This is a genomic window from Planctomycetota bacterium (assembly GCA_035384565.1).
GTDB lineage: Bacteria > Planctomycetota > PUPC01 > DSUN01 > DSUN01 > DAOOIT01.
Genome location: DAOOIT010000038.1, coordinates 1 through 57671, shown reverse-complemented (window position 1 = coordinate 57671; position 57671 = coordinate 1). Strand labels below are relative to the sequence as shown.

Here is a 57671-nt window from a genome sequence, read left to right as displayed (position 1 = left end):
GACTACGAGAGGAACCCCGTCGTCAAGCACGCAGGACGCGACCCCAAACTTGTCTGGTATGCGCCAGGCAAGCACTGGGTCATGGCTGTCTATGACGAGCATGCCGGCAAGCAGTGGATCGCCTTCCACTCCTCGCCGAATCTGAAGGACTGGACCCTTCAGAGCCGCATCGAGGGCTACTTTGAGTGTCCCGAGATCTTCGAGTTGCCCGTGGACGGCGACAAGGCGAGGACCCGCTGGGTCGTCTACGCTGCCGACGGGGCCTACGCCGTCGGTTCGTTCGACGGCAAGAGTTTCACGCCCGACCACCCTGGCAAACACCGCTTCAACTGGGGCAACTGCTTCTACGCCTCGCAGACGTTCAGCAACATCCCCCCCGAGGATGGCCGCCGCATTCAGATCGCCTGGGGCCGCATCGGTCACAAGGACATGCCGTTCAACCAGATGATGAACTTCCCCGTGCAGTTAACACTGCGGACGACCGACGAAGGTGTCCGCATGTTCGCCGAGCCAGTGAAGGAGATCGAACTCCTTCACGCAAAGAAGCACTCGTGGGCTGGCCTCGCGCTGAAGGAAGGCGAGAACCCGCTGAAGGGGATCGAGGGCGACCTGTTCCACATCATCGCGGAGATCGAGCCGGGCGATGCGGCCCAGGTGGGCGTCGCCATCCGCGGCACGCCCGTGGTTTACGACGCGAGGGGCCAGCAGCTCAACACCAAGGGCTGCAATGCCCCGCTGAAGCCCGAGGGTGACAGGATTCGTCTGGAGATCCTGGTGGACCGCACGTCGATCGAGGTCTTCGCCAACCGCGGCCGCGTCTACATGCCCGTGGGCGTCATCCCGCCCGATGAGGCACGCTCGCTGGAGGTGTTCGCGAGGGGCGGGACCGCGAGGCTTGCGTCGCTCGAAGTCCACGAGTTGCGCTCGGCCTGGGAGCGCTAGCCGCCGGACCCCAACGGCACAGTGAGCACGGTGCGGAACGGGTCGGCTGGTGCGCCGGATCGCGCGATCAAGGCCACCTCTGTCGCCCGGAACTTCAGTGCTTGCCAGTTCAGCCGGTCTGCCACCCGCATCGCATCCTCCACGGACCGGAACCGGCCTAGCGACAGGTGGGGCGTGAAGCCGCCGAAGAATCGCGCCACGTCGTCGCACCACGGCATCGCCTGCTGGAGACGGCTCTGGAGCTCCGCCAGGAGGGCGAACGGCTCGGGACGCACCCACAGCGTCACCGACCGCTCGTTGTGGGTGAACTTGCCAAACCCGTCGAGGGTGATTTCGAACGGAGCCATTCCGCCCACGGCGGGCCGCAGCAACTCGGCCGCCTCGGGCAGACGCGCCTCGGGCACGAACGGGAAGGCCATGGTGATGTGCGGCATCCACCGCAGGAACTGCGGGTCGTGCACGCGCCGAGCCGCCTGAATCGGCTCCCACACCTCCTCGGGCGGCACCAGCACGGCAGCGGTCAAGTTCACCTTGGCTTCGTCTTGCAGGGGAATCACGGCGCGAACCTCCGTCGTTCAGGCATTGAGCCTAGGGCAGACGCTGAACAGCTCCTCCTCGGCCTCGCGGGTCCAGAAGCCATGCGCATCGAGCTTCGCGGCCACCGAAGGAAAGTGCTTGCCCAGGTCGGCGAGCGGGATGAGGTCGGGCAGCGCCAGCTCGGGGAAGATGCAGATCTTGCCGCTGGTCTCGCGGTACATGACCTGGCGCATGGCCTCCCACACGCGCGCGAGCGGCCCGATGACGGCGACCGACGTGTTGGGCCGCAGCTCGCCGCGCAGCGCGCCCACGACCACGCCCTGAAGGTCCTCGACGGCCGAGCCGCTGTTGCCGATGATCGTCGCGCCGCGCTGGCGGATCAGCCCGATGTCCACAGCCCCCTTGGTGCCGGCCTTGATACCCGCGAAGATGTTTATGAGGCCGTCGCGCGCCACGAAGGGCTCGGTGGCCTTGATCGGCATCCAGGCGGGGCAGAGGCCCACAATATCGTCCACGCTCACGGGTTCCACGATGTCCGACAGCTTCGTCTTGAGCGGGTTCACGAACTGGATCTCGATGCCCTTCGCCTCGGCCTGCGGGCGGAAGAGCTGCTCCAGGAGGCCCAGGCGCGGGTCGTCAATCTCAGTCACGAGCATCCAGCGCGGGGGATGTGGGCTGTCGAGGGCAGTCTGAAGCCAGATCTGCCCCATCGGGCCGCCGGCCCCAACGAAGATGGCCCGCCCGCCGGGCTTGAGCGTGGTGCGGCGCGGCTTCGCATAGGTTGCGGCCAACGTGGGCTCGGTGTCGCCAAGGTAGGAGAGGGCCTTATAGTGGATCGCCCCCACATCCAGGTTCGCGTTGGTGCCGATGGGAAAGTCCGGCAGCAGCATCACGCCGCCATAGGCCAGCGCGTCCGAGGCCGCCTCGACAAGCGCCACCGAGGGCTCCTTCAGGATGATGTCATCCACGGTGCCCCCTCCCGGGCTGCGCCGCAGCGAGGCCATGTCTTCGACAACCTCGGCCTTCGCCTGGCGAGCGATTTCGGCGGCTTGTCCGCCGGTGAGAAACACCTTGCCCGCCGTGGCGGCGGCCTCTCGCACCTGGGCCAGATGGGCCATCGTCGCGCCGATGAACCAGGCGGCGCCGCCGCGCTTGAGTCCCGTGCGGTACGCAATCTTCGCCGCCACGCAGCCCCACGGCTCGGCCAGGCCCGCCTCGGCGCGGCCCAGGTCGCTCTTCACGAATGGCCCACCGCTCAGCCGCTTCGCATCCACAGGGATCAGGCAGTTTCCGCGGTCGTTGTTCAGCACTTCCTCGGGCAGGAGCACATACTGCTGCATCGCTCCCCGGTGGAAGTAGCCGAAGGCGTGGCTCACGCCGTTCACATAGATGTCGGCCTGGATCACGTAGCGCTCGCCGGGCCGGAGGCCGTACTTCGTCTGGATGCCTGGCGGCACTCGCACGATCTCGAGGCAGGCTTCGTGGCCGGGGATGTTCGGCTCCTTCGACAGGTCGCGGTTGAACAGCCGCACATGTGCGCCGCCCTGGTCAATGATCTTGCAGTCCGAGAAGCACAGGCAGATGGCCTGGACCTTCGCGAGCGTTTCGGTCGCGCTGGCCTGGTACATCGGGATGCGCTGCGGGCGGAAGTAGCGGGCGAAAGGCGCAATGTCAATCAACTCGTGCGACATGAAGCTGATCAGGTCGCGCGGGTCGGCCTCCGCAGGCGGCGCGCCCTTGGGCGCGAAGGTGCGGAAGAAGGCTGCCAGCGACTTGTCGGTCGCCGCGGTCCACGCATCCAGTTGCTCGCGTGTCGCTCCACGCGGCGGACGCACCTGCGCGGCGTCGAGCTCGCTCGCCGACGCCGGTCCTGCATATTCGCAAAAGTGCCCCATGCCCGTCCCAGTGAGCATGCAGGCCAGGATCTCCTCAGGCAACGCTAATCCCATCGTCGCCAATCTCCAATATCTGACCGCCAGCCGCCGCGGCATGCACCTCGATCACACTTGGACTATCTTAGGGAAGGCCCCGCAGCGTGTCAAGGTTGTTAGAGACCAACCCCCCTTTGACTCCTGGCGCGCTTTGCGCTAGCATGCGGAGGACGACGAGAGTAACGGGAACTGTCCCAGGGCCGCGTGGCATGGCCATCGATCTGACGCCGCTGTTGAACGACTGGGCGCACGACCCCTCGGACGAAGGCAAGAACGTCCGCTGCATCCGCGGCGCCGACGGCCGCCTGAAGATCCAGGTGCGGGTCCGTTGCGGCATCTTCCAGTGGGAGTTCGAAGGCCGCCCCGACGGCGCCACGCCACACGGTTTCCCCTCCTTGCTCGACTTCTATCGCGCCCACCTCAAGTCGCAGGAGCGCCGGCGCGGCAACCGCACCTTGCGCCTTGGCAAGGCCGAGGTCGAGGAGATCAGCGAGGAGATCATGGACTACTACCAGCGCCGCATCCTCTTCTTCCGGCTCGGCGAGTACGCGCGGGCGCGCGAGGATGCCGACCACAACGTGGGCCTGATGGACCTGATCCGTGACCACGCCACCGACCCCGAGGCCGTGGCCCAGCACGAGAAGTGGCGGGGATTCGTGCTCATGGACCGGGCTCGTGCCGACGCTCTCGCCCTCTGCCAGTCGGGCCACTACGCCCAGGCGGTGCAGAGGGTGGAACAAGGGGTCGCGGAGATCGAGGACTGGTTCCGCCAGCAGGAACGCGGGGACCTGATTCCCGTCAGCCAGGAACTCGCGGCTCTCCGCGAGCTCAAGCTCCAGCTTCGCGAGACCTACAACGTGCCTCTCTCCCGCAAGGAACTCATCGAAGGTCTCCGCGAAGAGCAAGCGAAGGCCATCGCCGACGAGGACTACGAGCGCGCCGCACGCCTCCGGGACGAGATCGCCCAGTTCGAGCGAGACCAGGGCCAGAAGACCACCTGAGAGGCAACCTCCCGCAGGTTGCGAGCCTGCGGGAGATTCGCTTGATGATGACCCAGCGCCAAGCCTTTCACGCCCTCCTGAACTTCGAGCGCCCCGACACCCTGTGCCAGTTCGAGTGGGGCTACTGGCCCGAAGCCCTCGAGCGCTGGCGCGGCGAAGGGCTGCCCCAGGACGCCGAGCCCTGGGATGCCTGCGGCATCACCCACTACTTCCGTCCGCCCATCGAAATCTACTTCTATCCCCCGTTCGAGCGCCAGGTGCTCGACGAGGACGCCGACACGCGCGTCGTCCGCACCGAGATGGGCATCATCTGCCGCGAGAGCAAGCGTGGCCTCCGCCTCCCCCAGTTCATCAAGCACCCCGTGGCCACCCGCGACGACTTCGAGGCCATCAAGGAGCGCCTCGACCCCAAGACCCCTGGCCGCTACCCTGCGAACTGGAGCGAGTGGGCCAAGGCCGCCCCCAGCTTCCCACACATCCTCTGCCTCGGCCGCCGCGAGAACGGCTTCTTCGGCTGGCTACGCGAGTTGATGGGCCTCGAAGGGCTGCTCATGGCCTACATCGAGCAGCCCGACCTCATCCACGAAATCTGCCGCTACCACGTCACCTACCTTCAAACCCTCTACGAGCGGGCGCTGCGCGACGTGGAGTTCGACTTCATCTTCCTGTGGGAAGACATGGCCTTCAAGAACGGCCCGCTCATCAGCCCTGAGTTCGTCCGCACTTTCATGCTCCCCTATTACCGCGAGATGATCGACTTCTACCGCCAGATGGGCGCGAAGTGGATTCTCCAGGACAGCGATGGGAACATGACCAAGCTCATCCCCCTCTTCCACGGGGCCGGGGTGGATGGCATGCTCCCCTTCGAGGTCGCCGCGGGGATGGACGTTCGCGATGTCCGCAGGGCTTTTCCCAAGCTGCGCATCCTTGGCGGCATAGACAAGCGGGCGCTCTATGGGAGCCAGAACGACATTGACCGCGAGCTGGTGAGCAAGCTCCCCGCCATGTTCCGCGCCGGCGGCTACATCCCCACCCTCGACCACCACGTCCCGCCCGAGGTCCCCTACGCCAACTTCCGCCATTACATCCGTCGTTGCCGAGAGATCTACGAGGCACTGCTCTCCAGGCCACCCGGACACAGCTCGCGCAGGGCTTGCTCGATAGAGACGTAGCCGATGCGCTTGCCGCACCGTTCGGGCCAGCCGGCCCTGGCCACCAGGTCGCGAACAGGGCCCTTCATGCTCGCGAAGGCGAACTCAACGCCATGCTCGCGCCACCCTTTCATGAGCCGTTCCAACGTCTCGATGGCCACGGCGTCCATGTCGTTGACGCCCGACATGTCCATGATGACCCACCTCACCGCAGGGCGCTCATGCAGATGCCGCCGCAGCCAGTCCTCCAGGAAGCTCATGTTGGCGAAGTAGAGCGATGCGTCCACACGCACGAGGAGCGCCTCGGGAACCGTCTTCGCCTCAGGGAACCGCTTGATGTTGCGGAAGACGCCATGCTCAGCCAGGTAGCCCAGTTCAGCCGTATGGGGATGGGCGCTGCGCCAGATGAAGAGCCCAAGCGAGAGGGCGACGCCCAGCAACACCCCCGACTCCACGCCGAGGGCCAGCGTGCCCACGAACGTCGCCACCAGCATCCAGCCATCCGACGGCTTCACGGCGAAGAGGCGGCGGGGCGTCCGGAGGTCGACCAGGCCCGCTACGGCCACGAGCACGATGGCGCCCAACACGGCGTGGGGCAGGAAGTGAAACAGGGGCGTGAGGACGAGCAGCGTGAGGAGCACGAGCGCAGCCGTGACGATGGAGGCCAGCCCCGTCCTCGCTCCTGCCTGGTAGTTCACCGCCGTGCGGGAGAGTCCGCCCGTGACCGGATAGCCGCTGAAGAATGCCGCCGCCAGGTTCGCCATCCCCAGGGCGACCAGCTCGCGGCTCGCGTCCACCCTCTGCCTCTCCCGTGTCGCAATCACCTGGGCGATGGAGATGGACTCGAGGAAACCGACGAACACGATGGTGAACGCTGCAGGAAGCAGGAGGCCGATGTCCCTGCCGCTCCACTCGGGCAGCGAGAGAGCCGGGAAGCCGCTGGGCACGTGGCCGACGGTTCTCACGCCCTGGGCGTCCAGCCTCAGCAACCACGCGAGCAGCGTCGCCGCCACGACCACGGCGATGGGGCTCGGGAGCCGCGGCCACAGCTTCCGCAACGCCACGAGAGCGGCCAGGCTTCCCACCCCAATGGCCAGCGTGACGGCGTGCGTGCCGCCGATGCCGCGCGCGGTCTCGCGCAGGAGCCCGAAGGCCGAGTGCTGCGAACGCACCTCGATCCCCAGCAGATGCTTGAGTTGGCTCAAGCCGATGAGGATTGCCGCCGCCGACGTGAAGCCGCTGATGACGGCGTGGGACAGGAAGTTGACGAGGAAGCCCATCCGCAGCAGGCCCAACGCCGCCTGGATCGCCCCGACCATCAGGCAGAGCAGCAGGACGACGCGGATGTAGCCTGGCGAGCCGACCTCTGGCACGATGGCCGAGCACTTGGCGACGACGACCAGCGAGATCATCGCCACCGGCCCCACGGCGAGTTGCCGCGAGGAACCGAAGAGCGCGTAGGCGAGTAGCGGCACGGTCGAGGCGTACAGGCCGACCACGGGCGGCAGGCCGGCCAGCATCGCGTAGGCCAAGCCCTGCGGCACCAGCATCACCGCTACGACGAGGCCGGCCACCAGATCGCCCGCCAGATCGCAGCGCCGATACCCCCGCAACCAGTCCCAGGCGGGGAAAACGCGCTCGATCACCGGTCCCCTCCTGAACGGATCAGAAGCCCGAGACCTCGAGCCACCAGAGCAGGCCGGTCACAGCGAGAGAGACAGGAACGACGACTGCCCATGGGTTCACTTTGAGCAGTTCGGGGACCGTGAGTTCGCCGAAGTGCCCTTTGCCCAGGATGCCACGCTTTAGCTTGGGAAAGAGAGCAGCAAACAGGGCCGCGCCAATGAGCGCACCGATCAGCCCGCCGAAGAGCGCATCGAGCGCGCCCTGGCCCACGGCGCCCACCACGGTGCCGGGGCAGTAGCCGAGCGTGCCGAAGCCGACGCCGAAGATGAGCGCTCCGATGAGCGTGGAGCCGAAACCGCCGGGCTTCACCTTGTACTGCGCCAGCCCCAGTCCTTTCAGCAAGTGAAACCCCACCATGCCCGTGATCATCGCAGTGAGCATCACCTTCAGCACCGTGAAGTCGCGGAATAGAAGCTGGTTGATGATCACGTCGTAAGTGGTCACGCCGGCCTTCTGGAGCAGGAAGCCGAACGCGAAGCCCATCGCCAGGCCGATGAGCAGTTGGCCACCCTTGTGTCCGTGGAGCTTCTTGAGCATCGTGCCGCCTCCTCACGCCAGGATGATGTGGAACAAGGCAACGGCAGTGGCGATGCCGCCGATGAAGAAGCCGGCGACGGCGAGCCAGCCGCTCGCCGCAAGCTGAAGCGTGCCGCTGATGCCGTGGCCGCTCGTGCAGCCGCCCGCCCAGCGCGCCCCGAAGCCCATGCAGATGCCGCCGAAGAAGGCCACGACCCATCGCACCACGGGGTCAACGCCGACCCTCTCCGCCCAGAGGGGCGGAACCCAGTGGAGGTGGAACGTGCCCGACAGCAGCGCCGAGGCCGCTGCGCCCAGCAGCAGCCCAACCACCAGCATCCACTCCCAGTCCACCACAGGCTTGAACTGCTGGTAGTACGGCTTTGCCTCCACCGCTTTGCCCCTGAAGAGCCGCTCGAGCATCCCCGCACTCCGGGCGAATGCCGTCGAGCAGCCCATCGTCTTGTCCGAAAGCAGGAATGCCAGGCAGCACAGCACCCCGATGCCCACGCCGACCACGTAGGGCGACCAGCGGGCCATCGTGAGTGGGTTGCTGCTCGATGCCGTGGGTGGAGCCCACTCCACTTCCGTCCCGTCGGCCAGGGGCGCCGGAGCGCCTTTGGCCATCGCAGGCCCTGCCATGCCCCAGAGCAGGGCCAGCATCAACAGACATGCCATCACGCGCATCCCGGCTCCTCCTGTCACGAGTGAGGCGGCGACTATTGGTTGATTCGTGGCCCGTGGGTGAGGGCGCAGGTGGCGCACTCGGGGGCGAAGCCCGCGGCGACCCAGGCCGTCATGCCGCCGGCGACGACCGCGAGGCTGCGGAAGCCCTTCTGCTGGAGGATGCTGCCGGCCGTGCTCGCCCGCGCGCCGCTCTTGCACACGAGGGCAATCGTCGCCGCCCTGTCCAGCTCGCCGAACTGCGTCCGCGTGGCGGGCAGCGGCATGTGCGTGGCGCCCTCGATGTGGCTTGCGTTCCACTCGCCGGCCGCCCGCACGTCGAGGAACACGATGGGCGTCTTCGACTTGCACGCCTCTTGCGCCTCGTGGACGGTCATGGTGGGGATGCGGGCGACGGGCAGGCCGCTGGTGATCCACGGCCCCATGCCGCCATCGAGGTAGCCCATCACGTCGTCCAGCCCCACACGGCGGAGCATGGTGGCCAGGGCTGGCACCTCCTCGGCTGTGCGGGCGACGAGGATGATCGGCTTGTCGGGGGGCAGAAGCCAACCGCAGAAGGTCGAGAAGTTGTGGGCGCCGTCAATGTTGATGGCGCCGGGCACGTGGGCGCCGCCGAAGCTGGCGTAGTCGCGCGCGTCGAGCACGACATGCCCCTGGCTGGAGAGCGCCTGCACCTCGGCGGGCGAGAGAGGCTTGGGGGCCGAAAGCTCGGCCACCAATGCCGGGCCGCGGCGGTTGATGTCGGAGCACCGCGCGAAGTGGTCGGGGGCCTCAGGCATGCCGCTCAGCAGCGCCTTGCTGAAGTCGTCGAGTGTCTTGTGCTGGAGGGCAGGGTTGTGGGCGCGCTCGTAGCCGATGGTGCTCACGCGCATGGCGCCCATCGCCTTGCCGCACAGCGAACCCGCGCCGTGGGCCGGGTAGACGAGGCACGTGTCGGGCAGCGCCATCAGCTTCTTGAGGTTGCCGAACAGGCTCGCGGCCAGCTCTTTGCCGCGGCCGGGGAAGAGGTCGGGTCGCCCTACGTCGCCCACAAAGAGCGTGTCGCCGCTGAAGACGGCCACGGGCTCGTCCCCGCGCGACTGGTCGGTCACCACGTAGCAGATGCAGTCGGGCGTGTGGCCCGGGGTGTCGAGCACCCGGACGCGCATGTCCTCGACGTTGAAGCTGTCGCCCTCGGCTACGGCCACATGGGAGTACTTGCAGCCGCCTGACTTGGGGGCGTAGATGGCCGCACCCGTCCGTTGGGCCAGGTCCAGGTGGCCGCTCACGAAGTCGGCATGGAGATGGGTCTCCAGAATGTGGGTGATCTTGAGTCCCATCGCCTTGGCCGCGGCGAGATACTCGTCCACGTCGCGCCTGGGATCAATGATCGCGCACGCCTTCTTGCCTCCCACGAGATACGACAGGTGGGCGATGCCCTCGACGTAGAACTGCTGCACAAACATCCCCGGCTCCTTTGTGCCAGCGGCCTACAGAAGAACCACGGGCGCGGGCGCGGGGCGCCCGCGCCCGTGAGAGAACGCGACTCGGATTCCAGCACTTGGGCGCTCAGGCCTTCCACAGGCCGTGCAGGTTGCACCACTCGCGGGCCGTCACTTGCGCCGCGATGACCGGGAAGACGGCCTCGGGCTTGTCACTGGGCTTGAGGAACTGGCGGTAGACCTTGCCGTCGGCCTGGAGTTCGATCCACTCGATGTAGTGTTCGGGCGTCATCGGGTGCGGCACGCTGCCGACCTTCACCTTGATGCCGCCTTCGACCCGCTCGATGACCGGCACGTGCTTCTCTCTCGCGGCGTCCACGGTGTTCTCTTTGAAGAGCTTCATCGGTTCGCCGCAGCAGACCAGTTCCCCGTCGCCGCCGTGAAGCACCTCCACGATGTTGCCGCACAGGGCGCACTTGTAGACCTCAAGCTGTCTCGCCATTCCCGAGTCCTCCTTCAGGAGATCTCGCAGCGTTGCCGCCTGCCCTTCGCAGACGGCTTTCTCTTTATGCTAAGCGAGACTCTGCTCAGAGTCAATCCGGTGGCTGCGGCGCCTAGAGCACGTACGGCTCGCGATAGGGGCGATGGCGCATGCGGTTCGCCTCGTCGTCGCCAATGAACTGCTCGGCCTGGGGGTCCCACTTGAGGGTCCGCTCGAGGGTCATGGCGATGTTGCCCAGGTGGCACACGGTGGCCGACCGGTGGCCGATCTCCACGGTTGCGGCGGTGCGGCCGCGGGTGCGCACGGCCTCGATGAAGTTGCTCATGTGCCCCCCCTTGGGAGCGAACAGGTGCACCTCGTTAGGGCCGGGGGGCGCCAGGATCGCCTCCTTGGGCTCGCCGACCAGGCGCTCGGCGTCCACCCACCCCTCGGTGCCGATGAACTTGCACCCGCCGGCGGCATGCGAGCCGTGCACGACGACGCCGTTGGCGTAGGTGTAGGTCACGTCCACCTTCGAGAACGTGTTCCAGAGCCCGTCGAAGAACTCCCCCTTGCCCCGGATCTCGACGGGGCCGCTGTCGTCGGCGCCGATGCCCCACTGGGCGACATCGAAGAAGTGGGCGCCGAAATTGGTCATCTCGCCGCCCGAGTAGTCGCGCACGAAGCGGAAGTTATAATGGCAGCGCTTCGTCGAGTAGGGTGCCCAGGGCGCGGGGCCGAGCCACAGATCGTAGTCGAGCTCGGGCGGCACGGGCTCGGCCACGTCGGGCTCGGACTTGACCGGGCGCAGGCCGATGCCCACCTCGACCCGCAGCAGCTTGCCGATGCGGCCGTTGCGCACAGCCTCGCAGGCCCGGCGCGGGCGCTCCTCCGACCGGCGCTGGCTGCCGCACTGGAACACCCGGCCGTAGCGGGCCACCGCGTCGGCCATCGCGCGGCCCTCGGCAATAGTGAGCGTCATCGGCTTCTCACAGTACACGTCCTTCCCGCTCCGCAGCGCCGCGATGGCCAGGATCGCGTGCCAGTGGTCGGGCGTGGCGATCAGCACCACGTCAATGTCTGTGCGCTCCATGATCTCGCGATAGTCGTGGACGGGCTGGGTGATGTTCTGGCCGCGCTCCTGCTCGGCGTAGGACTTGTTGCATTCGCCGGCGCGCTGCTCGCGGATGGTCTTGTCCACATCGCACACGAGGAGCAGTCGCACGTCGGGGTGGCGGATAACACCTTTGATGAGGTCGTTGCCGCGGTTGCGGGTGCCGATGGCAGCGGCGTTGATCCGGTCGCTGGGCGACATCGAGCCGCTCCGCCCGAACGCCGAGGCGGGCAGCACCCACGGCGCTGCCAGGGCGCCTGTCGCACACTTCAGGAATCCCCTGCGGGGGAACCGGGCCACTCTCTTGCTCATCTCGCCTGCACCTCCTGGGAGATAAAACGTCTCCCGCTACTATGCCGCCTCTTGCACGTTGAGTCAAGCTCGGTTTCCACGGCGCTTGACTCAACGCACGGCATCTGGTAATCGAGAGGAAACCCTGTTTGCCTAGGAAGCCGCCCATGACGCCACGCCAACAGGCTATCGCCGCCTTCGAGCGCCGAAGGCCCGAGGGCCTGGTGCCCCACGTCGAGCTGGAGTTCCAGCTTAGCGAGGAGTTGATCGGCCGCAAGGCCCTGCGCCGCGACGACCTCAGGGTCGTCGGGCCTCGGGAGCGCGACCGGCTGCTCCACGAGAACGTCGAGCATTGGCTCGATGTGTGCGAGCGCCTCGACTACTGCATCCTCACGGGGCTGCACTGGCTCGACGTGGAGGACCAGATCGAGTCGTTCAAGCTCGTGCGCCAACTGGCGGGCGACCGCTACATGCTCTCGGCCTTCGTGGACGGCACGGCGGGCATCCCGAACGGCACGAACATGATGGAAGCGGCGTGGCGGATGGCCGACAAGCCCGACGACGTGCTGGCCGAGCACGATCGCTGGGCGCGCGACGCCGCCGAGGTGGGCAAGCGCCTCATCGGCGCAGGCGCCGAGGTGGTGTTCATGTGCGCCGACTACTGCTTCAACGACGGCCCCTGGCTCTCGCCCGCCATGTTCCGCCGCTTCGTCACGCCCTTCCTCGCCCGCAACATCGCCGAATTCCGCAAGGCCGGAGCCTATCCCGTCAAGCACACCGACGGCGACATCATGCCCATCCTCGACCAGCTCATCGAGTGCGAGCCGGCCGCCATCCACTCGCTCGACCCGATGGCGGGGGTAGACATCCGCGAGGTGCGCCGCCTCTACGGCCATCGTGTGGCCCTGATGGGCAACGTCAACTGCGCTCTCGTCCAGGCCGGCACCAAGGAGCAAATCGTCGAGAGCGCCCGCTACTGCCTCGAGCACGGCGGCGTAGCCACGGGCGGATACTTCTTCACCACCAGCAACTGCATCTTCAAGGGCGTGCCGCTCGACAACTACTTCGCCATGCTGGAGGTGCGGCGGCAGTTCGGGCACGGAGGATAGGGTGCGTGGCCCTGCTCACTCCGCGAGGGCGTCGCATGCTGTGGGCGATTGCGGGAACCCTTGTGGCCGCCTACGCCGCCATCCTGATCCTCATGTTCGTGTTCCAATCGCATCTCGTCTACTTCCCCGTGCGCGCGGTGGCCGAAACGCCCGCGTCGCGTGGACTGCCGTTCGAAGAGGCGCAACTCACGGCCAGCGATGGCACTCGCCTCGCGGCTTGGTTCATCCCCGCCCCGAACCCGACAGGCGTTGTGCTCTTCTGCCACGGCAACGCGGGCAACATCTCGCATCGCCTGGACGTGGCCGCCTTCTTCCGCGGCCTGGGCCTGAGCACGTTGCTCTTCGACTACCGCGGCTATGGCCGCAGCGAGGGCCGGCCCACCGAGGCGGGCACCTATCTCGATGCCGATGCCGCCTGGCGCCACCTCGCCGGCGAGCGCCGCCTCCCACGGCGCCAGATCATCGTCTGGGGCGAATCGCTCGGCGGCCCCATCGCCGCCTGGCTGGCCAGGGAGCATCCTCCCGGCGTGCTCGTCCTCCAGTCCACCTTCACCTCGGTGCCCGATCTCGCCGCGCGCCTCTACCCGTGGCTGCCCGTCCGTTTGCTCTCGCGCTTCCGCTACAGCACGCTGGAGTACGTGCGTCAGGCTGCCTGTCCCATCCTCGTGATGCACAGCCCGGCAGATGAGATTGTGCCGTACCCGCACGGCCGCCAGCTCTTCGAGTCGGCGGGTGATCCGAAGGCCTTCATCGAGCTTGCCGGCGGCCACAACGACGGCTTCTTCCTCTCGGGCCGGCCATTCGCTGAGAGCCTCCAGGCATTCCTCACGACCCATGTGGCGCCGTGACCTCGCCCCAGGCCTAGATGCCTTGCGCGCGGCGGAGTCGCGGTTGACGCCACGGCGCCGGGGCAGTAGAATCCGGGGCGGAATGACACACACCCCGCTTCACGCATGGGCAGTTCTCCTGAGCCTCGCTGCCGCACCCCAAGCCGGTGGGGTCTTTCGCGGCCAGCTCGTGGTCGAGGACTTCGAGGCCTTCGCCTGGGGCGAGAGCTGGGCTGCCGTGCAGTTCTCGCCAGGCGCCGATCCGCGCATGAAGGTGGAGACCGCCGAGGTGCGCTCGGGCCGCCAGGCCTGCCGCCTGGATGTGCCTCCCGGCGAGTCGGTCACCCTTGTGGCACAGTGCGGCACCGCCTTCGTCGGCCAAGGCGACAAGCCGCCCCTGCCTCTCCCGGGGGAGCCTGAGCGCATCGGCGTCTGGGTCTACGGCCAGCGCGGGGGCTACCGTCTCTGGCTTCGCGTGGTGGATGCGGCTGGAAAGACTTCCGACGTCGCCCTCGGCCCCGTAGATTTCGACGGCTGGCAGTTTCTCGACGGCCCGATCGCCGGCCTCGTCGGCCCAGTGGCATTGCAGGCTCTCCTGGTCCGAGGCGGCGAGGGGCCGCTCCTTTTTGACGACATCACGATCACCACCACTGCACCCCGGCCGCTTCACCTGACCCTCCGGCTCGCCACGCCCGGCGCCGACCTCGTCGCGGACGCGCCGGTGGAGTTCCTGGTGACGCTCCGCTCGCTGGCCGCCGAAACCGCGGAGGGCGCAGGCATGCTCTCCGCCTTCGACCCCGCCTCGCCCGGCCTCGCCCGTGCGGCCGTCGCCTTCCGATACGCGGTCTCTGCCGAACGGCCGTGCGCAGCCAGGCTTGCGTTGCGCCTGCCTCCCGGCGTCCATCGCCTCGTCGCCGAGACCAACAGCACGCGCGCGATTTGCCAGGCCGTCGTCCATCCAGCGAAGCCCTCCGCCCCCTGCTCGCCGGCAGTTGCGGTCCGGCGCTTCGGCCGGTCGGACGGCGCTCTCCGCCTCATCGAGAGTGCCCTGTCGCCCGCCCTGGCCATCGAGGGAGAGGGCCGTGTGCTCACGCTTTTCCGCGGGCTGCCCGAGGCGGGCCTCCGCGCCCCCCAGCACCTGTTGGCGCGCGTCAAACCGCAGTCCAGAGATCTCGAGGAGCCGTGGATGGTCTTCTGGTTCGGGGCGGCCCCGGAGTTCAAGCAGGTCACCCTCGCAGACGGCGCCCCGTGCCCGAGCTTCGATGTGCCGATCCTCCTCGTCCTCGACAGGCCCCCCGCGAGTTGGAAGCTCGACGACTGCCTGGAACTGGAGTTCCGCCGGCCCGGCTTCCGGGCCGCGTTGATGCCGCTGCTCGGCATCCGGCGCGCCGATCCATCGTTGACCTCCACCTGGAACAGCAGCGCGGAGTCCATGGCCCGGGTCGCGGACGCGTGCCGCTCCTGGGTTCCCCTTCTGCGCGCGCTCCCCATCGCTGTGAGCGAGGAGTACCGCGTGGACTCCGAGCGCGATCTGATCGAGGTGCGCGTGCGTTTCGATTACCTTTCGCTCGGCGGCCCGTGGGGCTCGGCGAAGCGACGCGTCGCGCCCGTGCCGCCCTTGCTGATGCTGGCCAAGCGCGCCGGCCTCTCCGTGCGCTTCTCCACTGACCCCGTGCCAACAGGCTGCCAGACATCCCTGGGCCCCTACTATGTCGTGCCCGACGCGGAGGGCTACACCTACTCGATCTCCGGCCTGTTGCGCTTCATCCTCACGGCGGTGGCGGATGTTCCGCGTGGGGTGCCCGGCGCGCAGATCGCGCTGGGCAGGAACTACCGGGCACTCTCCGACGACGTGCCCAAGATCCCCTTCTGGGTCGCCCACGGCGGCGAGGCAGGCCGGTGGGCATCCAACGCTCTTTCGCGCCTCATGCTCTCCCCAGCGAATGCCTCGTACACGTGCGACACCGATGGGTCCCGCCTGCGGGCGGCCGACGGCCTCTTGGCGCAGACCCGCGGCCTCGAGCAGGCCGAGGCGGCCGCCGCCGAGTGCCTGAGGGGGTGCTGGTACGCCGGCCTCCACGCAGGGCTCTGGGAGGAGTTGAGGCCGCGCTGGCGCCAGATTCTCGCCTTTCGCGAGGGTGTCGCCGAGCACGACGACTGGGCCACGCTGGGCCTCGGCTCACGCCCCTGGCCGGCCGATCTCCGCCTGAACTCCGAGCTCTACTTCGCTCGACTGGCGTCCCGCCTGGCCGGGCCCGACGACTACACCCGAGGCTGCGCGCAGGCGGTGAAGCTCCTGGTGGCCGCCTATGCTTTGGTCGCCGGCGCGCCCCGCTACTCCGAGGAGATCGGCTCGTGGCCGGACCTTGCCACGGGCAGGAACCGCGTCTTCAGCGCCTGCCGCTCCGGCAGCCTGGGCCTCACGCAGGGGCCCCCGCCGCTGGTCACCCATCCCACCGACGCCGGCTACGCCTTCGCCGCCGAGTTCCTCGGCGAGTATTACCGCGAGCGCTTCCGGAGCGGGCCCCTGGACTACTTCGGCCAGAGCCCGGCCGAGTGGTCGCAGCGGCTCTTCGTCACGATGGGCGGGCCCGAGGTCGGGCAGCGGTTCCGGCGCTCCGAACCGCCGGGACGCTGCTTTGCCACCAACTATGTCTCTTCGGTGGAGGACGGGCCTGACGGCTGGCCTGCGATCGTCTGGCGGTCTCATCGTGCCCCGGCGGGCGGCCCGCTCACGTTGGGCGGTATCGGCGCCTCGCCGGCCTCCCGCGGCCGCCTCGTCCGCCGCCAGACCGTCAACTCCAACCTGCGCCTCTCGGCCTATGAGGCTACCGAAGCCCCACCACCTCCCACAGGATCAGCGTCCCAATCGCCACCAGAGCCAGCAGGGCCATCAGCGGCAGGAGGCGGCGATAGACCCGGCCGAAGTCGGCCTTGAAGTACTCCCGGCTCAGCACCAGGCACAGGTGCACGGGCGACAGGAGCACGCCAAACAGCCCGCCGGCGTAGGCGAAGGTCATGCGGCCGTAGCGAACGGTCGCCCCCTCCACGATCAGCGGCACCAGCACCGGGAAACAAATGCCCACCGCCGCCGGCATGTAGCCCGTGAGCAGCCCCACCGCCAGCGGCACCGTGAACAACAGCGCCAGCGGCGGCACCCCCCACTCCGCGAAGATTCGCGGCAGGTCGGCCGCCGCGCCGTAGGCGTCCAGCAGATGCCCGAAAGCCAGCACACCATAGACCAGCACCACCATGGGCAGCTGGAACGTGGCCCGCGCCAGGCTGCACACGGCGGGCCACGGCACCCGGTTCAACACGAGAAACAGTGGATTCACCACCAGCAGGGCCGCCAGGAGCGCCGTCTGCGTCGGCAGCCCGACGGGCAGCTTGAGGAAGTTGGCCACGGCTAACGCCGCCGTGACGGCCACAGTGGCCACCACGGGCCACGCCGCCGCCAACAGCTCGCGCCAGTTCCCTGCCGACCCCGCTCCAGGGCCATGCGCAGGCGCCTTCACGCGGCGCAGCAGGAACGCCGCGCCGATGGCAATGGCCCCCAGCGTGAACGGCGAGGCCGCCAGGATCGTGGTGCCCAGGGGGGTGCCCAGGATGGCCGAGGCGAACAGGATGCCGGGGTAGAGCGGCCACGTCCACTCCCACACATGGCGAAACCAGTAGTTCACCAGCGTGCGGTCCTCGGGCGCGAGACCCAGGTCCCTCGTCAGTTCCTCCACCATTGGCGCCGAGAAGAGGGCCCCGCCAGGCATGGGCAACAGCCCCACGAAGGCCGGCGCCGCCGCCATCGCCGCCCGACGGTCCCGCAGCAGGGCCTTCAAAGCCGCCATCAGGCGGTCCAAGTGTGCCGCGTGCTTCAGCGCGTGGCCGAGAAACTGGATGAGCAGCACGAGCCCCATCAGCTCGAGGGTCTCGCGGTCCACCGCCGCCCGCCCGAGTTCCCGTGCGATGCCTGCCAGAGCCGGCCCCAGCCCGCGCGGGAAGCGCGCCCACTCGACCCCGAACAGCAGACCCAGCGCCACTGCCCCGGCCACGAGCGCGTAGCTCACGTCCACCCGGCGCCGAATCAGGTAGATCATCAGTGCGAAGACCAGGACGAGAGAGACCACTTCGAACAACGCAGCCACCCCCCGCGCGTCACGCGCTGCCCGGCTCGCCCGCCCCCGGCCGAGCGAAGAGCTTCTGAAGCAGCACGAACACGAGCAGCAGCGCGCCGATCGCCACGCGCGTCCACCACGAGCTCAAGGTGCCCTCGAAGGTGATGCCCGTCTGAATGATGCCGAAGATCAGCACACCCATGAGCGTGCCAGCCACATAGCCCACGCCTCCGGTGAGCAGCGTGCCGCCCACCACCACGGCTGCGATGGCGTCCAGCTCCATGCCCAGCGCGGCCCGCGGGTCCCCGCTCGACCCGTAGACCGTGTAGACGATCCCGGCCAGGGCCGAGCAGAAGCCGCTCAGCCCATAGACCAGCACCTTGGTGCGGCCAACGGGCACGCCCATCAGCAGGGCCGCCTCCTCGCTGCCGCCCAGGGCATACACGTTGCGCCCGAACACCGTTTGCGTCGAGAGGTAGACACCTCCCGCCACGATGGCCAGAAACACCAGGGCCGTCGCAGGCACCCGAGCTCCCGGCAGCGCCAGGCCCCAGCTCGTGAGGCCCCGGTAGAAGGGGCTGGTGATCGGGATCGACTCGATCTGTAGGACGAACCCCAGTCCGCGCGCCAGGAACATCCCGGCCAGCGTGACAATGAAGGGCGGGAGGCCAAAGAACCTTACCACCCCGCCCATCGCCAGGCCGAGGCACGCGCCCGTCGCCAGCACGGCCCCCATCGCCGCCAGGGGCGGTACGCCCGCCTTCTCCGTCAACACCGCCATGAGAATGCTCGACAGTGCCAGCACCGAGCCAACCGACAGGTCTATGCCGCCCGAGAGGATCACAAACGTCATCCCCACGGCCACGATGCCCAGGAACGAGTTGTCGCCGAAGAAGTTCACAAACACCTGGAGCGACAGAAACCCCTCCCCGCGGTACCGCACGGCGCACACCGCATACAGCAGCAGGAACACGGCCACTGTGGAAAGCAGCGGGACGTGCTTGCGGGAGAATGGGAGCTTCATGATGACGCGGGCCTCGCTCGGCGCCCCACAGCACAGGACGGGCAGGGTGGACAGGATGGATTCAATGGACGGAATGGACGGCCTTCCGCGGCACCGGCGCGCGGCGCGGCGCCATGTCCATCATGTCCATCTTTTCCGTCCCGTCCGCTGCCCATCACGCCCTCCTCTCTCGCCGCCCCGCCAGCCGGGCCAGCGATGCCCGGAACGGCTCGGACTGCAGCAGGCACACCCCCACGACGACGAGGGCCTTCACCACGAGCGTGTACTCGACGGGCACGCCGCGCGTGAGAATCGCCGTCGTGAGGGTCTGCATGCACAGCGCGCCCAGGATGGAGCCTGGGACATTCGCCCGCCCGCCGCTGAACGGCGTGCCGCCGATCACCACCGCGAGGATGGCGTCCAGTTCCACGTATTCGCCGCAGCGCAGGGGGTCGCCCTGACGGATGTCGGCAGTGTAGAGGAGACCGGCGACTCCGGCGCACAGGCCGCTGAAGCCGTAGACCAGCAACTTCACGAGCCAGGGGCGGATGCCGCACAGGCGGCTGGCGCGCTCGTTGTTGCCCACCGCCTCGATGGTCAGCCCTGCTGTCGTCTTCCGGGTCACGGCCAGGGTGGCCACCAGCGCGGCGGCCACGACGAATACGGTGAACGGCAGGCCCAGCCAGCTCCCCGTGCCGATGAACTCGAAGTCGGGGCGGTTGAAGCGGATGCGCTGGCCGTCGCTGAGCAGTTGCGCAATGCCGCGTCCGGCCACGAGCAGGATGAGCGTGGCGATAATCGGCTGAAGCCGCAGGAACGCCACGAGCACGCCGTTCCACAGTCCCGCGGCCAGCGCCACTGCGCTGCCGGCCGCCATCGCGGCCCACGCCGGCTGCGGCGGCGCGCTCGTGAGCATCAGTGCGGCCACCGTGCCCGCCATCGCCATCACCGAACCCACCGACAGGTCAATGCCCGCCGTCGCGATGACCAGCGTCATCCCGATGCTCAACAGCATCACGACGCTGCCGCGATGCAGGATGTCCACCAGCGAGCCGTAGAGCCGCCCCTCGCGCACCTCGATGGCTCCAAAGCCCTTGGTGAACAGCAGGTTGAAGGCCAGCAGCGCCGCGAGCGCCACGGCGGGCCACAGGTTGGGGTGATGCCGCCACCTAGGACCCATGTGACTCGCCCCCCGCGATCGTGCGCATGATCGCGCGCTCGTCCACCGCCTCGCCCGCCAGTTCGGCGACCTTGCGGCGCTCGCGCAGCACGGCTACGCGGTGGCTGCGCCGCACCACCTCCTCCAGCTCCGACGAGATGAAGACCACGGCCATCCCCTCGCGCGACAGCTCCTCGACCAGCCGCTCGACTTCGGCCTTGGCCCCCACGTCAATGCCGCGCGTCGGCTCGTCCAGGATCAGCACCCGCGGCGCCATCGCCAGCCAGCGCGCGAGGATCACCTTCTGCTGGTTGCCCCCGCTCAGCGTCTTCACCGGCTGCTCGGGGCCGGAGGCGACAATCCCCAGCAGCCGCATGAACTTCTCGGCCACCTCGAGCTGCCGCGCCCGCGACACCACCCCCGCCCGCGCCAGCCGCCGTTGCACGGCCAGCACGATGTTCTCGCGCACCGAGAGGTCGGGCAGGATGCCTTCGGCCTTGCGGTCCTCGGGGCAGAAGCCGATGCCGCGCCGCACGGCCGCCCGCGGCGAGCGGAGTCTGACGGCCTTTCCGTCCACGGCCACCTGGCCTGTCGTGGCCCGGTCGGCCCCGAAGAGCAGGCGCGCGGCCTCGCTGCGGCCCGAGCCCAGCAGCCCCGCCAGCCCCACCACCTCGCCCTTACCCACCGCAAGGTCGAACGGCTCGATGGCGCCGTGGCGGCCCAGCCCACGGGCTTCCAGCACAGGGCGCGCCCCGCTTTCGGCGCGCGCGGGAGCCCGGGAGCGCTCCATCGCGGCAACGGCGGTCGGGTCCTTGCCCAGCATGTGGCCGATCAGCGCCAGCCGCGTGAGGTTCGCGGTCTCGAACGTGCCGACGAGCGCCCCGTTGCGCAGCACGGTCATGCGGTCGGCGATCTCGAAGGCCTGCTCGACGAAGTGCGTGATGAACACCACGCTCACGCCCTGGGCCTTCAGGGCGCGAATCGTCGCAAACAGCCGCGCCACCTCCCCCTCGTCGAGGCTCGACGTCGGCTCGTCCATGATCAACAGCTTCGCCGAAATGTCCACCGCCCGCGCGATCGCCACCATCTGCTGGAGGGCCACAGAGTGCGAGGCCAGCGAGCGCCGCACGTCGAGCCGCAGCCCGAGGCGGGCCAGCAGCTTCTCGGCCTCGCGGTAGATCGCGGCCCAGTCAATCCACGCCGCCCGCCCGGGCTGGCGGCCGAGGTAGATGTTCTCGGCCACCGACAGGTGCGGGATCAGGTTCACCTCCTGGTAGATGGTCGAGATGCCCAGCCGTTGGGCCTCGAGCGGCGAGCGCGGCGTGATGGGCCGCCCGTCGAACGTCACCGCGCCCGCGTCGCGCGGGTAGACCCCCGTGAGGACCTTGATGAGGGTGGACTTGCCTGCCCCGTTCTCGCCCATCAGCGCGTGGACTTCGCCCCGGCGCACGGCGAAGTCCACACCGTCCAGCGCCACCACCCCGGGGAATCGCTTCACGATCCCGCGCATGTCCAGGATCAGGTGTTCTGGCTCTTTACTCCGCAATCCGCTGTCCGCATTCCGCAATCAGTACTGCCTCGTCTTGATGTCCTCGGCCGCTGTGGCCTGCTCGAACAGGCGGTCTTTCACCACGGTCTTCTTCGGGAGGGTTTCGCCCTTGAGGAGCTTCTCGACGGCGTCGAAAGCGGCCGGGCCGAGCAGCGGGTTGCATTCCACCGTGGCATTCAGCTCGCCGTCTATCATCGCCTGGAAGGCGTCGTGGATGCCGTCAATCGAGATCACGATCACCTCGGTGCCGGGCTTCATGCCGGCGGCCTTGAGGGCCTGGATGGCGCCGATGGCCATGTCGTCGTTGTGGGCGTAGACGGCCTGGATGTTCTTGCCCTCGGCCTTGATGAAGGCCTCCATCAGTTCCTTGCCCTTGGCCCGGTCGAAATCGCCCGTCTGCGACTTGAGGATCTTCATCTCCGGGAACTTGGCGATGGCCTCCTCGAAGCCCCTCTTGCGGTCAATGGCCGGCGCCGAGCCGGGCGTGCCCTCGAGTTGCACGATGTTGCACTTGCCGCCCGTCTTCTTCGCCAGCCACTCGCCCGCCATGCGCCCTTCCTCCACGAAGTCGGAGGCGATCAGCGTGGCGTACAGGCTGTCGTCGCTCACCTTGATCCCGCGGTCCACCAGCACCACGGGGATGCCGGCCGCCTTCACCTCGGCGAGCACCGGCTCCCAGCCCGTCTCCACCACGGGTGCCAGGATGATGGCTTTGACCTTCTGGGCGATGAACGAGCGCAGGGCCTTGATCTGATTCTCCTGCTTCTGCTGCGCGTCCGAGAACTTGAGGGAGATGTTGCGCTTCTTCGCCTCCTCCTGGATGGACTTCGTCTCGGCCGTCCGCCAGGCGCTCTCGGCGCCGATCTGGCTGAAGCCCACTCGCAGGCGATGCTCCTTCTCGGCGCAGCCGGCCGCGACCAGCGCTACCAATGCCAAGGCACGGCACACGTTGCGCATTGCTGCCTCCTTCTGGATTGCTCCGTCTGTGCTAGCCGTCTCATCGCTTCCCCAGCACGGATAGGACCGATAGGACCCAGGGTTCCCCGGCCCTCACTTCATGAACAGCTCCACCACGGGCACGGTCACGTTGGGTTTCACGACGGGCAGGGTGAGCGTGAGCGTCTTGCGGTCCCGCCCGTCGCTCATCTTCAGGTGGCCGGGCGGGTCGCTGAAGCGGATCTCGCTCGCGTCGTTGAGCAACTGGGCGTACTCCACGCGCCCCGCAAAGCCGTCCAGGTGCAGGTGCTGGAAGGGCCAGGCGAGGATGTGCACGTAGAGGCGGTTGGTCTCGGGGTTGTAGGTCAGTCGGCAGTCCTGCGGCGTGGGAAACTCGTCGGGCGCCTCGGTGCAGCCGTAGATGGCGCGGCCGTGGCGCCGCATCCACTGGCCCAGGCCGGCCAGGCGCTCGAGGGCGCGCTCGTCGAACTCGCCCCGCCCCGTCGGCCCCACATTCAGCAGCAGATTGCCGCCGCGGCTCACCACCTCGATGAGCATCTGCACGAGCTGCGGCACGCTCTTCCACGTCGCCTCGTCGCGGTGGTAGCCCCAGGAGCCGCTGAAGGTCTGGCACGTCTCCCACACCACCGGCTCGCCCCCCACCCGCACCCACTCGCGCGGCAGGAACTGCTCGGGCGTCTTGATGTCCCAGCCCCCGGGCACGTCCTCCAGGTCCAGCCGGTCGTTCACGATGATCCCCGGCTGGAGCCTGCGCGTGAGCTTCAGCAGCCGTTCGGAGTCCCAGTCCTTGCGTCCCTTGCCTGTGCCGTCGGGCCGCGGATAGCTGAAGTCGTAGAAGATCACGTCCACCTTGCCGTAGCCGGTGAGCAGTTCCTTCACCTGGCCGTGGAGGTATTTGGCGTACTTCGCCTGGTCGCGGCCCTCGTTCATCTTCGCGCGGTCGGGGTGGTTGCGGTAGGGCCCGATGTGCGGGTCCAGCACGTAGTGGGGGTGATGCCAGTCAATCAGCGAGTGGTAGAAGCCCACGTGCAGGCCCGCCTCGCGGAACGCCTCGGCCATCGGCCGGATCAGGTCGCGCCCGCACGGGGTGTTGGTGGCCTTGTAGTCGGTGAGCTTCGAGTCCCACAGGCAAAAGCCCTCGTGGTGCTTGGTCGTGACCACGAAGTACCTCATCCCCGCGCCCGCGGCCGCCGCGGCCCAGGCCTTGGGGTCGTACAGGTCGGGGTCGAAGCGTGCGAAGTACTTCGCGTCGTACACCTCGTTAGGGATCTGCTCGTTGTGCTTCACCCACTCGTGGCGGGCCGGCAGCGCGTAGAGGCCCCAGTGGATGAACAACCCGAAGCGCGCCTGCTGAAACCACCCCGTATCGCCCACCGTCGGTCTCGGCTTTCGCATGGCAGCTCCTTTCCGCAAGGCACCTGGGATGGCCGCCAGTATCGCAATTCGGCGCCGCGCCGTCAAGTGCGCCTCCGCCGCCCGCCCGCGCCTGCCTCCCAGTCCATCCGTGTCCATCCTGTCCATGCCAGCCCCTGCTTGACAGCCCCCCGCCATGCCGCTATACTCCTCAAACACCGCGTGCTCCATGACCTCCACCGCTTCAGTCCGAGGGCCGGTTCTGTGAGTTCCACCTTCCGCAGTCACTTCATGCCCGTGCGTCGCCTCCTTGCCGCCTTCGCCATCCTGCCGCTCCTGACCTGCTTGGCGGCAGCGGCCCCGATCTACCGCACGGGCGCCGTGCCCGGCGACACCGACTGGTTCACCGCCGCCAACTGGGACACCGGCGTGCTCCCCACGGACAGCGACGACGCATTCATCGGCGATACGGGTTACCTGACCCCCGCCATCGTGGACATCGCGGCGGGCGGGGCGGTGGCCGACAACCTGACGCTCGGCAACGACGCGACCTCGTCCGGCACCCTCAACCTGTTGCCGGGCGGCAGCCTCTCCGTGACGCACAACGTCGTTGTGGGCAGCGACGGCACGGGCGCACTCGTCCAGACGGGCGGCTGGCTCCAAGCGCTCTACGTCGTCGTTCAGGACACGGCCAGCCAGACCGGCGGCACGACCGAGGCGTTCGGGCTCGCCGTGACCAACGGGCGCGGCGGCGAGGCCCAGATGACCCTCGGCCCCGGCACCCTCACCACTGCCATCACATGGGTGGGCGTGGCTGACTTGCTGGGCACGGGGCCGGGTAGCGGGCGCTTCGACCAGACCGGCGGCACCCACGCCGTTCTCGCCAGCCTCAGCGAAGGCCAGGGCGGCTTCCTGGGCGTCGGCCTCCAGACCGGCGGCACCGGCGCCTACTCCCTCAGCGGCGCCGACGCCCTGCTTCAGACGCCCTCCACGGCGCTCGGCCTCGTCGGCGGCGACGGCACCTTCAGCCACACGGCGGGCACACATCTCATCACGTCCGACTCCTCGCCCATGGGCAGCTTCCTTGCGGGATTCAATCTCCCGGGCCTCTTCCTCGGCTTCGGGTTGGAGGAGGTGGAGGCATTCCCCGAGAGTTATGTGATTGCCTACCCCTCGACGGGCTCCTATTCCTTGACCGGCGGCACCCTCACCGTCACCCGTATGCCGGCCGATGCGCAAGCGGTCATCTGGCTGGGCACCTCAGGCACGGGCACGCTGCTCCTCGGCGACGCCAACGGCACCGGCACCCTCAATGAGACCGACCCGCCTCAGCCGATGGGCAACGAGGTGGGCGTGAGCCTTGTCCTCCGCCCAATGCCCTGGGAAGGGGGCGACAGTGCCACCGTGCGTGGCTGGGGCGCCCCCAGCCTCACAGGCTTCCTCTGGAACAACGGCCGCGTGATTGCCGACGGCTACGGCCAGGACCGCGACCTCGACCTGCGCAGCTTCTCTCAGGTCATGAGCCAGGCTGGCCTCGACGGCACCCCCCTCCTCCAGAGCGACGGCACGCAGGCCGGCTGGTACGCCCAGAACCACGGCAGGCTCCTCCTGCCCACCTACACCGAGGCCACACAGACCGGCTACGCCGTCCACTGGGGAACCGGTCGCTTCTATGACGAAGGTGATATGGGCACGCCTGTGAACTCGCTGGCCATCCTCCTCGACGGGCTTCTGGAGGGGCCCCCGCCCTTCTCCATCGCCCTCCTCGCCCCCGACCACGGCGACGTGCCCGCCGGCACCACAGGCACCATCCTGGGCATCTGGGACATCGGGGTTGTCGGCGGCCTGCCCGAAGGAACCACCGCCGACCTCGTGTTCCGCTACGACGACTTCCTGGCCGCCTTCATCGGCCTCAACGAGGCCGACATCCTGATCTACCACTTCGACGGCCTGAGCTGGGCGCCTCTCACCACGTTCGTGGACACCGAGGCGCACACCGCCATGACCAGCGGCGTCACCAGCTTCTCCCCCTTCGCCGTGGGCCTGAACATCACCAGCCAGGAAGCCGCCATCCCCGAGCCGGGCAGCCTCGCCCTCCTCGCCCTGGGCGGCCTGGGCCTCCTGCGCCGCCGGCGGCGGGCCTGAACGCTCCTGAGGCCAAGTCCCCGTCTCTTCACGGTCTGGCGGTCCGGCCTCGACTGGCCTGGTCCGGGGTGTGGGCATGTCTGCTGTTCCGGACCTGATGGTTCTTCGGTAGGGCCGAGGCGAGTGCCCGATGCGCGCAGCCTGCCCATGCTGTATCAATCCTGTGAGGGCGGAAGTGATACAGCATGGGTAGATGGGCGACGATTGGCGATTCTCGCGGCTCCGGCCATGCTTGCTCACTTGCGCGATGAGCAAGTATGGGATGGAGACTGGCTGGCGAGCGTAAGGTTCCGCCGCACATAGGGTTACGGGGTGGCCTCGCCGGGCCGCCCCACCCGCCCCACGCTTCCCGACGGCGGCCACGTCAGGACCGCCAGGCCCTGATGAGCCGAATTCCCCTTGACAGGCAGCCTACCCCCTGCTACACTCCTGCCAGTCAGTGGGGCCAGCCACGATGAGCAAGCGCGCCGTTCAGCGTCTGTGCCTCCTCGCACTCGCCGCCCTCGCGAGCGCCCACTCTGCGAGCGCCTTGGTCCTCTACTCCGACGACTTCAGCGGCGCGTCCCCTGCCCTCCTCAACGGGACCGTGCCCGACGTTTCGTTCACCGGCCAGCCCTGGACCGCCGGGTCCCTGTGGTTCGCCGACGGGTCGAAGACCTCCAACGGCAGCAACCACGCCTGGCTCCCCTTCATCCCCTATCCTGGCAACCGTTACACCCTGTCGCTGGACGTCAATCCGAATATTGGCGCGACGACCGACTGGTTCGCCCTCGGCTTCTCGGCCAGCAACGTCGTCAACAACGCCTTCCACGACGGCGCCAACCAGGCCGTCGCCTGGATGCTCAACCGCGACCAGGACTCCTCGACCTCGGCGTTCCAGACCTTCCTCGGCCCTTCCACCGCCAACGGAGCCAGCCACGACCCCAACCCCGACATCGTCGGCTGGCTCAACATGAAAGTCATCCTCGACACCCAGGGCGGCGCCTGGACCGCCGAGTGGTTCGTCAACAACGTCTCCATCCGCGGCCCTGTCGCCTTCGGCGCCAACCCCACCATCACCTACGTCGGCTTCGGCTCCTACAACAACACCCAGGGCTTCGTAGACAACTTCCTGCTCACCGCCGACTTCCCCCACGTGCTCCCGCCGCCGCTGCGTCGGCACTACACGATGGATGACAACGCCGCCAGCCCCACCGTCACCGACTCCGCCAACGCCCTCCACGCCGCCTACGTGGGCGCCAACACCGACGCCCGCCACGCCCCCGGCCGCATCGGCGCGGGCGCCCTCACCCTCAACGGCACCAGCGACTACATCCTCATTGACAACGGGGTGGACATTAACTTCGGCTCGGGCGCCTATCGCGGCCTCACGATGGCAGGGTGGGTGCGCACCACCGACCTCAACGGCATGCTCCTGTCCTTCCGCACCCAGGGCGGCAGCGGCAACCCCCTCGTCGAGCTGGGCGTGTGGAACGGCCGGCCCTTCGGGCAGATCCGCGACGACGCAGGCCAGGGCCTCCAAACCATCCAGAACGCCGGCCCCCTCGTCAACGACAACGCCTGGCACCACCTGGCCGTCCGCCGCCGCGACGACGGCTTCCTCGAGCTCTACGCCGACGGCCTCCTCGTCGCCGTCAGCGGCGGCGCCTGCACCGGCGCCATCACCACCAGCGTCTTCCGCGCCGTGGGCGCCGAGCTCCGTTGGGTCGCCGACAACGCCAACAGCGCCGATCAGCGGTTCCTGGCCGGCCTGGCCGACGACCTGGGCATCTGGAACGCCGCCCTCAGCCCCCAGCACATCGCGCTGATCCACGCCCTCGGCTACTTCAACGGCACCGACCTCGCCAGCCCCGACATCCCGGCCCTGCTCGACGCCTACAACGTGCAGGGCCTTGTGGCCCTCGCCAACAGCCAACTCTGGGGCTACGCCACCGGCCTCACCGGCCCGACTGGCACCGTCGCCGGCGCCATCCTCACAGGGAACGCCACCGTCGTCCTCAACGGCGCCGCCGGCACCGGCCTCGCCTTCCTCGGCACCGTGCCCGAGCCGGCCACCCTTGCCCTCCTCGCCCTGGGCGGCCTGGGCCTGCTGCGGCGCAGGCGGCGCCCCGCGGTTTAGGAGCCTGCCCGTCCATCTCCCAGATGCTGCTCGATGGCCGCGATGGCGGTGTCGAGCACCTTGATTCGGCCGTACCACTTGCAGTTGGCTTCCACAACCGTCCACGGGGCATAGGGGGTGCTGGTGCGGAAGAGCATCTCTTCGGCGGCGGCCTTGTACTGGTCCCACTTCTCGCGGTTGCGCCAGTCCTCGTCGGTGATCTTCCAGCGCTTGTAGGCGATGCGCTGGCGCTCCTTGAAGCGGCGCAGTTGCTCGTCGGCGGTGATCTGGAGCCAGAACTTGACGAGCACCGTGCCGAAGTTGGCCAGGTGGTGCTCCATGTCGTTGATCTCGCGGTAGGCGCGCTTCCACTCGGCCTGCGAGCAGAAGCCCTCGACCCGCTCGACCATCACGCGCCCGTACCACGAGCGGTCGAAGATGGCCAGGTGCCCCGCCTTGGGCATCTGGGTCCAGAAGCGCCACAGGTAGTGGTGGGCCTTCTCGACGTCGTTGGGGGCCGAGATGGGCACCACTGTGTAGCCGCGAGGGTCGAGATTCTCTGTGAGGCGGCGAATGCAGCCGCCCTTGCCCGCGGCGTCCCAGCCCTCGAACACGAGCACAACGGGGATGCGGCGCATGTAGATTTCGTGCTCGAGTTCGCGGATGCGCTTCTGGTTTCTCTTGAGCTGCTTGCGGTAGGTCTCCCGCCCGAGCGTCAGGGTGGTGTCCACCCCGTCCAGCACCGATGCTTTCAGGGCGTCTGGCGTGGCCTGCTCAGGGGAGGCCGGCGCTTTGCGCTGATCTGCCGTGCGCTCGCAGAGGGCCACGTGCCGTTCGAGAGCTTGCACAACCGTGGTGAAGATCTTGAGCGTGGCGAACCGCTGCTGGTGAGCCTCCACGATGGTCCACGGGGCAAAGTCGGTGTCGGTCTCCGCCAGCATGTCCTCCGCGGCGACGAGGAGCTGGTCATATCGCTTGTGGTCGCGCCAGTCGGCCTTCGTGACGCGCCAGGCGGTGTTAGGGTCCGCCTCGAGCTTCCTGAAGCGGCGCTTCTGCTCGTCCTTGGAGATGTGCAGGAAGAACTTGAGGATCACATGCCCGTCGTCGGCCAGGAGACGCTCGAACGAAACGATGTCCTCGAACGACTGCGCCAGGGCCGCTCCCTTGACAAGGCCCGCCAGGCGGTCGGCGCGCACACGGCGATACCAGCTTCGGTCGAAGATGGCGAAGCGGCCCCGCGCCGGCAGGCGATTCCAGAACCGCCACAGGAAGGGCCTCAGGGCCTCATCCTCCGTCGGCGAGAGTGTGCTGTAGACGTTGAACCCACGCGGGTCGAGGGGCAGGATCAGTTCATTGATGAGCGTGCCTTTGCCCGCTGCGCCCCAGCCCTCGAAGACGATGATGACGGGGATACGCAGGTCCCTGGCTTTCCGCTGAAGAGCGGCCAGGCGCAGGTCGAGGCCGTCCTTGGCCTTCTTGTAGGCGGCCTTCGACACTTTGCGCGAGAGGTCCACCTTCTCAAGCACGGGCAGCCTCCTTCCCAGGTCCACGCGGCTGGCAGCATCCTGCCGGTCGCTGGCGCAGCGTGTCAATGTCCGCCCGACGGGGGCTCGAGCGAGCACGCGTCCCGCGTGAGCGGTTCGAAGGACGTGCGCAGTTCCTGTGCGCGGCCCGTCGCCGCCGCGCGGTAGCCTGCCTCGATGATGTCTATCACGTGGCGCGCGTGCTCGGCGCTCGCAATCGTCGGCGTGCCGTCTCGAACCCAGTCCACGAGCTGCATGAGGTCCTCGAAGACATGCGACTCGCGCATCTTCGCATGCTCGCCGGTCACGTGGGGCTGGTGGTCGCCCGGAAGCTGTTGCGACTCGCCATTGAGCTCGGCGCCCACGACGGAGCCCGCCGTGCCGTAGATGTTCGGGTGGAAGCCCTTGGTGACCGACCCGTGCACGGTGCCGTAGGCCACCGCAAACAGCGCGTGGCCGAAATCCAGGAGCAGGAATGTCGAGTCGTCCATGTCGCACCGCAAGGGTTGGCCGCGGAACTCGCGGTGCGGAAGCGCGAGCCCCGAGAAGGCGGCGACCCGTCTCGCCGGCCCAAGGATGCCGGTCAGATTGTGGAGGCAGTAGACGGTGACGTCGTATTGCGGCCCGCCGCCGGGCTTCCGGAAGTACCACGTGGGGTCCACCTGGGTGAGCACGTCGTCCCACTGGCGGAACTCCTCGTTGAGGTGGTAGTTCCCGGGCGCAGCGCCGCAGATGGCCCAGATGACCTGGCCGATAGCGCCGTCGAGTATCCGGCGGCGGATCCGCCGGTTGTAGGGCATCAGCATCATGCCAGGCGATGCGACGAGCTTCACGCTGCGCCGCTGCGCGCGTGCGATCAGATCGTCGCACTCCGCGACCGTGGTCGCCATCGTCTTGTTGAAGTGCACGTGCTTGCCGGCTTCGATGGCCGCCACCCCCTGCTCGTAGTGGAGGCCAATCGGCGAGCACAGCGTCACGGCATCCACGTGCGGGTCGGCGAGCAGTGCCTCCAGCGTCTCGTAGGCAGCCGCGACGCCGTAGCGTTCTGCGGCCGCCTTGGCGCGCCCCGGCACCGGGTCGCACACGGCGGCAAGCCGGACGCGGTCACGGACGTCCGGCAGCGAGAGATGCATCAAGGCGCCCCGAATACCGATGGCGCCGGCGCCCACCACTCCCATTCCGATAGCACTGGTCATGGTTCTCGCCCCCAGGCTGTTTCAGGATGGCTTCGGGATGTCGCGCCACGAGGTGCGGGCCCTCCAGCCCACCGCGCGCTTGAGGCGCTCGTTCGACAACAGGCTCGAATGGGCGGGGAGGTCCCGCACCAGCGGCATGAGCTGCGGCTTGAAGCGCTCAATAAGGTCGCGGGAGGGTTCCACCGCGCTCGTGTCGTCGCTGTTACAGAAGTAGAAGCCGTGGGGTTCGATCTCGGCCGCGGCCTCCATCAGCAGGCGGTGGGCCGACGCCACGTCCTCGCTGCCGACCCAGGCCCACAGCCACGGGTTCCAGCTCTTCGCGGGTCCCGCCCATCGGGCCATGTCGGCGCGGCGTTCCGGCGGGCAGATGCCGCAGGCGCGCAAGGCGTAAGTCCGCATGCCATAGGCGCGGGTGTACGAGCGGAGGAGTTCCTCGCCGGCGAGCTTGCTGTAGGAGTAGCTATCCTCAACGTCCGAAGGGTGGGCCTCGTCCACCGGCAGGTATTGGAAGGGGAACTCCCGGGCCGAAATGCGGTAGCCGTGGCCGAGGGCGCAGTTGCTGCCGGTCATCACGAACACGCCGATCCGGCGCGCGACCGCCGCCTGGAGCAGGTAATAGGTGCCAAGGATATTGGCACGAATGGTCTGGTCAAAGGGGATGCCTTTCTCCTCGGCCTGCTTACGCCCAGCGGTGGGGTGGTCTGTAGGCCAAGGCTGGGCGCCCAGGTGTTGGATGGCCTCGATGCCACCCTCTGTTGCTCTCATGCAGTCGCCGAAAACCGCCAGGTCACCCTGCACCCAGGGCCACCGGTCGGCGGCGTCGGGCCGCGTGCGCGACATGAGCACGAGCTCGTGGCCCGCGGCCTCGAGCTCGGAGATCACGAACCGCCCCAGCCTGCCGCTGGCGCCGGTCACCAGCACCTTCATTGCTCGCTCCTGTCACATCCATCGGGTCGGAGGAGGCACCGCCCACGCAACAACGCCGGCCTGCCCGAACGCCTCACTTGTAGGCCTCGACCTCGCTCAAGCCGCTCGGGGCGCTGTCGGCGACGTAGGCGTGGACGCCTAGCAACTGCACAGGGTCGCCCGCCAGGGGCAGGAGTCGCCAGAACTGGTCGTTGCCCACCACGCCTGCAAGCACGACGCCGCTCGTGGAGTCCTTGGGGTCGAACCCCGAGAACACGGCGAGACTGGTGGCAACCTCGGACTGCTTGGTCACGCGGTCATAGGTCGCCACGAGCCTCAGCTTCGTGGGCGTCTTGAGGTCCACTGTGAGCCACGAGCCGCGGTAGGGGGCGAAGACGCCCTGGGCGCTCGCCCACGGCTTCATCTTGCCGCCGCCGAAGCGTTTGCCGTCCACCGCCTCCAGCGGGTCCACGATCGGCTTCAGCCAGGGGCCGGCCACCGAGTCGGGGTCGGTGTTGAACCACCAGATGGCGCAATCCTTCGCGGCCCCCGGCGCAGCGCCGTCGCCCTCCAGCTCGGTCAGGGCGCCGCCCAGGTCCTCTCCCACTTCCTTCACGATCTCGGCGCCCGAGCTGTTCGCGGGCCTCACGTAGGCCACATTGGCGCTCGGCCAGCGGAAGCTCCACAGCGAGCAGTCAGCGACCTCAAGCGGCCCATCGGACGCGACGATCACCTTTCCGCCCGGGCCACGGAAGGGAATATCCACCTCGCGGTACTCTGGCGTCGGAAGATCGAGAAGGAACTCCTCGCGCCCGTCCTTGCCTTCGGTGACCACCGTGAGCTTCTTGCTGCCCTCGGGGCGGCGGTAGACGAGGTGCAGGAACTGCTCTCTGCCTTGCGACGAGGAGGCAAGCTCGATGGCTGTGGTGACTGGGTAGAAGCGGAGGCCGCATTCCCTGCGTCCCTCGCCCTGGGGCTTCCAGGCGGCGGTCTGCTTCGCGTTCAGGCGCTCCTTGGCGAGAGCAAGCGTGCCCGGCCCGCGATAGCTCCACGGCGCCGGGTAGTCCGTCGTGCGGGCTTCGGCCCGTATCTCATGCTTCTCGCGGTCGGCGGCTTCGGCTACATTGGTGCGCCGCGCCTCCCTGCCCTTCGCGTCGAGAAGAAGAAGCGGGCCGTCGCTGGCGCCCACGAGCGTGCCGACATGCGTTGCGGCCACGAGGGGCGCGACGCCGCCGACCGGCGTGGTCCACTTCTCGGCTCCGTCGGGGCCGAACGCTCTGACCTCGCCCTTGGCAACGCCAACCACGATGAATGAGCCATCGGGGGCCACGCCACCCGAGGTCAGGCCGGGAACCGGGACGCGCTTGACCTGCCCTCCGTGCGCGATGACCAGCAGGTGCCTGAAGCCAAAGGCCGCGGTGGCGCCATCCTCCGAAATCCACGTGCCGACCCCGTCGCGCGGCCCCACGCGGCCCCGCCCATCGTCCTTCGTGCCCTCGATGACGACCTCGTCGCGGACGACCAGCTTGCCCGCCTTGTCCACAACGAAGACCCCGCTGTCGAAATCCGACAGAGCAGTCGCCACACCGTCCTTCGCCACAGCGGCGAATCCCGTCAGGGCCGCGTAGGGCGACCGGCGGGGCTGGTCCTCGCGGAGGCGCCAGACGACCTTGCCCGTGGCCGCCTCCAGCAGGATTGCCTCGCACGACGTGGGCGTGAAGGCGGGGTAGCCCATGCCGCCGAAGCGGGGCCGCGTGTCCATCGTGAGGAACAGGTAGCGGCTGTCGGGCGAGAAGGTGGCGCCGACGGGGAAACGCGGCGTGCGAATCTCGTGGCGGAACCGCACGTGGGGCACGTCGTCGTAGCGCGGCCACGCCGTCTCGCCCAGCTTGCCCACGAGCATCCCCGCGGGCCTGCCAAAGGCCGCCAAGACGCCGTCCGGCGCGACAGCGAAGCCGCCCTGGTAGTCGGGCGGCAGACGTTCCGTATCCCCCGAGTAGGCGGTCACGGTCGCGGCCAGCGTGCCGTCCGTGCCGATGCAGCGGAGGATGATATCGTGAGCCGTCGGGTAGTGCCAGCCGGGGTGGGTGGCCGTGACCTTGAGATCCAGGTCCCACAACCGGCCCTGCGAGTCGATCCGCAGTTGCGGCAGCATTCGCGCCTCGATGGCCGCGGTCCCCGTCACTCTGCCCGCCTCATCCACGAACGCCAGCGTATCCTTCTTGCCGCTGAGCACAGCAACGGCCTTGCCCCCTGGCGTGGCAAGGAGGCGCCGAAAGCGGCGGATGGGGGTGAAGTTGCGATAGGGCTGGGGCACGGGCCTTGCCTCGGTGCCGGTGGCCGCCAGCTTCCCGCCATCGGGAACAGGCCTCTGCGCGGCTGGCGGTTCGTCCCTGGCGGGGAAGACGCCAGCCAAGCGAGCGGCGGCCCGCTGGATGCCCTCGACGTCGTTGCCCACGACCGCTACGACCTGCCGGTCGGCCATGAAGGGACTGAAGCAAACGACGAGCCTCCCCTGCCCCTTCCCCGGCACATTGGGCGTCTCCATCCACGGAGTCACGGCTCGGAGGCTCTCAGCCAGCATGCCGCCCGAGAAGACGATGCAGTCGGCCCCCACCGTCCACGGCGGCTCGATCTCCGCGTAGCCGCCGCGCTCGGGCTCGTGCGACCTCGTCTTCTTGTTGATGTAGGGCTCCAGACTCTGGCGGTACCCGATGAGCCGCCCCGCCGCGATCTCCTGGAGCCGCGCGGCATCCTCGGGCCGCGGATACCAGCGGACAGGGATCGTGTCGAACTCCTCGGGCCTCACCTGCCACAGCCTGGCCTTGAGGGCATCGGCCAGCTTGTTCGCAATGGGGAGCAACGCGGCCTGATTCGGCTCCACGATGACCCACTTGGGCTCCTGGCGGGCGAGGAAGAAGCGGAGATGGTCAGGATGGACAAGATGGACGTCGGGGACCGGGCTGGCGGGCGGGGGGCCTGCGGCGCCGGCCACAGGGAGGTCAAGGCTGGCGGTGAGGCCGGTGATGAGTTCCTGGGCAGAGAGCTTCCAAGCTCCTGGGGCATCCAGCGCGGGGAGGCTGAAGGCCGCCTCGTCGCCTGCTGCGCGGTGAAGGGTTTCGCGGAGCTTGCCGCTGGGGTCGGAAATCGTGTAGCGAACAGGGATGGGGCCAAGGGGAGGCCCCTCCTTCCCAGCAAGCACCTCGCATGAGAAGGCGAGAGAGGAGCCAAGGCGTGGCGTCCCGCGCGCCTGGAGCCGCACCGCCGTGGGAACCGGTCGGCACAAGGCCAGAACCGTCGTCGGCTCGGTGAGGAGGTCAACCAGCACCTCGGTTCGCCCGCCCTTCTCCGAGGCGGACAGGGTGACCTGCTTCACCAGGTCTCGCACAATCCAGCCCGTTCCCTCCAGCGAGACCGGTAGCCTCTCGGTCGGCTCGAAAAAGTCGGAGTGCTTGCCCTTGCTGTCGGCAATCACCACCACATAGCGCATCGGCACGGCGTCAAGGGTCACCACAATCGCTCGGTCGGGGTCCGTCGTGGCCAGGGGCGTGACGCCTGCACTGGCGAGGGCGTCGGCGAGCGGCTGGCGCCAGTTGGCATCGAACTCCTCCCAGAGGGCAGCGTGGCTCTTGGCCCCGAAGCCCTGCATCTCCCAGATGTGCTTGATCGCCTTGGGGATGACGATGGCATCGGGCACCTTGGCGAGGCAATCGCCCGTCATCACGACCTTGCCCCCCCGCTTCTGGAACGCCTGGATAGCCTCGAGGGTCTCGGGCAGCCAGGGCTGCTGCTGGCGCACGACGAGGAGCACCTTCGTGGTGGCCGGAATGCCGGCCTTCAGCACGTCCTGCTCGGCCAAGATGACGGGCGCGCAGCCGAGACGGGTGAGGTGGCAGTAGAGGGCGTGATAGGCGTAGTACGTGCGGTCGCCAAATGCCTGCTCGGCGTCGGTGGCCAGGATGGCGAAGCGCGCGTCGGGCTTCGCACGGGCCGCGATGGCGCCGTAGAGGGAGCAGAAGGCCATGCCGGTGCCGCGTCGGGCCAACTCCTCGAGGCCGAACTCGGCCTGCATCGGCACCCCGCCGCCGTCGAGGCCGCGCCCGAAGGCGTGGAAGAGGTCCTTCATCTTCCCCTCCGACGACGTGCCCCAGCAGGTGGTGACCCAGACCGGCTGGCCGGGGAAGTTCCCCTTCGCCCAGTCGGTGGTGAAGCCGGCCGACATCGGCCAGTTGCCGAAGTCGGTGTAGGTCTCGTAGCACGAGGCGCTCATGTCGCCGAAGAGGTAGCGGGTGGGCTTGCCTGCGTCGTGCCCGGCGTTCTCGAAGAGCGTGCAGACGGTGCCCGGCCTCGCCTGGCGCACGGCCTCGTTGTAGAGCCTGTTGTGGACGCCGAAACCGAGACGGTACTGGGCATGCCAGTAGTCCACGGCCTCCCGCATGATCTTCCGCGCCTTCTCGCGCGCGGCGGGGTCGTCGCTGAACTTGTTCTCCTGGTACCACTTCCGCTCCTCGCGGGTCGGGTTACGGAAACCCGCCTTGGCCACGTTCTCGGCGAGGGCGCGATTGCGGTCGGCCACGTGCGCATCGCACGGCACGCCGCCCTCGGCGTAGCCGAACAGCGCGGGGAACCAACTGTAGTTGACGCCGAGGAAGGACGGGTAGTCGGCGGTCTGCTGCGTGAAGACTTGCATGTGGCGGACCATGCGGTCTACTGACGGCTTGTAGCTGTGGTGATAGGAGAGTGTCTCGAGGTAGAGGCCCGGCCCGCGCAGCGGCGTGAGGTCAATGAGGCCGATCTGGTGGCGCAGCATTCGCTCGAGGAGCACGTCGTTCGGCGCCTGGCGCATGGCGAGTTCAGCCGGGCCGGCGACCTGCTTCAGCGCCTCGGGGTCTATGCGAGGCATTCTCGTGTCGAGAATGCTGGTGTGACCCGTGCACGAGGCCATCTCGACGCCCGCATGGCGCAGAACCTCCAGCCCCTCGTCCGTCGTCGGCCAGCAGCCCGTGCAACCGCTCATCGTGTGGACGAAGAAGGGGCTGCGTCGGGACGACGGCCAGGCGACAATGGCGAGTGAGATTGCCTCGCTCTTGGCGGCCCCCGCCTCCGCCCACAGCCGGTAATCACCGGGCGGCAGGGCGCTCATCCGCACCCGCACCTCGCGCGAATCGAACTCCGCGCGTTCCACCGCGGGCAGCGGCACCTTGCCCAGAGGGAGCGTTCGCGCGTTGGCCGGCGTCGCCGGGATGCAGGACACCACGGCTTCCCCGCCGGGGAACCCTCTCGACACGATGATGGCGAAGACCGGCTCCTCCGTGTCGGCGAAGACGCTTCGTTGTCGGTGCGGGACGAGCCAGAGCTTGCCTTCGGGCGCTCTCGGCTGGGCAGCGGCCTTCGGCGTGTCCCTGAGCGTCAGGCGCAGGCCATTGCCGACGACAGCGACCCCCTCGGCAAGTGCCCCCGCCTCCACCCTGCCCTCGGGCGTGACCGTGAAGTCTCCCAGGCTGGAGTTGTACTTCACCCCGACGGGGAGCCAGATGGCCAGCGGGTTGAACCGCGCCTCCTGGCGTAGCAGGGGGAGTTGCCCCCAACGCAGCGAGACCGCAATCGGCACAGGAGACCCGCCCGCATCCACCGCGTCCAATCGCACGCACGCGCACCGGATGCGGACCTCGCCGTTGGCGATCTGGATGGCGGGATGAGGGGAGCTGAGCCTCCCGTTCTTCATCCACAGGGGGATGTTGCCGGGGCTGAGGACGTGCTCGCCCTCCCGCACCTCCCGCCGTCCCTGAGTGGGATACGTGGTCCGCATTCCCACGCCCGCCTCGTCGGGGGCTTCGCGGGGCGCGATCACATCGTCCCCACCAAGCTGGAGGCGGACGGGGCAGGTCTCGGCGGCAACGTAGGCGGGGACGGACCGCCAGAAGAGGCGGCCCGCGATTCCCTCGTTCGGCCGGTCCGCGGTGACCAGGCGGAAGAGCGTGCCGGTTCCCGCCTCGTCTGCGGCGTCGAGCTCATCCTGGGCTGCGAAGCCCCCGGCCGAGCACGCCCACGTAAGGAGCGCCAGGAGAATCACCTTCAGCGTGCGCATGCCAACACACTCTCGGCGCATCGCACCGACACATGAGGGCAAACCGCCCTCGACACGGGCCGGAGGCCCTTGGCGCCGAGAACGAGTCACTGGCCAGACGCGGGCGGCGGAGGCGGCGCCTGCTGCCAGGCGACGGCCGGCGCACGCTTCGGGCCGGCAAGGAACGAGCCGAGGAAGAGCACCAGGCCCACCGCGGCCACGACGGCGCCGGGAATGAGCAGGCCCCCTTGAGAAGCGCCCGCGGCTCTGGGCGCGGGCATGACGTAGCTGACGACGCGCCGCGCCTCGTCCCACTTGGCCTCCGTGGCTCCTTCGGGAAGCACGCCTTTGGTGGTGCCGCGCACCGGGCCCATCGGGCCGCTGCCGGCCTCACTGAAGTAAAACGTGCGTTCCTTCTCGTTGAAGGTGGTGAAGATGGCGCCCTTCGCCACGGGGATTTCCCAGCGATTGCCGAGGTTCTTCGCCGCGCCCTGCACCGTCATGGAGAACGTGATGGTCCGGTTCGCATCGTCCCAGTCGGCCTTCTTTTCCACCACCTCCGTGTCGGCGCGGCTCGAGGCCAGGTCGCGGAGCATGAGATAGAGGTTCGACACGCTGTCGCGCAGGCGCTGGTACTGCATCATGGGCAGCGTGAGCTTGATCACCACGGCCATGTCGCCGTTGGGCTTGAGCGTGAAGCCGCCGTCGTAGAGGATCTCGCCGCCCGTAACCGCCGTGGGAACCATCGCGGCTCCGGCAGCCAGGAACAGAAGTGCCACGAGCGGGATCGCACCGTGCAGTCGTCGCGTCATTTGTCAGCTCCTATGTTGAGACTGGCGGGCTGTGGCCCCGGGTTCAGCGCTGGGCCGTGATGCCCGCCATCATGCCCATGGAGTTCACAACCTGCCCGCGCATCGAGCGGCCGTCGGCCGCCACGGCCATCGTCATTCGCAGCGGAAGGCCCTGGGGCGGCACCTGCATGCCATCCATCGTGTACACCGCGTTATTGCACGTGACCACGAGCATCTGTCCCGTGAGGGTGCCCGTGAAGTCGTTGCGTTCGGTGAACTGGTGCATCATGCCGTCGGGGCCCTGCATCTGGTAGGCCGAGGTTGCGATGAGCGCCACCTGATTGCCCTGCATGGCGATCTGGAACTGGCCCTGCGCGACCATGCCATTGGGGGCGGTGATGCTGTAGACCCACTGGCCGGCAATGCTCTGGGGCGGCGGCGGAGGCGGCGGCGTCGGGCCGACCTGGCGTCGCTCACCCCCCTCGTCTGCGCCGTCCACCAGGGCCACCACGCCCCACTTCTCCAGGATGTCGGCGGGCAGGGGCTCGAGTTCGGGGTTCGACACGCCGTTCACCCAGCATTCGCGCAGGTTCACGAGGTTGAAGCGCCCGTTCTCGTTCACCTTGTTCCAGGTCTTCATTCCGCTCTCGATGGCCTGAGCGAAGTTCATGGACTTGGCGCCGCCATCGCCGACGCCCGTAGCCTCCACGGGGATGAGCCGGCCGCTCGGCGTCTGGCCGATGGGGAAGCAATGCCCGTCCATGCTCACCAGGTAGGGCGTGATGTTCACCGAGTTGAGCAGCGCGGCGTAGAGAATGGCCAGGTCAATACAAGTGCCGCTGCGCTTCTGGATCGTGTCCCGCGGATACTGGAGGCTCTGCACGAGCTTGACGTCGTAGGACATGCTCGGGTCGGCCAGCGCCTGCGGGTGCTGGTAGCTGATGCGGATGGTGCGCATGATGTCATAGAGCTCTTTCATCACCTTGATGCAGCTCTCGTCATCCGTCGAGGCGCCCACGCCGCCGGCCTTCTTGTTCGCCATCGAGGCAAGGCGCGACACGGGGTCGTCCTGTCGCGACACCCAGGCGGCCAGGAGCGGCGAGTAGGTGTCGAAGTCCTGGAACGCCGCCGTGCGCTCCTCCGCCGTGAGATCGGAGAACACGAACTCGTGTCGCCCCAGCAGGGTGATCTGCTTGGTTTCCTGGATCTCTTGCTTCTTTCCTGCGGGGTCGAGGTACTCGCACTCCATCTGGATTTCGGCCGGCGCCCGGCTGGTGAGCTTCGCGCACGCGCTGCTCAGGATCGGGTGGTAGAGGTCCACCACCGTCTGCGTCGGGTCCACGGCCTCGTACTGGTGCCAGGAGGTCCAATCCGCGTACTCGCCAAGTTTGTAGCGGAACTTCAGCTTCGTGATGCGACCGTCGGTGCCGTTGCGGAAGACGGTCTTCGCCAGCCACATGGGCACCACGCAGTCCTTCAGGCCATAGGACTTGTAGGCGCCGGTGATGACTCTGTCCTTGACCTGCATGCGGCAGGTCGGCTCTCCTCGGGCCCCGCCCCGGCCAGAGGTCAGGGCGAAGGCCCCAAGCCCGCCCCCCACCACCAGCAGCAGCACCCCCACCACCCTCAGCTTCGTGGCCATTCCCTTCTCCTTGAAGCCTGCGCAGAGTGCGCGAGCACATACCCACGGCCTCTGCGTGATGCCACCTCTAGTCCAACGCTCGGTCCCGCGCTTGTCAATCCCCCTTCGGGCGCTCGGCCAGGGGGCAGGACGCCTATCGCGCCTCCCTGCCGATGATGACCTCGTTGCGCGAGTCGGGCTTGATAGTGAGGCGCTGCCGGATGACCGTGCCATTGCTCAGGACGACCTTGACGCCGTACTCGCCGGCAGTTGCGACCCCGAAGAAGGCTTCGCGCGGCGTCTGACGGTTGTAACCCTCGACGCGGCACACCTGCTGAAACCCGACCACCTGGTCGGGCAGCCGGTAGAGGGTGACTTTCGCTCCGAGCGCCCCGAGCGGGGCGCGAACGAGGACGCTGACGTAGTAGCGATTCTGCCCCGTGACGAACGGGTTCAGGAGGAGCTGGCTGCGGCCGTTGTCGCGGAGCACGATCATATCGAGGTCGCCATCTCGGTCGAAGTCGGCGAAGAGAGCGAAATTGGTTTTCTCGCCCCGTTCGCCCGTCGTGCCGTACTCGTCGGCCTTGTCGGCGAAGGCGTGGTTTCCCTTCTGGATGTACAGGCGATTCCGTTCGCTGGCATTGCACACGAAGAGGTCGGGCAGGCCATCGTTGTTCACGTCGCCCCAGGTGGCCCAGAGGCTGTCGTTCTTGTCGGTGGCCATGGGGCCTGTGGTGCTGAGCGCGTCCTTGAACGTCCCGTCGCCCTGCCCCTGCATCAGGAGATTCTTTGCCTGCGCTTGGGGGACGAAAATGTCGGTCTTCCCGTCATTGTTGTAGTCGGCCACGGCGGGGATGATGAGCGGGCTATTGCCCGTCGCTGGCGAGGGGTACGTCTCGTACGAGAGGGCGGCCGCGGGCACGGCGCTGAAGCCGCGACGGCCGCCGTTCCGCAGCAGGATGGGGCCATCGGAGTTGTAGAGGATGTCCTGAAGGTCGTCGCCGTCGCAGTCGAACACGACGTACTGCGGCCAGGCCTTGCCCGTGAGGAAACTGGGGGCTTCGAAGCCGCTGCCCTTCTTGACGAGGAAGCCGACCTGCTCGGTGACGTCGTCGAAGACGAACGGCTTGCCGCGCACGGAGCCGAAGAGGATCAGGGTGCGGAAGGGGCCGACATACTCGCCGAAGATGTCGGGGCGGCCGTCCCCGTTGGCATCCAGCACGCCGATGTTGGCGAAGCCGTAGTTCGCATAGGCGCCTGCCTTCGCGATCTCGGGCACGAGGCAGCGCGCAGGGTCGAGCCGGAACATGGGCGTGCCCTTCCCCACGTTCTCGTAGAGGGCCAGCTTCTTGGGGTCGCGCTGACGAGCCGCCCCCGCGCCGCTCCAGAGGCCCCGGCACACGACGTCGAGGTCGCCGTCCCCATCGAGGTCGGCCCAGCAGATCGGCTCGTCGCCCGTGTCAATCCCCGCCTGCTCGGTGATGTCGCGGAAGACGATCTCGCCGCCCGGCTTGGTCTCGTTGCGGAACACGGGCACGAGGGGCGAGTCGCCGGGCTTGCGACGGATGTCAAAGGCGATGTCGAGCATGCCGTCGTTGTCAATGTCCATCACCCATCCGCCCACGGGCTTGAAGGTCTTCACCGCTTTGGCGAGATCGCCAGCCTTCTCGGTGATGTCAATGAAGGGCCGAATGGCCTCGTCCTTGCGGACTGTGGCGGCAATGGCATCGGCCACGCGCTTGTTGAGGTCGCCGATGGCGGCTCGGTTCTTCTCAACGCAGGCGGTGTTGCCGAACTGGTCGCCCAGTCTGGCCAGGGCGTCGCTGGCTTCCTTCCACTTGCCCTGCTCGGCAAGGCGGCCGGCCTCGGCCAGAAGCTCGGCTGCTTGCCCCTCCTTGGCGATGGCCTCCACCCACTCGAGTTGCTGGAGCCATCTCGCCGTGTCGGCGTCCGGGGGCTTCGGCGCGTGCTCGCCGAAGAGGCCCTTGGCGGCCTCGCAGTCGCCGCGGTACAGCTCGACCAGCCCCAGCAACACCTTCTTGCCCTTGAGGCAGTTGTACTCATCGCGGTCCAGGTCCACCGTCCGCAACTGCGCGATCGGGAAGCTCCCGCCAAGGGTCGAGTGCAGGATGCCGTCCTCCACTTTCGCGATGGGCCGCCCGATGCCCTTGACCAGGGCGCGGCCCTTGTTGGCTGCGCGGACGGCCAAGTCGCGGGTCACGTCCTCGAAGAGCGCCGCGATGCGGTCAACGTCGCTCTGCCCAGCCGCCAAGAGGTCGGCGAGCGCCTTGTTGGTTCCTGCCCTGGCGGGGTCGAACACGGCGCGAGCCTCCTGGAACTTGCCCGCGCCGACGAGGGGGGCGGCCTGGACCACCGCCGCGGCAAACTCGCGCTGCGCCGCGCGCTGCTCGCGCGCGGCTACGAGGTCGGCGATCTTGGGGAGAGCAGCCTTGCTGGCCTCCACCGCCTCGGGCAGGCCCAGCTTCGCCAGGCCTTCGAAAAGCGCCTTGGCGGCGGCGAGGTCGCCCTGGCGGATCAGTTCCTCGCCCTTGCTGGCCTCGGAGGCCACATAGCTGGCCTCCGCGCGGGCGAGCTGGGCCGCGAGATCGTCGAGCATCGCCTTGGTCTTCTGGGTCTTCTCCTTCAGAGGAGGGTCCTGAAGCGCGGCCCGGGCCTCGGGAAAGCGATGCTGAGCGATGTGGTCGAGGAGGCTCGCCTTGAAGTCGTCCTCGGCTTTCCAGCGCGCCTTGAGGTCGGTCAGGAGGGCTCTTGCCTGGGCAGCCTCGGGCGTGCCGGGATACTGCGTGAGCGTGAAATCGGTGAGGCGCTTCTCGATGTCGCTGCGGTCCTCCGAGTCGCGGGCGAACGCCGTCAACTCCTGGAGCACCACCTTGGCGTCCGGCTTGGCCGCAACCTTTGTCGGCGTGGAGGTCCTTGGCGGCGGGGCCTTCCTCGTCTCCTTTGGGTCGCGCGGCGGCGGGGTTGCCGTCTTCGGCGTGGGCGCGCTGGCCTGGGCGGGCGGCTGCTCGCCCTTCCTGCCCAGAACGGCGAAGAGGACCACCAGGAGGACGAGGACGGCCGCGGCGGCGCCTCCGATGAGGAGTTTGCGTTTGGTGGCGGCGTCTGCCGCCTGGCGCTGCGCCAGGCGGTCGGCGAGGGCAGCGGCCCTGAGCTGCGGCTTCGTGGCGTGACGCAGGGGTTTGCCCGCCAGGGCCGCCTCGATGTCGTCGAGGAGTTGCCACGCGTTCCGATAGCGGTCGTCGCGCTTCTTCTGCATGCAGTGGTGGATAATCGAGACCACGTCCTCGGAGAGCTGTGGCGAGTTCTTGCGAGGGTCGGGGATCGGGTCGTTGAGGTGCTTGGTCATCACCACGGCGCCGGTGGGGCCGTCGTACGGCACGTCGCCGGCGACCATCCGGTACAGGGTGGCGCCGAGGGCATAGATGTCGGCGCGGCCGTCAATGTCCTCCTGCCCGCGGACCTGCTCGGGGGAGATGTAGTAGGGCGTGCCCACCGGAATGCCGGCCTGGGTGATGGCCTTGTCGGTGCGGATCTCCTTGGCGAGGCCCAGGTCGCCCAGCTTCGGCGTGCCGTCCTTGGCGATGAAGATGTTGTCGGGCTTGATGTCGCGATGGACGATGTTGTGCTTGTGGGCATGCTCGAGGGCCGTGGCGATGGCGGCGCAGATCTCGAGGCTCCGGCGTTCCGAGAGCTTGCCGTCGCGCTCCAGGATGTTCCGGAGGTTCTCGCCATCCACGTATTCCATGGCGAAGTAGTAGTAGCCGTCGGCCTCCCCGGCATCAATGGCTTGCACGATGTTGGGGTGGTTGAGTCGGCCCGAGGCCTGGGCCTCGCGGATGAAGCGCTCGACGAAGTCGCGCTGGCGGGCGAGACGCGGGGCCATGACCTTGACGGCCACCACCTTGTCCAGGCTCTCCTGGCGGGCCTTGTAGACGGTGCCCATTCCGCCCTGGCCGATGCGGGCGATGAGCGTGTACTTGCCGATGTGGCTGATGCGGGGCTGGTTGAGCGCCTGGGTGATCGCGGCTTCCTGGGCGCGATTCAGGTAGCCCTTCTTGATGAGCACCTCGGGCAGCGTCTCGCTGAGGCCCATCTCGTTGGCCTTGGCCACCAGGCGCAGGCACTCCTCCGCCTGCTCCTGCGTGAGGTATTTCATCGAGATCGCGAGCAGCGCGAATTCCTTGTCCGTCTTCGGCATCTAGCGGACCTCGATGAGGTAAGGCATGACGGCCAACACGTTGCCGTCGCGGAGCGCCTCGAGCAACGCCGCGTACGGCCTGGCGGGGTGCAGCAGGCGGGGCGCGAGGGCGGAAGAGGCCGGTTCGACGGCCGAGCCGGCGGACCCGAACAGCGCTTCGAGAAAGCTCTTCTCTCTGGGAAGGATGACGGGCTGAACGTCCTTGCCCTTGAGGCCCGCCTTGGCGGCCGCGAGGTCGAACGCCTCCCTCAGCCCGCCCAAGGCGTCCACAAGGCCCAGCTCCCTCGCCGTGCGCGCCGTCCACACGCGCCCTGTGGCCAGCGCCTGCATCTTCTCATCGGGCATCTTGCGGCCGAGGGCTGCCTTGTGCACGAAGTCGGCGTAGATGTCCTGCATCAGGGCCTTCACCCGATCGCGTTCGTGGTCAGAGAAGGGCGAGTAGTCGGAGAAGAGGGCCGCGTTTCTGCCGCGGGTCAGCATCTCCTTCTTCACGCCGATCTTGTCATACAGCCCTCGGAGGACCAGCTTGCCTCCCAGGACGCCGATCGAGCCTGTGATCGTGGCGGGCTGCGCCACGATGGCATCCGCGCCCATCGCGATATAGTAACCGCCCGAGCCCGCGACGTCCGACATGGAGGCGATGACCGGCTTTCCCGCCTTGCGGGTGCGCTCGACCTCGCGCCAGATGAGGTCCGACACCAGGGCGGAGCCGCCGGGGCTGTCTACCCGCAGGACTACGGCCCGCACCGTGGGGTTGGCTCGAATCGCCTCGAACGCCTTGCGCATCTCGGCCGCGGTGACCACGCCGCCGGGGAGCAACGCGCTCTCGCCCTCGGCGATCATGCCGCTGGCGTACACGATCGCGATCTTCGGACGATCGGTGGCCGGGATATCCGGCTTCGGCTTCAGGGCCGCGAAGAACGTGAACAGGTTCACCTCGCTGAAGTCGGTGCCCCGGTCGCCCAGGCGGTGATAGCCCTTCACCAGGGTCACCTTGCCGCCCAGGTCCTTGCCGATCGATTCGATGAACTGGTCGAAGTAAGACACCTCGTCAATGAGGTGGAAAATCCTGGCGTCCTTGGCGCAGTACGGCCCGCCGTCTATCGCCTCCTTCACTTTGATCTCGGGCAGGTTGCGCCCCGAGGCGATCAGGGCGACGAACTGGGCATAGAGGTCGTCCAGAAGCTCGTTGAGGACCGCGCGATGCTCCTCGGACATCGAGTCGCGGGTCAACGGCTCGCCGGCCGACTTGTGTTTGCCGAAGTGGATGATCTCGGCCTGGATGCCGGCCCAGTCGAGGAGGCCTTTGAGGAAGGTCGCCTCGGCCCTCATGCCCGTCAGCAGGATCATGCCCCCTGGTGCCGCACAAATCCGGTGGGCGCTGCATGCCAGCGCGTAGTCGGTGTTGCTGCACGCCTCCAGATAGCAGTAGACGCGCTTCCTGGCGGCCTTCACCTCCTCGAGGGCATCGCGCAACTCCTGAAGCTTCGCCAGGCCCAGAGTCGGGTGGTTCAGGTGCAGCAGGATGGCCTGCACCTCGTCATCCTTGGCCGCTTTGCGTATAGAGGCAGTGAACTCGTGGAGCAGGTGCTCGCGTGGCCCGAGCAGGGGCTCCATCTGGCGTTGCTCGGCGATGTCGCCTTCGAGCCGCACCTCGACCACGCGGACCGTCTTCGGGCCGGCCGCCTCCACGCCCTCGCACAGCCCGGGCGAGCCTGCCGCGGCGAGCGTGCAGGCGAGCGCAACGGCCAGAGCAGATGGCCGGCTGGTCCCCATACCGTCCTCCTGCCGGAAAGCGCGCACGGTGCGCCTGACCTTGAGGTTCACTATAGCCGAAAGGCCATCACAATTCAACCTCTTCGACAGGCTCGGGGGGCGCCTCACGGCTGAAGGTTGAGGCCGCGCGAGAGGTCGAGGTCCTTGGGCAGCTTCTGACGCAGTTCCTGGGCGTCCAGCGCCACAAGCGGGGAGATTTCGATAGGCACCGCCACGTCGCCCCGGGCATCGCGCGGCACGCCGAACCCAGCCTGCTCGAGCCAGCGTCCGAAGAGGTTGATCTGCGCCTGGCGGGCCGTGGCGGGCGAGTCCTCCCCTTCCTTGTTCTTGATCGGGGCGAACTCTTCGGCTCGGTCCACCATCAGCACCAGCGTGCTCTTGGCGTAGGGGATGGCGTCGAAGATGAACTTCTCGAACCGGTAGCCGTTCGGCGCGTCGGGGTCCACGTGGCGCCCCGCATCGTCGAGGAACTTGATGCGCTTGAGGGCCGGGTGGTAGGGCAGGTCCACGCCCGCCGCGACCACGCGGCGGAAGAAGGCCACGTTGATGGCGTGGATCGCGATGCTGCCGGCCAGGAAGACCAGCTCGTTGCGCTCGTTGGTGGCGTACTTGTACCGGTCGGGCAGGTGGCTGTATTCGATCACGTGGAGGCGGCCGTCGCGCGAGCAGAAGACCCCGAGCCCCTCGTTGGCATCGCGCTTGGGCAGGGCCTTGCTGGCGAAGTCGGAGCCGCGCTCGATGTGGTAGCCGATGAACGTCGGGTCAATCGCCTTGATGAGCGGGTTGTCCACCTGGAAGTACGAGATCTCACGGATGCCGCGGCGCTGCATGTCCTCCAGCGCGCCGCTGGCGTGAAGCGCCTGAAGCACCCCGCCGTGGCCGTTGGGGCTCATCGCAAGGGCGCCCTTCTCCGCCAGCAGAAGCTTGCCGGCCTTGTCCACCGAAGGCGACAAGGCCTGGCTGAAGAAGAACACGTCGTCCCGCGGGAGGCCCAGGTAGCCGTGCTCCTCGAAGTAGGCCCGGGTGGGCGCATCGGTCGCTTCGCTGACCATGATGTACCAGGGGATGCGTACGCCGTAGCGGCGGCTGGTGGCGAGGATTTTCTCGGCGTGCAATTGGAAGAGGGTCTTGCCGCTGATCGGTGCTGCGGGATACGTGCCCTTGGGCGGGATGTAGCGGAGGCGCGTGCCGAGGCCGCCCGCCACCACCAGGGCAGCCACGTGGCCGGCGCGGATCGCGTCCTCCCCGATCGCCGTGGCGCGCCGCCGGGCCGCCTCCCCCTCGGGCGTGTCCGGCACGCTGACCGGCTGCGCGGGCTTGAGTTCGCCGAAATCGGGCGTGTGCGGCGCCAGCACAAATGCGGCGATCAGACGGCCCAGCTCGGCGAAATCCAGCGCCGCCACCTGCTCGAGCAGGTACGCGCGCCAAGTCGCGTCCAGCTCGTTCCACCAGCGGAAGATATGGCCCTGGCCGTGCTCCTCGGCCAGCGCCCGCAGTGCCCCGAAGTCCGCGCTCAATGGGCTCTCCTCGTGTGGAGGCTGGATTATACGATGCGCGCGCCCGCGAGTCAAAAGCCCTTTACCGCGGCACGCCCAGGCGGTATACTGCTCTCTAGAGCGTGTCCGCCTCCGAGGCCATGCCAGGGGATCGCCATGAAGCTTGCATCCGCGCTGTCGTTCTTCGTCGCAGCCGCCGCCGTTGCCGCCGCGCCGCCGGGGCCCGAGAACCTCGCCCGCAAGGCCAAGGCGAGCGCCACGACGGAATACTCGAACCAGTACCTGGCGAAGTTCGCCACTGATGGAGTGGTGCCCGAGCCGCTCTCGCACGAAGATGTCGGCAAAGCCTGGGCTGTGAAGGGCGACCTGGAGCGCAACGGCTCCACCTTCACCCTCGAGTGGGCCGAGCCCGTCAAGGTCGCCGAGATCGTGTACTACGCACGCACCGCCTGGTTCCTGGAGGAGGGCTGGAAGGACTACGAGGTCCGCCTCGACGACAATCCCGCCGTGGCCGCCAGAGGCACGCTGGCGTTGGACGCCCAGCCTCAGCGGATCAAGGTGCAGGCCGCCGCGGTGCGGAAGATCACGATCAAGTTCCTCAGCTCGTACGGCGGCATGAACCCTGGGGCATCGGAGATCGAGGTCTACGCCGAAAGCCCGTCCAAAGAAGCCCTGGCCAAGGTGCACTCGATCGCCGCGGCCGTGGTGCCCGAGGAGTCGCCCGAGCTGGCCCAGGCCGTGGCCGACGGCAGGCTGGGCTTCGACAAGCTGGCCGTCGTCCAGCGCAATGAGCTGAACCCGTCGCACGTCTACACCGCTTGCGCCGAGGGCTTCTCGCCCGGTGGCGGCTTGTACATCCTCTCCCCTGCCCGTCCGGACGGCAAGCTCCAGGAACTCGTGGCCTCGCCCCAGGGCCAGATTCAGGACCTCGATGTCTCCTACGACGGCAAGGAGATCGTGTTCAGTTGGCGCAAGGAAGGGAATCTGGGTTACCACATCTACCGCGTCAATGCGGATGGCACGGGCCTCACGCAGCTCACCGACGGCGAGTGCCACGACTACAACGTCGCCTGCCTCCCCGACGGCGGCATCGCGTTCATTTCCACCCGGGCCGCCATCGTGCCGCTGTGCTGGGTGACGCCGGCCGGCGCGCTCTACCGCATGGACCGCGACGGCAGGAACATGCAGCGCCTCTCGGCCAACTACGTGAACGACTTCACGCCCAGCGTGCTGCCCGACGGCCGCATCATCTACTCGCGCTGGGAGTACGTGGACAAGCCGGCCATCCCGATCCAGAGCGTGTGGACCATTCACCCCGATGGCACGAACCTCAACGTCTTCTACGGCAACGGCGTGCTCAGCCCCGCCAGCCTGCTCGAGGTGCGGGGCATACCGGGCACCACCGAGGTCCTCTCGACCCTCACCGCCCACAATGGCCCCATTCGCGGCGGCGTGGGGGTGATCAACCGCAACCGCGGCCTCGACGCGCAGGAGGCGATGCTGAATCTCACGGGCGAGGTGAACCTGGGCATCGCCCACCGCGGCGACGGCAACCACGTGCGCGGCCCCTACGAGAACCCGTATCCCCTTGACCCCGAGCACTTCCTCGTGTCGAAGAAGGGCAGCATCTGCGTCGGCTCGCGCTCGGGCAAGTGGGCCATGGTCAAGGCGCGGGAGGGCCGCTTCGGCCTCTACAACCCGATCCCCCTGCGCCCAAGGCCTGTGCCACCCGTCCTTGCCCCCAGCACTGTCCCTGAACTCGAGCAGCCAGACGAGAAGCGCCCCGCCGCAGCGGCCGCCGAAGCAGCGGTTTACATCCTGGACATCTACGATGGCCTCACGCCAGCCGTCGAGCGCGGCAGCGTGAAGCAGATCGCCGTCGTGCAAGAGCTGGCCAAGAGCATCCGCACGCAGGTCCTGGGCTTCGGCTTCCAGCGCCCTGTCATCTCGTGCGGCGCCACCTACGCCCCGAAGAAGGTGTGGGGCTATGCCCAGGTCGAGGCCGACGGCTCGGCGCACTTCAAGGTGCCTACCGGTGTGCCCATTTACTTCCTTGCCCTCGACGAGAGCGGCCAGGCGGTGCAACGCATGCGCAGCTTCACGCATTTCGTGCCCGGCGAGCGCCGCGGCTGCATCGGCTGCCACGAGCCTCGCAATGCCACGCCCAGGACGCATCAGGCTCTGGCCATCAGCCGCCCCCCCGAGGCCCTCGCGGCGCCCGAGTGGGGCACGGAGCACTTCGACTACTCACGCATCGTTCAGCCTGTGCTCGACAGGCACTGCGTCAAGTGCCACAGCGGCGTCGAGCCGCCCAAGCGCGTGGACCTCACGGGCGGCAAGACCGAGTGGTTCAGCGTCTCGTACGACACGCTGAGTCAAGGCTACGTGAGCTGGATCAACACGTGCAACGGCCATGAGGCGAACATCCTCCAGATCGCGCCCAAGACCTGGGGCTCGCCCGCCAGCAAGCTCACGCCCATCCTCATGGGCGGGCACGTGGACCAGGAGGGCAAGCCGCGCTTCGCCCTGTCGGACGCCGAGCGCCGCCGCCTCTTCACCTGGATTGATCTGAACATCCCCTATTACTCCACGTACGACATGGCCTATCCAGACACCGAGGGCGGGCGGCGCCTCGTGCCGAGCGACCTGAAGGCCAAGTTGGCCGAAGTCGCCCAGCGCCGCTGCGCCGAGTGCCACCAGAAGGGCGTGCCGCAGCGCGGTTACATCCGCATCACCGAGCCTGAGCTGAATGACTTCCTCGTCGCCCCCCTCGCCAAGGCGGCCGGCGGCCGTGAGTCGTGCAAGAAGCCCGTCTTCACCACCAAAGACGACCCCGACTACCAGCTCCTCCTCAAGTGCTTCGAGCCGCTGCGAGCCATGCTGGCTCAGAAGCCGCGCATGGACATGCCGGGCGCTGTCGCGGCCAAGGTGAACGATTCGTGCCAGTAGGCGCGTGAGCCTGGGTCATGGCTCCAGAAGCACTTTGGCCAGCCGGTCCGCCTCGTGGACCGTGCAGAAGCTCACCCAGGTGTCAATGCCGAGTCCCCCCGCGCCGCTGAGGGCCGGAGAGGTGACTCGGATGACGTTGAGGTAGAGCTTTCCCCCAGGCTTCACTCCTCCAGGGATGGCTCCCGAGAGAGGAATCGCCAGCCGCGTGACCCACCTGTCGGCTGCCGTGGTGTCGGAGGCGGCTCGCACGCCGTGCTCGCTGATGGGCACGTTCATGCGGAAGTTCACCTCGCCGTGCGAGAGGGCGATGATCTGGGCGCTCGGGCTGACGGCGTACTGGCGATAGGGCACGGCGCGCTGGGCGGCGATGAAGACCTCCCAGTCGTCGTAGGGGAAGACCTGGGCGGATGTGACCAGTTTCCTCGTGTCGCAGGCGTCGGCCAGTTCGAGGTAGACGTAGCGGCCGTCGTGCGCGATGCGGCCCGAGAGGGCGCGGGCCGACGCCCTGTCCCCTCCCCTGTCATACCAGTGGGTGGGCAGCCTGGGGTCCTGAAGGGGCGCGGCCTTGGCCCACTCCACCCGCGAGGGGTCGCCGCCGGCGTCGCCCACTCGGGGCGCCGTGAGCGACGGAATCGCCGCCTTCTGGCGGCTCACGAACTGCTCGCGGCCGGCGACCATGTAGCTCCACACGGCCTTCTCGAAGAGGTCTATGCGCGCCCTGACCTGCCGCAGGTTCGCAACCTGCGGCAGGTCGGCTGCGGCCTTTGCCTTGTCGAGCAGGCGGGCGAACTCGATCATGCGGGCCTCGGTGCCCAGATGGCCCCAGGAGAGCGCAGAGCCGCTGACTCTCTCCTTCGGGTAGTTGGCGGGGTCGCAGAAGACCTCCTCGATGCCCAGGTAGAGCTGCTTCATCGGCGCGGCGGCAGGGCCATAGAGGCCGCCGAAGTACTCGTCAAGCAGCTTATCCACGTCGAGCGCCGGATCATCCATGAGCTTGAAGGTGACGTAGGACTCCACGTCCTGGCCGTAGCCGCAGTGGAACATGCCGCGGAGGCCAAGGCGTGCGAAGAGACGCATCTGCTCACCGATGGTGTGGGCGAAGAAGCCGGGGAAGCAGTGGTACTTGCCGTTGTCGGCGAACTCCTTGGGGAAGGTGTAGTAGAGCCAGAGGTAGAGGGGGCGCTCGCGGTCCTTCGCCCACTCCTCAAGGAGGCGAATCTCGTGCTCGTACTGGCGGCGGTCGTGCGGCGCGCGGTTGCAGGCGAAGCAGAACTGGACGGCGATGCTGGGGTCGAGCTTGACCCGCGTGGGCGGCGCCGCGTGGCTCGCGTAGGCAAGCGTCACCAGGCCCTTGTCGGGATGGGTCTTGTGCAGTTCCTTCGCCACCTCGTTGACGAAGTGGAAGAAGTAGTCGCTGTGGACGCCGGTGGAGTAGAACCCGCCCTCAGCCCTGGGGGCGAGGAGCTTCTGGCACGCGACGCACTTGCAGAAGGAGGAGTTGTCCATCGGCTCGACGGGGAACTGGTTGGGGAGCGTGGGGTTCCAGAAGATGCCCTGGTCGCGGCCTGTGGCCTTGCCGTCGTAGTAGTCGCGGGCGTCCTGGGCGAGCTGCTCGATGAGGGCGCGGCTGGTATAGCACATCTGGGGCGGGGTGGCCTCCTTGTCGTAGCCCTGGGCGAACATCTCGGGCTTGCGGGCCACGAAGAGCCTGGCGGCGGCGAGGTCGCTGCTCTTCTCCCAGAAGCGGTGGTAGTAGCCGTAGAGCGAGTGGTTGCAGCGGTTCACCTCGCCGCCGTTGCGCATCCGCAGGAGGAAGAGGTGGGCCGCATGGCGGCGCGCGAGGGCGAACCGGTTCGGGTCGGGGTTGCGTTCGCGCAGCGCGGGGTAGGCAGCGGCCTCATAGGCGGCGTACTGGGCCGAGCCGCGGTTCCAGAAGGTGCTTGTCTGGTCGTAGAATGACGGGTTGTCGCCGAAGGCCCCGATGGCGTCGCGGAAGGCGAAGAAGGGCTTGCGCCGCACGTCGCGCCCCATGACGACGAGGGTCCTGGCCTGGGGGCAGATGGTGCCGAAGTCGGTGGGGTTGAGCCATCGGACGCCGCAGAAGCGTTCGAGGAAGTCGTAGGCGGCATAGAGGGTCGCCTGCTCGTCCCAGAAGCTGGGCAGGCCCTCGCAGACGGCGGGGTTGTCGCCATCGTACGTCACCGCGCCGCGGTCGTCCTTGTCGCGTCCGACGAGGATGAGCTCGCCGGGGAGCAGGCGGATGGCGTACTCCTGGGTCCTGAGCGATTCGCGCGTGAGGCCCAGCTCCCTCGCTCGCGCCGTATCGCCGACCCAGATTCTGACGCTGTGGACGGGGCGGCTCTGCCCCGCGTCTTGCCCCTTCACGATGGGCAGGAGCGCGCCGGTGATCTTCCGCACGTGGTACTGAAGCTCGAAGGCCGCAAGTTGGGCGGCCCGCGTGGGCGTCGCGTCGAGCACAATCGCCGCCTCGGGCCTTCCGTCTCGCACGAGCACCAGCGGCCGCCGGGGCCGTCCGGCGAACGGCGCGCAGCCCACCAACGCAAGCGCCACGGCAGCTACCCCGAGCCAACAGCCGTGCCATTGCATCGCGGTCTCCTCACAGCTTCAGGGGATAGGTCCCGAACTCATCGCGCGCCTCGCGCATGGCGACGAAGTTCTCGGGCTTCACCGACGAGTGGATCGAGTTGGAGCTGGCGAGGACGTAGGCGCCGCTGCGGGCCGCGTCCCTGAAGCACTGGCGGACGGCGGCCTTGACCTCCCCGGGCGTGCCCCAGGTGAGCAGCGGGCCGCAATCCACGTTGCCGCACAGGCACAGGCGGTTGCCGTAGCGCTCGCGGATCGCCTTCAGGCTCATGCCCGCCGGCGGCTCGATGGCGTGCAGGCCGTCCACGCCGGTCTCCACGATCATGTCGAGAATCGGGTTGATGTTGCCATCGGTGTGTTTGATCACGAAGGCGCCCGCCTCGTGCCCCGCATCCACCGCCCGCTTGAGGCCGGGCAGGAACAGGTCGCGGAAGTGCGCGGGGGACATGAAGGGCGAGTTCTTGTCCGCATAGTCGTCGCCCAGCACGATGAAGTCGGCCCCTGCGGCCGCGGCCCGGCGAATCTGCACCAGGTCGTGGCTCTGGCACACCTCGATGAGATCGTGCACCAGGCGCGGGTTGAGCACGATGTCCATCAGGAAGTTCTCGACGCCGCGAATGTGAGCGGGGTTGAAATACGAGTCGCGCGCCATGAAGAAGATAGCCTTCTGGCCCTTGTAGCGGGCGACGACCTCGGGCAGATGGCCGAGAGCCTCGGGGCCATTGGGGTCGGGCGGCGTGTAGTGCTTGAGGTCCTCGGGCGTCCGGATGGGCGCCTCGACGGGATAGGGCGACGACTCGGCGGTGAAGCCCCGCAGCACGCCCCACTTGTCCCGGAACAGCTTCTTCTCCTCGTCCACCCAGTGGACCTGGGTCTTCTCCCAGGTCGAGCGGTTGAGGCCCACCGCATCGAGGCCGAAGCGGTCGGCGAACTCGTAGTAGTTGCAGCCCGGGTAGATGGCCTCCATGACCGCCTCGTCAATCACCAGCTCCATCATCGGCACGCGGTCGGGCGTCGTGCGACGCTCGAGCGCGGTGCGGACCCGTTCGTATCCGTTCACCTGCGGTGCCTCCAGAATCGCTGGAAGGAAACTGCCCTATCTGCTACGATGCTCATTATACGGAATCACGTGGACATGTGAAGCTGAGGAGCGAGGCACGGAGATGAAGATCGCTGTCCCGTCGCTGGCGGACCGCCCGACCACGCTGGATGCCACCCTGGCGCCGGGCGAGCTGGACCTCATCGCCGAGCACACGGTGTTCGAGCACGGCGTCCAGGTGTCCGTCACGGTCACCCGAATGCAGGAGGATGTTCTGGCAAACGGCAGGGCGAGCACGGTGGCCACGGCCGAGTGCAGCCGGTGCCTGGACCCCGTGCCGGTGGAGTTGCGAGGGGAGTTCGAGGCGCTCTTCGTGCCGGAAACAGGGGCCTACGGCCAGCGCATGGGCCGCCGCGACTTCGAGTGGGGCGATCAGCGGGTGAACTTCTACACGGAGATGACGGTGGACCTGACGGAGGAGATCCGCCAGTGCCTGCTTCTGGAACTGCCGATGAAGCCGCTCTGCCGCACCGACTGCAAGGGCCTCTGCCCCCAGTGCGGCCACAACCGCAACGAGGGCCCCTGTTCCTGTAGGACTGAGGAGCCGGAGGACCCCTGGGAGAAGCTCCGCTCCCTCCTCCCTCCCCGGAGGCCCTAAGCGCCCGCCTTCCGAACGCCGGCGGCCAACGACGCAATGGCGGCGGCATCGGCTGCGGCCAGCGCCCGCTGAAGCTGCCGCAGACGCTCCAGGGGAAGGCCATGCACTCCTGCCTGAGCGAGGTCATCGCCCAGCGCTCCGAGCACCTCGGCAGCCGCCTGGCATGCGCGGGTTGCTTTCGCCTCGGAGGCGCCTCGTGCGTCGTCTCGGAGGGCGGCGCGCTCCAGCGCGGCGCGCACGCGCGCACACACCGTGCGAAGACGCAGCGGCTTGGCGAGGTAGTCGTCGGCTCCGGCGCGGATGGCCTGCGTGACGATCTCCTCGGAGCCGTATCCTGTGATCACGATCACCGGCAGGTCGGCGTGCTTGCGGCGGATCGTGGCGAGCACCTCGAGGCCGTTGATCCCGGGCATCTGGATATCCAGCAGAACCAGGTCGGGGCGGCCCCGCTCGATGGCGGCGATGCCCTCGCGCCCGCAGTCGGCGGTGACGACGCGGTAGCCGTCCTTGGCCATGAACTCCTCGAGGAGGCCGCGCAGGCCGGGGTCGTCATCAATCACCAGAATGGCCTTCTGCACGTCCGCTGCTCTCCTCACAGAACGCCCTTCGTGGAGGGAACATCCGACACGCGCGGGTCCCTGGCCACCGCTTCGCGCAGCGCGCGCGCGAGGGCCTTGAAGATCGCCTCTGCCATGTGGTGCGTGTCGCGCCCATAGGGCACCCGCACGTGGAGGGTGAGTCCCGCATTCCCGCCCAGCGCCCGGAGGAACTCCTCGACCAGTTGCGCATCGAAGGCTCCTGTCTTCTCGGTGGGGAACGCCGCGGCGAACACGAGGAACGGGCGGCCGCTGAGGTCGAGGCTCACCTCGGCGAGCGCCTCATCCATGGGCACGCTGGCGAACCCGAAGCGGCGGATGCCGCGCTTGTCGCCCAGGGCCGCCGCCAGGGCTTTCCCGAGGCAGATGCCCACGTCCTCCACCGTGTGATGCGCATCCACGTGGGTGTCGCCTGTCGCCTTGATCTCCAGGTCGAGGCCCGCGTGCTTGCCCAGGAGATCGAGCATGTGGTCCAGGAACCCGATGCCCGAGGCGATCCGGGTGCGGCCTTCGCCATCGAGGTTCAGGGCCACGGCGACGTCGGTCTCCCGCGTCTTCCGGCTCTCCGTGGCGCTGCGGTTCGGAACGTTCGTCATGGTCTCGTGCCCCTGAGAGTGCGCTCGATGCCCGCCAGAATGCGATCGGTCTGCTCCGGGGTGCCCACCGAGATGCGGAGCCAGTCTTTCAGCCTCGGGTCGCCGAAGGTGCGGACGAGGATGCCGTCGCGCTGGAGCGCCGCGGCGAAGTCGCGGGGCGAAGGCTCGGTGCAGACGACCGACACGAAGTTGGTCTGCGACGGGTAGACGAACAGCCCCATCGCGCGCAGCGCGGCGCTCAGCCGCTCGCGCTCGAGGCGGATGCGCGCCACGTTGGCCCGCATGTGCGCCACGTCGTCCAGCGCCGCTACCCCGGCCGCGATGGCGAAGCGGTTCACGTTGTACGAGTCCTTCACCTTGGCCAGCCCCCGGATGATCTCTTCGCTGGCCAGCCCGTAGCCGAGACGCACCCCGCAGAGCGAGAAGGACTTCGAGAAGCTGCGCAGGATGATGACGTTGGGGAAATGGCCCAGAAGCCCCAGGCAGTTCCCCTCCGCGAAATCCACGTACGCCTCATCCACCACCAGAACGCCGTCCACGCGGCTCGCGAGGCCCGCAATCGCGGCCGGCTCCACCCAGGTGCCCGAGGGCGAGTTCGGGTTGCAGGCGAAGGTCACCCGCGCCCCGGGCTGCGCGAGGTCCTCGGGCAGCGAGAAGTCCGGCGGGAAGTCCACCCAGCGCATCCGCGCGTCCTGTATCTCGACGAGCACCTCGTAGAGCGGGTACGTGGGATGGGGCGCAACCACGAGCTCACCGGGACCCACGAGGCTGCGCAGAATCATCGTCAGCAGATCGTCCGAGCCATTGCCCACAAGCACCTGGGCAGGAGACAGGCCGTGGTATCTGGCGATCCGCTCGCGGAGCGGGGTGGCCATCGCGTCGGGGTAGAGGCGGAGGCTCTCATCGGCGGTCGCGCGCAAGGCCTCCAGCACCTTGGGCGAGGGCGGATAGGGGTTTTCGTTGGCATTCAGCTTGGCGTAAATGGGGCCGGGCGGCTGCGCGCCGGGCGTGTAGCCCGACATCCTGTCAATGCACGGCCTGAAATAGCTCTTGGCTTTCATTGGCGTTTGCCTGCCCCCCCGCCCCGGCCCGTCGCCGGGTGTGGTAAGTATAGCAGAAACTCCCCCCCAATCCAAGCGGCGAGCAAGCGGAGCCACGTGGCCCGGGGGCAAAGCGGCATTTGACAAGACAGCCAGCGTCTGCTATAAGTATACAAATGCGTGGGTGGGTAGCTCAGTAGTAGAGCACAGCACTGAAAATGCTGGGGTCGTGGGTGCGATGCCCACCCCACCCACCAGCCAGAAGGGCAAGGGACTCCGCAAGGAGCCCCTTGCCCTTCGCACTTGAGGGCGGCGCGCGGGTGTGGGCCGGAATTGTAGGTGGCTGCGGGAGCTCCGAAGGAGCGAAATAGGATAGCCCAGGGCAACGCCCTGGGAACAAGACCGCCCCGCGGCAGCCCTGACAGGGCGGAATAGGGAGCTTCTATCCCGCCCCTTCAGGGCTGGACCCGTGGAGCCCGCTGACCCCAGGGCGTTGCCCTGGGCTATCCCATGCGAGCCCTTCAGGCTCC

38 protein-coding genes and 1 tRNA gene (1 of these 39 running past the window's edge) are annotated in these 57671 nt (G+C 68.1%); 11 read left to right on the top strand and 28 right to left on the bottom strand.

Annotated features, from left to right (window positions below; genetic code table 11):
• Nucleotides 1-942, top strand: partial view of a glycoside hydrolase family 32 protein gene (locus PLE19_14825; protein ID HPD16225.1) — the 3' end only. The gene continues 1191 nt to the left of window position 1, outside the view; 942 of the gene's 2133 nt are visible here — the last part of the coding sequence; its start codon lies off the left edge, out of view; its stop codon occupies nucleotides 940-942.
• Here the strand turns inward: PLE19_14825 and PLE19_14820 are convergent.
• Together PLE19_14820 and PLE19_14815 are read right to left on the bottom strand one after the other, a co-directional pair.
• Nucleotides 939-1499, bottom strand: a complete 561-nt coding sequence (locus PLE19_14820; GenBank protein HPD16224.1) for a 2'-5' RNA ligase family protein — start codon at nucleotides 1497-1499, stop codon at nucleotides 939-941. The two genes, PLE19_14825 and PLE19_14820, sit on opposite strands and share 4 nt — an antisense overlap.
• An 18-nt stretch (nucleotides 1500-1517) precedes the next feature.
• Nucleotides 1518-3428: a hypothetical protein gene (locus PLE19_14815; GenBank protein ID HPD16223.1), complete on the bottom strand. Its 1911-nt coding sequence runs from the start codon at nucleotides 3426-3428 to the stop codon at nucleotides 1518-1520.
• A gap of 191 nt (nucleotides 3429-3619) precedes the next feature.
• Here PLE19_14815 and PLE19_14810 point away from each other — a divergent pair, with 191 nt between their 5' ends.
• Both PLE19_14810 and PLE19_14805 read left to right on the top strand, forming a co-directional pair.
• Entirely contained in the window at nucleotides 3620-4411 is a 792-nt protein-coding gene (locus PLE19_14810; GenBank protein HPD16222.1) for a UvrB/UvrC motif-containing protein, read from the top strand.
• A gap of 44 nt (nucleotides 4412-4455) precedes the next feature.
• Nucleotides 4456-5583 (top strand): uroporphyrinogen decarboxylase family protein, encoded by a 1128-nt coding sequence (locus tag PLE19_14805; protein ID HPD16221.1) that lies wholly within the window; start codon nucleotides 4456-4458, stop codon nucleotides 5581-5583.
• Here PLE19_14805 and PLE19_14800 read toward each other — a convergent pair.
• From PLE19_14800 to PLE19_14775, 6 genes are all read right to left on the bottom strand, one after another.
• A complete protein-coding gene (locus PLE19_14800) occupies nucleotides 5517-7208 on the bottom strand; it encodes a solute carrier family 26 protein (GenBank protein ID HPD16220.1) in 1692 nt (563 codons plus the stop codon). The two genes, PLE19_14805 and PLE19_14800, sit on opposite strands and share 67 nt — an antisense overlap.
• Nucleotides 7209-7227: 19 nt before the next feature.
• Nucleotides 7228-7785, bottom strand: a complete 558-nt coding sequence (locus PLE19_14795) for a YeeE/YedE thiosulfate transporter family protein (protein ID HPD16219.1) — start codon at nucleotides 7783-7785, stop codon at nucleotides 7228-7230.
• A gap of 12 nt (nucleotides 7786-7797) precedes the next feature.
• A complete protein-coding gene (locus tag PLE19_14790; protein ID HPD16218.1) occupies nucleotides 7798-8451 on the bottom strand; it encodes a YeeE/YedE thiosulfate transporter family protein in 654 nt (217 codons plus the stop codon).
• Between the two features lie 32 nt (nucleotides 8452-8483).
• A complete protein-coding gene (locus PLE19_14785) occupies nucleotides 8484-9893 on the bottom strand; it encodes a rhodanese-like domain-containing protein (protein ID HPD16217.1) in 1410 nt (469 codons plus the stop codon).
• A 103-nt stretch (nucleotides 9894-9996) separates the two neighbouring features.
• Nucleotides 9997-10371: a desulfoferrodoxin gene (locus tag PLE19_14780; GenBank protein HPD16216.1), complete on the bottom strand. Its 375-nt coding sequence runs from the start codon at nucleotides 10369-10371 to the stop codon at nucleotides 9997-9999.
• 112 nt (nucleotides 10372-10483) lie between these two features.
• Nucleotides 10484-11776 (bottom strand): Gfo/Idh/MocA family oxidoreductase, encoded by a 1293-nt coding sequence (locus PLE19_14775; GenBank protein HPD16215.1) that lies wholly within the window; start codon nucleotides 11774-11776, stop codon nucleotides 10484-10486.
• Between the two features lie 146 nt (nucleotides 11777-11922).
• Between PLE19_14775 and PLE19_14770 the strand changes: the two genes are divergently transcribed.
• The 3 genes from PLE19_14770 to PLE19_14760 all read left to right on the top strand — a co-directional run bounded on the left by PLE19_14770 (nucleotide 11923) and on the right by PLE19_14760 (nucleotide 16629).
• Nucleotides 11923-12864: a uroporphyrinogen decarboxylase family protein gene (locus PLE19_14770; protein ID HPD16214.1), complete on the top strand. Its 942-nt coding sequence runs from the start codon at nucleotides 11923-11925 to the stop codon at nucleotides 12862-12864.
• A gap of 5 nt (nucleotides 12865-12869) precedes the next feature.
• The gene (locus tag PLE19_14765; protein ID HPD16213.1) at nucleotides 12870-13712 is read left to right on the top strand and encodes an alpha/beta fold hydrolase; all 843 of its coding nucleotides are present in this window, start codon (nucleotides 12870-12872) and stop codon (nucleotides 13710-13712) included.
• A gap of 82 nt (nucleotides 13713-13794) precedes the next feature.
• Entirely contained in the window at nucleotides 13795-16629 is a 2835-nt protein-coding gene (locus tag PLE19_14760; GenBank protein ID HPD16212.1) for a hypothetical protein, read from the top strand.
• On the opposite strand, the gene PLE19_14755 is transcribed toward PLE19_14760, so the two are convergent.
• The 6 genes from PLE19_14755 to PLE19_14730 all read right to left on the bottom strand — a co-directional run bounded on the left by PLE19_14755 (nucleotide 16520) and on the right by PLE19_14730 (nucleotide 23863).
• On the bottom strand, nucleotides 16520-17830 hold the full coding sequence (locus tag PLE19_14755; GenBank protein ID HPD16211.1) for a DUF401 family protein: 1311 nt from the start codon (nucleotides 17828-17830) through the stop codon (nucleotides 16520-16522). The two genes, PLE19_14760 and PLE19_14755, sit on opposite strands and share 110 nt — an antisense overlap.
• 10 nt (nucleotides 17831-17840) lie before the next feature.
• Complete coding sequence (gene yjfF, locus PLE19_14750; GenBank protein HPD16210.1) at nucleotides 17841-18824, bottom strand: sugar ABC transporter permease YjfF; 984 nt, start codon at nucleotides 18822-18824, stop codon at nucleotides 17841-17843.
• 154 nt (nucleotides 18825-18978) lie between these two features.
• The gene (locus PLE19_14745) at nucleotides 18979-19983 is read right to left on the bottom strand and encodes an ABC transporter permease (protein ID HPD16209.1); all 1005 of its coding nucleotides are present in this window, start codon (nucleotides 19981-19983) and stop codon (nucleotides 18979-18981) included.
• Nucleotides 19973-21472 (bottom strand): sugar ABC transporter ATP-binding protein, encoded by a 1500-nt coding sequence (locus tag PLE19_14740; GenBank protein HPD16208.1) that lies wholly within the window; start codon nucleotides 21470-21472, stop codon nucleotides 19973-19975. The genes PLE19_14745 and PLE19_14740 overlap by 11 nt, the downstream gene beginning before the upstream one ends.
• Before the next feature lie 57 nt (nucleotides 21473-21529).
• Complete coding sequence (locus PLE19_14735; protein ID HPD16207.1) at nucleotides 21530-22468, bottom strand: ABC transporter substrate-binding protein; 939 nt, start codon at nucleotides 22466-22468, stop codon at nucleotides 21530-21532.
• A gap of 93 nt (nucleotides 22469-22561) precedes the next feature.
• Nucleotides 22562-23863, bottom strand: coding sequence for an alpha-L-fucosidase (locus tag PLE19_14730; GenBank protein HPD16206.1), 1302 nt, complete (start codon nucleotides 23861-23863; stop codon nucleotides 22562-22564).
• Between the two features lie 222 nt (nucleotides 23864-24085).
• Between PLE19_14730 and PLE19_14725 the strand changes: the two genes are divergently transcribed.
• Together PLE19_14725 and PLE19_14720 are read left to right on the top strand one after the other, a co-directional pair.
• A complete protein-coding gene (locus tag PLE19_14725; GenBank protein ID HPD16205.1) occupies nucleotides 24086-25966 on the top strand; it encodes a PEP-CTERM sorting domain-containing protein in 1881 nt (626 codons plus the stop codon).
• Nucleotides 25967-26420: 454 nt separating this feature from the next.
• Entirely contained in the window at nucleotides 26421-28085 is a 1665-nt protein-coding gene (locus PLE19_14720; GenBank protein HPD16204.1) for a PEP-CTERM sorting domain-containing protein, read from the top strand.
• Here the strand turns inward: PLE19_14720 and pap are convergent.
• The 9 genes from pap to PLE19_14675 form a co-directional block, all read right to left on the bottom strand.
• Nucleotides 28082-29590: a polyphosphate:AMP phosphotransferase gene (gene pap, locus PLE19_14715; protein HPD16203.1), complete on the bottom strand. Its 1509-nt coding sequence runs from the start codon at nucleotides 29588-29590 to the stop codon at nucleotides 28082-28084. The genes PLE19_14720 and pap overlap by 4 nt on opposite strands.
• 62 nt (nucleotides 29591-29652) lie before the next feature.
• Nucleotides 29653-30765 carry a Gfo/Idh/MocA family oxidoreductase gene (locus tag PLE19_14710; protein ID HPD16202.1) on the bottom strand — a complete coding sequence of 371 codons (1113 nt, stop codon included), beginning with the start codon at nucleotides 30763-30765 and terminating at the stop codon, nucleotides 29653-29655.
• A gap of 39 nt (nucleotides 30766-30804) precedes the next feature.
• The gene (locus PLE19_14705) at nucleotides 30805-31710 is read right to left on the bottom strand and encodes an NAD(P)-dependent oxidoreductase (protein ID HPD16201.1); all 906 of its coding nucleotides are present in this window, start codon (nucleotides 31708-31710) and stop codon (nucleotides 30805-30807) included.
• 73 nt (nucleotides 31711-31783) lie between these two features.
• Nucleotides 31784-37777: a hypothetical protein gene (locus PLE19_14700; GenBank protein HPD16200.1), complete on the bottom strand. Its 5994-nt coding sequence runs from the start codon at nucleotides 37775-37777 to the stop codon at nucleotides 31784-31786.
• A gap of 86 nt (nucleotides 37778-37863) precedes the next feature.
• The gene (locus PLE19_14695) at nucleotides 37864-38568 is read right to left on the bottom strand and encodes a hypothetical protein (protein ID HPD16199.1); all 705 of its coding nucleotides are present in this window, start codon (nucleotides 38566-38568) and stop codon (nucleotides 37864-37866) included.
• A gap of 43 nt (nucleotides 38569-38611) precedes the next feature.
• Nucleotides 38612-40189: a transglutaminase-like domain-containing protein gene (locus PLE19_14690; protein HPD16198.1), complete on the bottom strand. Its 1578-nt coding sequence runs from the start codon at nucleotides 40187-40189 to the stop codon at nucleotides 38612-38614.
• A 133-nt stretch (nucleotides 40190-40322) separates the two neighbouring features.
• The gene (locus PLE19_14685; GenBank protein HPD16197.1) at nucleotides 40323-44387 is read right to left on the bottom strand and encodes an FG-GAP-like repeat-containing protein; all 4065 of its coding nucleotides are present in this window, start codon (nucleotides 44385-44387) and stop codon (nucleotides 40323-40325) included.
• Complete coding sequence (gene sppA / locus PLE19_14680; GenBank protein HPD16196.1) at nucleotides 44388-46163, bottom strand: signal peptide peptidase SppA; 1776 nt, start codon at nucleotides 46161-46163, stop codon at nucleotides 44388-44390.
• A 104-nt stretch (nucleotides 46164-46267) separates the two neighbouring features.
• On the bottom strand, nucleotides 46268-47680 hold the full coding sequence (locus tag PLE19_14675; protein HPD16195.1) for a UTP--glucose-1-phosphate uridylyltransferase: 1413 nt from the start codon (nucleotides 47678-47680) through the stop codon (nucleotides 46268-46270).
• A 135-nt stretch (nucleotides 47681-47815) separates the two neighbouring features.
• On the opposite strand from PLE19_14675, the gene PLE19_14670 reads away from it, so the two are divergent.
• The gene (locus PLE19_14670; GenBank protein ID HPD16194.1) at nucleotides 47816-50608 is read left to right on the top strand and encodes a hypothetical protein; all 2793 of its coding nucleotides are present in this window, start codon (nucleotides 47816-47818) and stop codon (nucleotides 50606-50608) included.
• 15 nt (nucleotides 50609-50623) lie between these two features.
• On the opposite strand, the gene PLE19_14665 is transcribed toward PLE19_14670, so the two are convergent.
• Nucleotides 50624-53215, bottom strand: a complete 2592-nt coding sequence (locus tag PLE19_14665; GenBank protein ID HPD16193.1) for a DUF4838 domain-containing protein — start codon at nucleotides 53213-53215, stop codon at nucleotides 50624-50626.
• Nucleotides 53216-53225: 10 nt separating this feature from the next.
• Nucleotides 53226-54272 carry a uroporphyrinogen decarboxylase family protein gene (locus PLE19_14660; protein ID HPD16192.1) on the bottom strand — a complete coding sequence of 349 codons (1047 nt, stop codon included), beginning with the start codon at nucleotides 54270-54272 and terminating at the stop codon, nucleotides 53226-53228.
• Between the two features lie 103 nt (nucleotides 54273-54375).
• Between PLE19_14660 and PLE19_14655 the strand changes: the two genes are divergently transcribed.
• The gene (locus PLE19_14655) at nucleotides 54376-54909 is read left to right on the top strand and encodes a DUF177 domain-containing protein (protein ID HPD16191.1); all 534 of its coding nucleotides are present in this window, start codon (nucleotides 54376-54378) and stop codon (nucleotides 54907-54909) included.
• On the opposite strand, the gene PLE19_14650 is transcribed toward PLE19_14655, so the two are convergent.
• Genes PLE19_14650 through hisC form a run of 3 tightly spaced genes read right to left on the bottom strand, consistent with a single transcriptional unit; the run spans nucleotide 54906 to nucleotide 57162 of the window.
• Nucleotides 54906-55487: a response regulator gene (locus PLE19_14650; GenBank protein ID HPD16190.1), complete on the bottom strand. Its 582-nt coding sequence runs from the start codon at nucleotides 55485-55487 to the stop codon at nucleotides 54906-54908. The genes PLE19_14655 and PLE19_14650 overlap by 4 nt on opposite strands.
• Before the next feature lie 14 nt (nucleotides 55488-55501).
• A complete protein-coding gene (gene hisB / locus PLE19_14645; protein HPD16189.1) occupies nucleotides 55502-56101 on the bottom strand; it encodes an imidazoleglycerol-phosphate dehydratase HisB in 600 nt (199 codons plus the stop codon).
• Complete coding sequence (gene hisC, locus PLE19_14640; protein HPD16188.1) at nucleotides 56098-57162, bottom strand: histidinol-phosphate transaminase; 1065 nt, start codon at nucleotides 57160-57162, stop codon at nucleotides 56098-56100. The genes hisB and hisC overlap by 4 nt, the downstream gene beginning before the upstream one ends.
• Before the next feature lie 161 nt (nucleotides 57163-57323).
• Here hisC and PLE19_14635 point away from each other — a divergent pair.
• Nucleotides 57324-57398 (top strand) — tRNA-Phe (locus PLE19_14635).
• The last annotated feature ends 273 nt before the right edge of the window (nucleotides 57399-57671 follow it).

Bases quoted from the DNA above. Each gene is read 5' to 3' on its own strand.
- PLE19_14815 (HPD16223.1), bottom strand. From the start codon at position 3,428: ATGGGATTAGCGTTGCCTGAGGAGATCCTGGCCTGCATGCTCACTGGG.
- PLE19_14810 (HPD16222.1), top strand. From the start codon at position 3,620: ATGGCCATCGATCTGACGCCGCTGTTGAACGACTGGGCGCACGACCCC.
- PLE19_14805 (HPD16221.1), top strand. From the start codon at position 4,456: ATGATGACCCAGCGCCAAGCCTTTCACGCCCTCCTGAACTTCGAGCGC.
- PLE19_14795 (HPD16219.1), bottom strand. From the start codon at position 7,785: ATGCTCAAGAAGCTCCACGGACACAAGGGTGGCCAACTGCTCATCGGC.
- PLE19_14790 (HPD16218.1), bottom strand. From the start codon at position 8,451: ATGCGCGTGATGGCATGTCTGTTGATGCTGGCCCTGCTCTGGGGCATG.
- PLE19_14785 (HPD16217.1), bottom strand. From the start codon at position 9,893: ATGTTTGTGCAGCAGTTCTACGTCGAGGGCATCGCCCACCTGTCGTAT.
- PLE19_14780 (HPD16216.1), bottom strand. From the start codon at position 10,371: ATGGCGAGACAGCTTGAGGTCTACAAGTGCGCCCTGTGCGGCAACATC.
- PLE19_14775 (HPD16215.1), bottom strand. From the start codon at position 11,776: ATGAGCAAGAGAGTGGCCCGGTTCCCCCGCAGGGGATTCCTGAAGTGT.
- PLE19_14770 (HPD16214.1), top strand. From the start codon at position 11,923: ATGACGCCACGCCAACAGGCTATCGCCGCCTTCGAGCGCCGAAGGCCC.
- PLE19_14760 (HPD16212.1), top strand. From the start codon at position 13,795: ATGACACACACCCCGCTTCACGCATGGGCAGTTCTCCTGAGCCTCGCT.
- yjfF (HPD16210.1), bottom strand. From the start codon at position 18,824: ATGAAGCTCCCATTCTCCCGCAAGCACGTCCCGCTGCTTTCCACAGTG.
- PLE19_14745 (HPD16209.1), bottom strand. From the start codon at position 19,983: ATGGGTCCTAGGTGGCGGCATCACCCCAACCTGTGGCCCGCCGTGGCG.
- PLE19_14740 (HPD16208.1), bottom strand. From the start codon at position 21,472: ATGCGCGGGATCGTGAAGCGATTCCCCGGGGTGGTGGCGCTGGACGGT.
- PLE19_14735 (HPD16207.1), bottom strand. From the start codon at position 22,468: ATGCGCAACGTGTGCCGTGCCTTGGCATTGGTAGCGCTGGTCGCGGCC.
- PLE19_14730 (HPD16206.1), bottom strand. From the start codon at position 23,863: ATGCGAAAGCCGAGACCGACGGTGGGCGATACGGGGTGGTTTCAGCAG.
- PLE19_14720 (HPD16204.1), top strand. From the start codon at position 26,421: ATGAGCAAGCGCGCCGTTCAGCGTCTGTGCCTCCTCGCACTCGCCGCC.
- PLE19_14710 (HPD16202.1), bottom strand. From the start codon at position 30,765: ATGGGAGTGGTGGGCGCCGGCGCCATCGGTATTCGGGGCGCCTTGATG.
- PLE19_14705 (HPD16201.1), bottom strand. From the start codon at position 31,710: ATGAAGGTGCTGGTGACCGGCGCCAGCGGCAGGCTGGGGCGGTTCGTG.
- PLE19_14700 (HPD16200.1), bottom strand. From the start codon at position 37,777: ATGCGCACGCTGAAGGTGATTCTCCTGGCGCTCCTTACGTGGGCGTGC.
- PLE19_14695 (HPD16199.1), bottom strand. From the start codon at position 38,568: ATGACGCGACGACTGCACGGTGCGATCCCGCTCGTGGCACTTCTGTTC.
- PLE19_14690 (HPD16198.1), bottom strand. From the start codon at position 40,189: ATGGCCACGAAGCTGAGGGTGGTGGGGGTGCTGCTGCTGGTGGTGGGG.
- PLE19_14685 (HPD16197.1), bottom strand. From the start codon at position 44,387: ATGCCGAAGACGGACAAGGAATTCGCGCTGCTCGCGATCTCGATGAAA.
- sppA (HPD16196.1), bottom strand. From the start codon at position 46,163: ATGGGGACCAGCCGGCCATCTGCTCTGGCCGTTGCGCTCGCCTGCACG.
- PLE19_14670 (HPD16194.1), top strand. From the start codon at position 47,816: ATGAAGCTTGCATCCGCGCTGTCGTTCTTCGTCGCAGCCGCCGCCGTT.
- PLE19_14665 (HPD16193.1), bottom strand. From the start codon at position 53,215: ATGCAATGGCACGGCTGTTGGCTCGGGGTAGCTGCCGTGGCGCTTGCG.
- PLE19_14655 (HPD16191.1), top strand. From the start codon at position 54,376: ATGAAGATCGCTGTCCCGTCGCTGGCGGACCGCCCGACCACGCTGGAT.
- hisB (HPD16189.1), bottom strand. From the start codon at position 56,101: ATGACGAACGTTCCGAACCGCAGCGCCACGGAGAGCCGGAAGACGCGG.
- hisC (HPD16188.1), bottom strand. From the start codon at position 57,162: ATGAAAGCCAAGAGCTATTTCAGGCCGTGCATTGACAGGATGTCGGGC.